Source organism: Nocardiopsis coralli (assembly GCF_014892575.1).
GTDB lineage: Bacteria > Actinomycetota > Actinomycetes > Streptosporangiales > Streptosporangiaceae > Nocardiopsis > Nocardiopsis coralli.
This window is the reverse complement of record NZ_JADBGI010000007.1, coordinates 57,672-115,342: the sequence shown is the minus strand read 5'-3', so window position 1 is coordinate 115,342 and position 57,671 is coordinate 57,672. Positions and strand designations below refer to the sequence as shown.

Below are 57,671 nucleotides of genomic sequence, written 5' to 3'. Positions count from 1 at the left end.
CCGACGGTGGGCACCGTGCGGTCCTCGGGGTCGGGGAGGGCGGCCTTGGCGCACAGGGCGCGGACCTTGCCCGGGGTGTCGGCGCCCTCCAGGGTGGTCAGGTCGACCATCGAGACGGCGAGGTCGATCGCGCGGGCCTTGGCGGTGGTCTTGACCGACCGGGTGGCGAGTTCCTGGGCGCGGGCCGCGGCGCCGACCTCGTCGACGGCGGGGAGTCCGTACAGGAACGCCCTCAGTCCTCGTTCGGTCACCGCCTCGGGCGCGGATGCTGTGTTGGGCACGGGCACCTTCAGGGTCGACGGTGTGCGGGGCCTCGGGGGCCGGCGGGGTGATGCACACCCCCGGCGGCGCCAGGCAGAACCCTAACGCCGGGGTCGGCGGCCGTCAGCACACGTGCGCTCCGGACCGGCCAAGGTTGGACGCTCCTCCAACGCATTTCCCGGCAGAGTGTGGTGCGTTCGTCCAAGAGCGCCACAAAAATCCCACCAAACCGGGCACACGCCGTGTTCGCGGGGTCTGAGCCGCGGCGGACCGGTCCATACCGGACCACTCCCTTTTCCACGGCCGACTACCCTGGCGGGCATGGCGGAGTTCCGGATCAGCAGCGACGACGAGCAGGTCGACCTGCGCAAGATGGCCACGGCCCTGACCGAGTCCCAGGGGTGGGCGCGCGACGAGATCAGCATCTGGGACACCCGGAGGGGCGAGGTCATCGTGACCGTCGACGACGCCCTGCTGCGCTCGCCCGAGGCCGACCCCCTGAACCGTCCGCGGCACACGCCCGCCGACGTGCACCGGGCCTGCGAACACCTGCGGCGCGAAGGGCCTTCGCTGCGCGGGGTGGACTTCGTGTTCCTGCGCAACGAGACCGCACGATTCTTCTCGGCGGGCTGGACCGTGGCCGACGTGCTCCACGCGCTCACCTTCCGGCCCGACCACGCCGAGTGGCCCGCCGGCCCCGAGCACCGGGGCGACGCGTGGCTGCGCCACCGCCTCGCGGCCTGGCGCACCCCGGACGGCGACATCCGCCCCTCGCACTCCCAGGAGGACGCACAGCTGCGTGTGGTGAGCCGCGCGGGGCTGCCCATGGAACTGGGGCTGCCCGAGGACGCGGAGCTGTCCCAGCGCCCCGTCGCCAGCCCCGAGGTCGCGCGCTCGGCCGCCGACGACGCACGCCGCCTGATGCGCCAGAACTCGCGCACCACCACCGATTCCCTGGCCCACCAGGACCGCACCTCCGCGCACATCCACCGCCCCGACGACTGAACCCGGGGACGGCACGTCAGGGCGCGGGCGGTCGGGTCCTGCGATTCTCCTGGTACATCTCGCCGATGTTGTCCGCGCACATCGCCAGGAACGCCTCCAGCGGGCCGCGCCCGACCAGGAGGCGCCAGGCGACCGCGAAGACCACGGCGCCGAGCACCAGGCCCTCCAGCAGCCACGGCGTGTGCCAGTCCATCGGCCCGAGCACGCCGACCACGACGGCGATGACGAGCAGGTGCCCGGTGTAGACCGTCAACGGCATGCGGCCCACCGAGGTCAACGGGTACATCAGGACCCGCGCGCGCTCGGCCAGCCACAGGCACACCACCAGTACCAGGAGCGCCTGCCCCACGGCCTCGGCCATCTCGAAGTGGGTCCCGGTGTGGGGCGTCCCCACGGCCAACCACCACCACGAGTCGGTGGGCACCTGCCCGGAGATCGAGTGCGCCTCCTCCATCACCTGCTCGCGCAGCAACTCGCGCATCTGCGGGTCCTCCGCCACCGATGACGGGTAACCGACGGAGGAGCCCGACGCCTCCGCGAGCCGGTCCAGGCCGCCGAAGACGTGCAGCGCCACCCACGAGCCCGCGTACCCGAACACGGTCAGCACCGCGCCGGTGACCGCCAACCGCACCCGGGTCGCGGTCGCCCCGAGGTCCAGGCGCCCCACGGCCATGCCCGCGAACACGAACACCATGAACGTGATCGCCGGGTAGTAACCGGTGAGCAGGAACTCCGACAGCGAGGTCACCGCGCCCTGGGGCGTACGCGGCTCCACCAGGTCCTGCCGCAGCAGGAACGACACCGGCGGCCCCACCGCGGCGAGCCCGGCGGCCACCGCCACCAGCGCCCCCGCCCGCAGCTTCACCAACGGCAGCGCGAGCAGGAAGAACCCGGCGTAGTAGGTCAGGATGACGGCCACGGGCACGGCCATCACGTCCAGCATCAGGCCGAGCATGCCGATGACCACCGCCCGGGTCACGACCTTGACCGCCACCAGCCGCAGGGGGTCACCGGAGACCGGCCGGGTCCGCCCGGTCATCAGCGCCAGCGACACCCCGGCCAGGAACGCGAAGAGCGCGGAGGAGTTCCCCCGCGCCAGGTCGTGCACCGGCTGCCCCGCGCCCTCCGGGTCGAGCAGCCCGAAGGAGTCGACGGTGACGTGCACCGCGAACATCCCGAGGACGGCCAGGGCCCGGGCGGCGTCGATCCCGTCGATCCGGGCCCGTTCGTGTGTCTGCGGGGCTCTTTCGCCCGATCGGTTCTCAGCCACGTGCGTCAGCCTATGCACACGTCCGTGCCCCGGCGCCGGGCGGGCGCCGGGGCACCGGTGTCACTCGTCGGCGAGGGAGCTGAAGTGGTCCAGCGCCTCGGGGTTGGAGAGGGAGTCGCGGCTGGCGACCTTCTCCGGTGGCTCGCCCATGAGGATCCGCTTGACCGGCACCTCCAGGACCTTGCCGGAGAGCGTGCGCGGCACCGCCTCGATCATGCGCACCCGGTCCGGCACGTGGCGCGGCGAGCAGTCGGTGCGGATGCGCCGGGCGATCTCCTTGGGCAGGTCGCCCTCCAGGTCGGCGCCCTCGCGCAGCACCGTGAACAGTTCGATCCTCGAGGACCCGTCACCCTGCGGAACGTCGACCACCAGAGCGTCGACCACGTCGTCCAGGGCCAGGACGGCGCGGTAGATCTCGCTGGTGCCCATGCGCACCCCGCCCCGGTTGATGGTGGAGTCCGACCGCCCGTAGATGACGGCGGTCCCGCGTTCGGTGATCTCGATCCAGTCGCCGTGTCGCCAGATGCCGGGGTAGGTGGAGAAGTAACTGTCGTGCAGCCGCTCCCCGGACTCGTCGCCCCAGAAGAACACGGGCATCGACGGCGCAGGCCGGGTCACGACGAGCTCGCCGACCTCACCGGTCAGCGGGTTCCCGTCGGGGTCCCAGGCCTCCACGGCCATCCCCAGGGCACGCGACTGGATCTCGCCCTCGTACACGGGAAGGGTGGGTGTACCGCCGACCAGGCAGCTGCACACGTCCGTGCCGCCGCTGGTGGAGAACAGCCACAGGTCCGAACCGAACTCCTCGTACACCCACGCGAACGCCTCAGGGCTCAGCGGCGAACCGGTGGAACCGATGCCCCGCAGCCGCGACAGGTCGCGCCCGCGCGCGGGGTGCACCCCCTCCTTCATGCACGTGGACAGGTACCCGGCGCTGGTGCCGAACAGGGTCACCCCGGCGTCGGCGGCCAGGTCCCACAATCCGTCGAGGTCGGGCGCGGCCGGGCTGCCGTCGTACAGGACGATCGAGGCCCGGGTCAGCAGGACGCTCACCAGGAAGTTCCACATCATCCACCCGGTGGTGGTGTACCAGAACACCCGGTCGTCGGGGCGGGCGTCCAGGTGCAGGTGGAGGTTCTTGAGCTGTTCGAGGAGGATCCCGCCGTGCCCCTGCACGATCGCCTTGGGCAGGCCGGTGGTGCCGGAGGAGTAGAGCACCCAGAGGGGGTGGTCGAAGGCGACGGGGGTGAACCCGAGCTCGGCGCCGGCGCCGGAGGCCTCCAGGTCGGCCCAGGCGGTGGTGCCTTCGGTGGTCTCCCCGCGGTGGAGGTGGTCGAGCACGACGGTGTGCTCGACGGTCGGCATGGCCTCGCGGAGCTGCGCCACCACGTCGCGCCGGTCGAAGTCCTTGCCGCCGTAGCGGTAGCCGTCGACGGCGAGCAGGACCTTGGGTTCGATCTGCGCGAACCGGTCGATGACGCTGCGCACGCCGAAGTCGGGCGAGCAGGAGGACCACACCGCTCCGAGAGAGGCCGTGGCCAGGAACGCGGCGATCGTCTCGGGCAGGTTGGGCAGGTAGGCGGCCACCCGGTCGCCCGGCCCGACCCCGCGCTCGCGCAGACCGGCGGCGATGGCGGCGGTGCGCCGGCGCAGGTCGCCCCAGGTCCACTCCGCCAGCGGCCGGAGTTCCGTGGCGTGGCGGATCGCGACGGCGTCGGGGTCGCGGCCCTCGAAGATCTGCCGCGCGTAGTTCAGGGTGGCCCCGGGGAACCACTCGGCGCCGGGCATGACCCGCTCGGTGAGCACCTGCTCGTAGGGGGTGTCGGACTCCACCCCGTAGTACTCCCAGATCGCCGCCCAGAAGCCCTCGATGTCGGTGGTCGACCAGCGCCAGAGGGCGTCGTAGTCGAACGCCCCTCCGGCGTCCGCCCGGTCTCCGAAGGCCCGCACGCCCTTGGTGCGCTCGGCCCAGCGGGCGAACTCGACGATGTTGGCCGACTCGAGCAGGGTCTCGTCCGGCTCCCAGAGCACGCGGGGCACGCCGCTCTCCGTCATTGGTGCGCCTTCCGTTCGACGTGACTGTGTCGTGTTGTGAGTCTCATCCGACAACACACACCGGCACGCTAGCGCCCGGGGATGTGACGGCGGACACCGGGGTGTCCCGCGCCCCTGGTCAGACTCCGCGCAGGGCGTTCACCGCGGCGACGGGGCTGTCCACGACGGGCGCGCCGGTGGCGGCGAGGCGGTCGCGGGACATCAGGCCGCTGGCGACCAGGAGCGGCTGGGCCCCGGCCTCCTGTGCGGCGCGGGCGTCGTCGTCGATGTCGCCGATGAGCACGACCTTGGCGGGGTCGATCCCCTGATTCTCCAGGTGGAGGACCAGGTGCTCGGCCTTGGAGTCGTGCTCGGTCTCGAACTTGCGCCCGTCCATGCGGGTGAAGTGGTGGGACAGCCCGCGCTCGGTGACCAGGGGCACGAGGTGGTCGTGCGCGGCCATGGAGAGCAGCGACTGGGTACCGCCCCCGCCGGACCAGGTGTGCAGCACGTCGGGCACGCCGTCGGCGAGGTCGCAGGTGGGCAGGTGCAGCTCGTACCCCTCGTGGTAGAGCTCCTCGACCCGCTTCCACTCGCCCTCGGCGAAGGTACGGCCGAGCAGCTCCTCGTAGCAGGGGACGAGGGGACGCCGGAACACGCTCCGCCAGTGGTCCATCTCGACGGGCTCTCGGCCGAAGGTCTCGCAGACGGCGTTGACGGCGGCGAGGTTGGCGTGGTTGTCGTCCAGGAGGGTGCCGTTCCAGTCCCAGACGATGTGCGTGATGTCGCGTCGGTCAAAGCTCAACTCAGTCATCGCACGAACTTTACGGCCCGATGACCGGATGACGGTATGCGTCATCGGCCACTCTCCCCTCCCCCGGTGCCCGGTGCGCCGGGTGCCGGGCCGGCGTCGGTCCGCAGCGCGCGGGCCCGTCGGCGCCTGCGCAGCAGGAGGACCCCGGCGAGCACCAGGAGCGGCAGGACGACCAGGACGAGCAGGGGAAGCAGCACGGCGAGCAGCGAGGTCACGAAACTCACGGCGTCCTCGAGGGCCGAGAGCACGGGGGCGGCACAGCCGAGGGTGGCGGTGTTGGCGACGGGGCGCACGAGCGTCTTGACGATGTGGATCGCGAGGGCCACCAGCGCCCCGACCAGGATCGCGACCCAGACCAGACCGACACCGCCTGCACCGGTCGCCGCGGAGGCCTCCCCCACCACGTCCTCGGCGGGGGGCAGATCCACCGGGACGGACGTGCTGCCCGCGGCGAAGGTGATGCCGCCGGAGGTCGGGCGCACCAAGGTCTGGAGGGTGTCGTTGAGGCTGTCGAGCGCGGGGACCTTGTCGGCGACCAGTTCGACGGCGAGGAGGACGGTGAGGATCGTGAGGGTGGCGGGGTGTTCGAGCCACTGCCAGGCGTCTCCGAGCGGAACGGCGTCGGTGTAGCGGGACAGCAAACCGACGACGAGGAGGGGGACGAAGGCGTTGAGACCGGCCGCGGCGGACAGGCCGAGGCCGGTGAGGGTGGCGAGCATGGAGGCCCTTCGTGTGCTCCGGACGTGCAGTGGTGTGGACGCGTGCGGAGCGCACGTGGTTCAGGCCCGCCGCGGTCACTGCCAGTAGCGTTCCACCTCCGAGACCGGGCGCGCACGCGCGTCGTCGGGGTTCTCCCCGTACTCGGCGCGGGCCCTGCGCTGCCGCAGGAGGTCCCAGCACTGGTCGAGGGCCTCCTCGACCTCTTTCATCCGGCGGCGCTCGGTGTTGCCGAGCCCCTCGGGGGTGGAGCGCAGGGCGTGCTCCTCGTCCATCAGGCCCCGGATGGTGGTCATGATGTCGTTCTCGCCGGTATCGCTCATAGGGCCATCGTCAGCACGCCGCGGGGCCGGGACAAGAGCCCCGGCCCCGCGGTTACCTGCTTCAGACCGAACGTTTACGCGTGAACACGAGCGCGGCGATCGCGGCGCACACGGAGAAGACCCCGGCCAGGACGAGCCCGGCGACGCCTGCCCCGGTCACCGGGAGCGTGGGCTGGTCGTCCGCGGCCGGCGGCGCTCCGTCGTCGCCGGGGCCCTGGGTGGGCTCGGGCGGGGTCGGCGGGCCGGTGGGTTCCGGCGGCGTGGGCGACACGGACGGGTCGGGCGTGGGCGTCGGTGTCGGGTCAGGGCTCGGGCTCGGGGACCCTGTCGGCGACGGGCTCGGGATCGGTGACGGGTCGAGCGGTGTCGGGGACTCCGGCGGCGTCGGCGTGGGGCTCTCCGTCGGAACAGGTGTGGGTGTCGGGGACGGGGTCGGCAACGGCTCCGGGACCGGCGACACGCTCGGAGAGGGGTCCGGGGACGGGCTGGGCGTCGGGCTCGGGGTCTCGGTCGGCAGGACGGGCACGTCCGTGGGGCTCGGCGACGGGCTCGGGCTCGGCGAGGGCTGCGGCTCTTCGCAGTTCACCTCGACATCACCGAGCACCAGGTCGAAGAGCTGCACCGGGTCCCCGACCGGCTCACCATCGGCGTCCAGGGGCTGGGCCGTGGCCACGAATGCGGTCCGCATGTGCCCGTAGTAGGGGTCCTGTCGGTCCTGGTCGTGGTCGATGACGACGGTGACATCGACGTCGCTGATGCCGTCGCCGTAGTCGGCGGGGAAGTTGAGCGTCGTGGTCTCCTCACCCGGCCCGGTCGGCGCCGGCGCGGTGACGGCCTGCCCCAGGAAGGTGGGTGCAGTGGTGGCCGTCAGGAACACGACCCCGGCCGGCGGGTTGCACTGCACGCGGTTGTTCCACGTCGCCACCTGCAGGACGGGGTGCCCGCCGCCCGTGCTTCCGCCCTGGCTGATGAGCTGCTGCACCCAGGGGACATCGGCGTCCGGGAGCAGGAGTTCGGTGAAGGCGCCGTTACTGTCGGCGAGCGCGCCCTGGGGGCCGGTGGTCACGTTGGTCGTCGCCGTACCCGTCGCCGAGGAGAGCAGCTCCCCGGTCCCCTGGGAGACGTCCCACTGCTCGTTGCCGTCGCCGCTGACCTCGAGCTGCCCGACGCTGTCACCGCCCTGGCCGAAGACCGACGCGTCGAGGGTGACGTCGCCCCAGGTGGTGGTCGCGTACGGTGTGGCGGGCTGTGCCACGGCGTCGCGCGCGCCGAAGCTCGCCCCCGCAGCGACGGCCCCGGAGGAGAGCAGTGCCGCGGCCACCGCTGCCGCACCTGCCCTCCGTACGGTCGTGGTCCGCATGGATCCCATGGCCCCTACTTTCTGTGCAAATTATGTACAGAGAGTGACACTAGGGATTCGGGCCGCATGATCCCGGGGCCGCCCCGGGCGAGGTGCCCATGTTCACACCAAAGCTTGCACAATCGGCCGCACGGTCGGGTTCCCCTGCACCGCAAGGGGCGAACGGGCGCGGCGGTCTGAGAAACTCCCTCTACGGACGGTTTTGGTGGAGAATCGCTCGGACGGCGACGGACCACACTGCGGAACAAGGGCGCGGACCCCGGCCGTTCCATACCTTGAGGGGGTATTGTTATGGCACCTGATCAGGGACAACAGGGAAGCGACACCATGGCGGCCAAACAACACGGCTACAGCGACGACAAGCAGGCCCACATCAATCGGTTGCGCCGCATCGAGGGACAGATCCGCGGGCTCCAGCGCATGGTCGAGGACGACCAGTACTGCATCGACATCCTCACGCAGACCTCCGCGGTGAACAAGGCTCTGCGTTCGTTCGCGCTCTCCATGCTGGACGAGCACCTCAAGCACTGCGTGGCCCACGCCGTGGCCAACGGAGGGGACGAGGCCGAGGAGAAGGTCCGCGAGGCCTCCGACGCCATCGCCCGCCTCGTGCGTTCCTGACCCGGCCCGGGTCCGGTACCGCGGCGGGCGACGGCGACCGGCCCGGCCCCTCCTTCGTCCTGCGGCCCCGTGACCGGTGTCCGTTCAGCTCTCCCCGTACCGCTCCCTCAGGTTGTCCATCAACCGTGCCCCCTCGGACCTGGCCCCGCCGGCGTCCAGGTACTCGACCGATTCGTTGGCCGCGAACGACGACGGCCGGCCGTTGTCGTTGAACCCGAGCCGCGAGACCTCGCCGCCGGTGAAGGCGCGGATGGCCCAGTTGGCCACGATGCGCGCCCGCGCGGTGTTGGAGGGCACCGAGAGCACGTGGTAACCGCGCGTGGCCGCCAGTGCCGGCAGCCCGCTCATCTCCGTGTTGAGGATGCGCGCCAAGGCGTCCTTGCCGCTCAGGTCCACGACGAGCCCCAGGTCCTTGTGGCGGAACTCCTTAAGGGGCCGCCCGAGGATGGAGTCCACGACGTTGCGCGCGGCCGTGTCGGCCTGGCGGGTGGCGTACTGCGCGGTGGGCGGGCAGTAGGGCCCGTTGGACTCGGCGATGTTGGGCACGGCGGCCGCGTCGCCGAGGGCGAAGACCTCCGGCAGCCCCGGGACACGCAGGTCGGTGTCGACCTCCAGCCGGCCGCGCTGGGTGGGTTTGTCGAGCGTGTCGACGAGCGGGCTGGGCGAGACGCCGGCGGTCCAGATGAGCGTGCGGCAGGGCAGTACACGCCCGTCGGTGAGCACGACCTTGTCCTGGGTGACTTCGCGGACACTGACCTTGAGCTTGACCTCGATGCCGAGGCCGCGCAGGAGTCTGAGCGCCTTGCGGCCGAGCCGGTCTCCGAGCTCGGGCAGCACCTTGGGCGCGATGTCCACCAGGTGCCAGCGGATCTCCGAGCGCAGCTCCGGGTAGCGGATGGCCGCTTCCTCGCACAGTCGCTTGAGGGAGGCCGCGGTCTCCACCCCGGTGTAACCGCCGCCGACCACGACGAAGCGGCAGCGCTCCTCGCGCTCGGCCGGGTCGCGGCTGTCGTTGGCCAGCTCGAGCTGGGCGAGCACGTGGTCGCGCAGCAGGACCGCTTCGGCGAGTGTCTTGTTGCCGTAGGCGAACTCGGTCAGGCCGGGGATGTCGAAGGCGCGGGTGAGACTGCCCGGCGCCAGGACGAGGCGGTCGTAGGGCACGGGTGCGAGCTCTCCGGTGGGGCGGCGCACGACCACGACCCGGTCGGCGGTGTCCACACCCACGGCGTGCCCGGGGATGAACTTGCTCTCCTGGGTGAGCCGGTGCACCGACATCGCGACCGACTGCGGTGTGAGCATGCCCGAGGCCACCTGGGGCAGCAGCGGGCTGTAGAGCATGTAGTCGTGCGGCGCGATGAGCGAGAGTTCCGCCGCCCCGTTGGGGATACGGCGTTCGAGGTGCCGGAGCGTCTGCAGGCCGCCGAAGCCAGCTCCGACCACCACGATCCGAGGCCGAGACATATGTACACCGCTCCTAACGTGTCGGGGGCGGGACGTCGTCCCAAACGGCTCGTGTGGGGCCGCTGGGACCTGGTGTACCCGCCGGGGCCGAATGTACGGCCGGGTCCCGCGCTCCCCCCGTTCCCCGCACAAGACGTTCCGGGGACTTTGCCGGCGTATGGCGGCGCGATGGAAAGCCATACGGCTTCTTGACACGCCGGGGGTTCACAGTTGACCGGGCACGATCCCGCCTGTGTCACGCTGTGTAACAGCGCGATAACTCATCGCGTCTACCCGAGTAGTGAAGGGAACTGGGGCACCCAATGCGTGCTTTCACTAAGATCGCGGCAGCGACGATGCTGGCCGGTGGAATGAGCGTCTTCGGCGCCGGCGCGGCCTACGCCGCTCCGCAGGAGATCGAGGCGCCTCACGGGAACCTGGTCAGCCAGGAACTGATCGAACAGTTCCTGGGCCTGCAGGCGCCCGCCGAGGACCCCGAGGCCGCCGAGTCCGCCGAGACCCCGGCCGAGGAAGCCCCGGCCGAGGAGGCTCCCGCCGAGGAGGCTCCGGTCGAGGAGGAGGCCCCGGCTGAGGAGGCCCCGGCTGAGGAGGCCCCGGCTGAGGAGGCCGAGGCCGCCGAGGAAGAGGCCCCGGTCGCCGAGGAGGAGGCTCCGGTCGAGGAGGCGCCTGTCGAGGAAGAGGCGCCCGGCAACCCGCTCGAGCAGCTCCCGATCGCCGAGGAAGCCCCGGCTGAGGAAGCTCCCGTCGAGGAGGCCCCGGTCGAGGAAGCTCCCGCCGAGGAAGCTCCCGTCGAGGAAGCTCCCGCCGAGGAAGCTCCCGTCGAGGAGGCCCCGGTCGAGGAAGAGGCTCCCGTCGAGGAGGCTCCGGTCGAGGAGGCCCCGGTCGAGGAGGCCCCGGTCGAGGAGGCTCCGGCCGAGGAGGCTCCGGCCGAGGAAGAGGCCCCGGCTGAGGAGGCCCCCGTGGAGGAGGCCCCGGTCGAGGAAGAGGCTCCCGTCGAGGAGGCTCCGGTCGAGGAGGCCCCGGTCGAGGAGGCCCCGGTCGAGGAGGCTCCGGCCGAGGAGGCTCCGGCCGAGGAAGAGGCCCCGGCTGAGGAGGCCCCCGTGGAGGAGGCCCCGGTCGAGGAAGAGGCTCCCGTCGAGGAGGCTCCGGTCGAGGACGCCGACGCCGCTCAGGCCGAGCTGTAGGGAACATCCCCCGCTCGGGAAGGGGCGGTCGACCCACGTGGTCGGCCGTCCCTTCTCTTGCCACCGTCGCCACCGTCCCCCACGACCGCGGGCCCGGCACCCCTTCCTCGGGTGCCGGGCCCGCAAGCCGTGTGCGTGGTCCGCCGGGTCAACCCCGGCCGAGGCCCGCGGCGATCCGGTCCCCCGTCTCGGCGTCGATGTTGCGCCAGTACTGCAGCGCCCGCTCGAGCACCCCGTCGTCGTCGACCGAGGACAGGTGCCCGACGACGTTGTTCACCAGGCGCGACCGGGCCGCGTCGTCCATGACGTCGCGGATCAGCGCGCGGGGCTGGACGAAGTCGTCGTCGTCCCGGTGCAGCGTGTAGGCCTGGCGCACGAGCTCCCCGGACTCCACGCCCCAGGAGGCCTGGTCGACCTTCTCCTGCTGCGGCACGTCCGGCCCGCCGTAGGAGTTCGGGTGGTAGACCGCGCCGACGTTGGGCGGCACCGAACGCATGCTGCCGTCCTTGGAGTAGGAACGCACCGCCACACGCGGCTGGTTCGGGGGCAGCTCGTTGTAGTTGACCCCGATGCGGTAGCGGTGGGTGTCGGCGTAGGAGAACAGGCGCGCCAGCAGCATCTTGTCCGGCGACGGTCCGATGCCCGGCACCAGGTTGGAGGGCTCGAACGCGGCCTGTTCGATGTGGATGAAGTGGTTGTCCGGGTTCTGGTCCAGCGTCATGCGCCCGACCTCGATCAGCGGGTAGTCGGCGTGCGGCCACACCTTGGTGAGGTCGAACGGGTTGAAGCGGTACTGCTCGGCGTCCTCGACCGGCATGAGCTGAACCTTGAGGGTCCAGCTCGGGTACTCGCCGCGGTCGATGGCGTCGAACAGGTCGGCCCGGTGGTGATCCGGGTCCGAGCCGGAGATGCGCTCGGCCTCCTCCTGGGTGAGGAAGTCGTTGCCCTGGTCGGTCTGGAACTGGTACTTCACCCAGTACTTGCGGCCCTCGGCGTTGATCCACATGTAGGTGTGCGAGGAGAACCCGTCCATGTGCCGCCACGACTTCGGCAGGCCGCGGTCGCCCATGAGCCAGGTGACCTGGTGCGCGGACTCCGGCGAGAGCGACCAGTAGTCCCACTGCATGGTGTTGTCGCGCAGGCCGGACTGCGGGGCGCGCTTCTGGGAACGGATGAAGTCCTGGAACTTCTGCGGATCCCGCATGAAGAAGACCGGCGTGTTGTTGCCGACCATGTCGTAGTTGCCGTCCTGGGTGTAGAACTTCAGCGCGAAGCCGCGCGGGTCGCGCCAGGTGTCCGGGCTCCCCATCTCGCCGGCGACCGTGGAGAAGCGGGCCAGCATCGGCGTCTCACGGCCGGGTTGGAACAGGTCGGCGCAGGTGTAGGCGCTCACGTCGTTGGTGACGCGGAAGGTCCCGTAGGCGCCGCTGCCCTTGGCGTGCACGACGCGTTCCGGCACACGTTCGCGGTTGAACTGCGCCATCTTCTCGATCAGGTAGACGTCGTGCATCACCAGTGGCCCGTCGCGCCCGACGCTCAGCGACTGCTCGTCACTGGGCGCGGGCGAGCCCGCCGTCGTGGTGGTGTGCGGGTTCGAGTTCGTGCGCGGTCCGTCGACCATGAATGGCCTCCCCCTTGTACGCGTGCTCGCGTCCCGCGAGCCGGCCTCGTGCTCCGGGACGCCTCGCGGGCGGCCCTACCCGGACCCCGGTCAACGCAGACCCAAGCGACCGGAGCGGTTCCCGAGCCTATTGCTGCATGTCAGGGGGCATCAGGGGTCACGTGTCGTTTTGCCCTGGGGCTTCCCGCCCAGCGGTCAGAGCCGATCGGCCCATGGCGAACAGCAGCCGGGCCATGGCGTCGCGCCGGACGGTGCCGCGGCTGTGCGGGGTGGAGTTGAGCAGGCCGAAGACGGCGTGCACCGAGGCGCGCAGAGCGTTGCGGGGTTCCTCCGGACGCAGGTCGGCCAGGACCCCCACCCACTGCTCGACGTAACCGCGCTGCAGACGGCGCACGCGTGCCCGGTCCTGCGGGGTGAGGTTGCCGAGCTCGCGGTCGTGCACCGTGATGAGCGCGGGTTCGTCGAGGGAGAAGGCGATGTGGCCGCGCAGGAGCAGGTCGAGGGCGTGGTCGGGGTCCTCGGCGCGGGCGAGCAGCTCCTCGCCCTGTTCGGAGAGGCGCACGCTGATGTCGACCAGGACCTGCCCCAGGAGCGCTTCCTTCCCGGCGAAGTGCCGGTAGACGGCCGGCCCGGTGGTGCCGACGGCGCGTCCGAGGTCGTCGATGGTCACGCCCCGGTAGCCGTGCTCGGCGAAGAGCTCCGCCGCCGCGGCCAGGATGTGCGCCCGGCGCCCGCCTGCCGGTCTCTTCCCCATGTCGTCCCCTCTCGTCCGGGTTCCTGTACCGCTCCAGGGTCTGGACACCGATGTTAGTAGTCATTAACATCACCGATGTTAGTGACGGTTAACACCCCTCCACGAGAGGACACCATGAGCAGGGCACCTGTGCTCGGTTCGGCGGTCGACACCGCCGGGCCCGCGTTCGCCGCCAACGACGCCGCGAACCGCGCTCTGGCCACGCAGTTGCGCGAACGCATCGCCACCGCGGCCCTGGGCGGACCCGAGAAGGCCCGCACCCGCCACGTCGAACGCGGCAAGCTCCTGCCGCGCGAACGTGTCGACCTCCTCCTCGACCCCGGCTCGCCGTTCCTGGAGATCGCACCGCTGGCCGCGCACGACATGTACGGCGCCGACGGCCAGGACGCCCCCGGCGCCGGGATCATCGCCGGGGTGGGCCGGGTCGCCGGGCGCCCGACCGTGGTCGTGGCCAACGACGCGACCGTCAAGGGCGGCAGCTACTACCCGATGACCGTCAAGAAACACCTGCGCGCGCAGGAGGTGGCTCTGCACAACCGGCTACCCTGCGTGTACCTCGCCGACTCGGGCGGGGCGTTCCTGCCCATGCAGGACGACGTCTTCCCCGACCGGGAGCACTTCGGCCGCATCTTCTTCAACCAGGCGACCATGTCGAAGCTGGGTATCCCCCAGATCGCCGCGGTCCTGGGCTCGTGCACCGCCGGCGGCGCCTACGTGCCCGCCATGAGCGACGAGGCCGTCATCGTGCGGGACCAGGGCACGATCTTCCTGGGCGGTCCCCCGCTGGTGAAGGCCGCCACCGGCGAGGTCGTCAGCGCCGAGGACCTGGGCGGCGGGGACCTGCACTCCCGGGTGTCCGGGGTGACCGACCACCTGGCCGACGACGACGCCGACGCCCTGCACCAGGTCCGGCGCATCGCCGACACGCTCGGCCCGCCCGACGCACCGGCGTGGGAGACACGCACCCCGATCCCCCCGAAGCTCGACCCGGAGGAGCTGTACGGGGTGGTGCCCTCCGACACCCGGACCCCGTACGACGTGCGCGAGGTCATCGGACGTGTCGTGGACGGCAGCGAGTTCACCGAGTTCAAGGCCGAGTACGGCACCACCCTGGTGACCGGTTTCGCCCATCTGCACGGTCACCCGGTGGGGATCGTCGCCAACAACGGGATCCTGTTCGGGGAGTCCGCGCTCAAGGGCGCCCACTTCATCGAGCTGTGCGACCGGCGCGGGATCCCGCTGGTGTTCCTGCAGAACATCTCCGGGTTCATGGTCGGGCGCGACTACGAGGCCGGGGGCATCGCCAAACACGGCGCGAAGATGGTCACCGCCGTGGCCTGCGCACGCGTCCCCAAGTTCACCGTGGTCATCGGCGGTTCCTTCGGTGCCGGGAACTACAGCATGTGCGGGCGCGCCTACTCGCCCCGGTTCCTGTGGATGTGGCCCAACGCCCGCATCTCCGTCATGGGCGGGGAACAGGCGGCGTCGGTGCTCTCGACCGTGCGCCGCGACCAGCTGGAGGCGCGCGGGCAGGAGTGGTCGGCCGAGGACGAGGAGGGGTTCAAGGCGCCCATCCGCGACCAGTACGAGGAACAGGGCAGCCCTTACTACTCGACCGCCCGCCTGTGGGACGACGGCGTCATCGACCCGGCCGACACCCGGGACGTGCTCGCCATGGCCCTGTCGGCCGCCCGCCACACACCGCTGGAGCCCGTGGGCTACGGCGTCTTCCGGATGTGAGCCCCGTGACCGAACCGAACTCGCAGCGCCGCACTGGAGACAGCATGAGCACGACACCCCCCGCGACCGTGCTGGTCGCCAACCGGGGAGAGATCGCCCTGCGCGTGATGCGCACCCTGCGCCGCATGGGGATGGGCACGGTGGCGGTGCACACCGGCGCCGACGCCGACGCCCCGCACACCCTCGCCGCCGACACGGCCGTCCTGGTGCCCTCCTACCTCGACGCCGACGCCGTGGTCGCGGCCGCGCGGGAGGCCGGGGCCGGGATGGTCCACCCCGGGTACGGGTTCCTGTCGGAGAACGCCGGCTTCGCTCGCGCGGTCTCCGATGCAGGGCTGGTGTGGATCGGCCCGCCCGCCGAGGCGATCGAGGCGATGGGCGACAAGATCCGCGCCAAGGAGACGGTGGCCGCCGCCGGGGTGCCGGTCCTGGGCGGTTTCACCGAGGAACCCGGCGCGCCCCTGCCCGACGCGGACCTGCTCCGCCGGGCAGAGGAGACCGGGTACCCGCTGCTGCTTAAACCCTCGGCCGGGGGCGGCGGCAAGGGCATGCGGGCGGTGCACGGGCCCGACACCCTGCTCGCCGACGCCGCGGCCGCACGCCGGGAGGCCCGGGCCTCCTTCGGCGACGACACCCTGCTCGTGGAACGCCTCGTGCAGCGCCCGCGCCACATCGAGGTGCAGGTGCTCGCCGACACCCACGGCAACGTTCTGCACCTGGGCGAACGCGAGTGCAGCCTGCAGCGGCGCCACCAGAAGGTCGTGGAGGAGGCCCCGTCCCCGCTCCTGACCCCGGACCAGCGTTCCCAGATGGGCCAGTCCGCCGTGGCCGCCGCCAAGGCCTGCGGTTACGTGGGTGCCGGCACCGTCGAGTTCATCGCCGACACCGACCCGGGCGGCGGGGTGTCCTTCTCGTTCCTGGAGATGAACACCCGGCTGCAGGTCGAGCACCCCGTCACCGAGGAGGTCGTGGCCGTCGACGGGGTACGCGGCATCGACCTGGTCGAACTCCAGGTGCGGGTGGCGCAGGGCGAGCCGTTGGACTTCGGCCAGGACCAGGTCTCCATGCGCGGGCACGCGGTGGAGTGCCGGGTCTACGCCGAGGACGCAGACCACGGGTTCCTGCCCAGCGGCGGCCCGGTGCTCTCGCTCACCGAACCGCGGGGCGAAGGGGTGCGCGTGGACTCCGGGATCACCGAGGGCACGGTCGTCACCTCCGACTTCGACCCGATGCTCGCCAAGGTCGTCACGTGGGGTTCGGACCGTGCCGAGGCGCTGCGCCGCATGGACAGCGCCCTCGGTTCGTACCTGCTGCTGGGGTGCGTCACCAACACCGCGTACCTGCGCCGGCTGCTGCGCCACCCCCGCGTGGTCGCGGGCGACCTGAGCACCGACCTCATCGAGACCGACCCGCCCGAGGCCGCTCCCGAGCAGGCGCCCGAGCACGTGCAGGCCGCGGTCGCGCTGGACCTGCAACTGGACCTGGAACCGGGGGGCGAGCCCTCCCCCGACAGATTCTCGGTGCCCGACGGGTGGCGCATGGGCGAGAACTCCTGGACGCCGTGGCGGCTGCGGGCCCCGCGCCGGGACTCGTCCGTGGTGCGCGTGCGGCACAGCGGCGACGGGTTCGAGGTCTCCGTCGACGACGGCGCGCCGGTCCGGGCCCGCGCCCGCCGCAGCGCCGACGGCACCCGCCTGACCGTGACCCACGCCGGACGCACCCGCACCTTCACCCGTGCGGCCGACCCCGCGAGCGCGCACCGCTGGGTGGGGACCGACGGGTTGGCCTGGACCCTGCACGAGGAGCCCGTCGCGGCGGCGCTGCGCGAGGACGAGGCCGCCGCCGACGGCACCGTGCGCAGCCCCATGCCCGGAACCGTGCTCGACGTGCCCGTCGAGGTCGGCCAGGAGGTCACCGCCGGCACCGCGCTGGCCCTGGTCGAGGCGATGAAGATGGAGCACTCGGTGCCCTCCCCCGTCGACGGGACCGTCACCGCCGTGGCGGTCTCCCCCGGAACACCGGTGCCCATGGACGCGGTCCTGGTCACCGTCACACCCAGCACCGACGGCCACGAGGCGTCGGAGGCCACCACCCCCGCCACCAGCGAGGAGCAGCAATGAACCGCCACGAACTGTCCACCGAGCACGCCGACCTGCGGGCCGCCGTGGAGGAGTTCGCCCGCACCGAGGTCGCCCCGGTGATCGGCGACTTCTACGAGCGTTCGGCCTTCCCCTACGACATCGTCGCCAAGATGGGGCGGATGGGCCTGTTCGGCCTGCCCTTCCCCGAGGAGCACGAGGGCATGGGCGGGGACTACTTCGCGCTGTGCCTGGCCCTGGAGGAACTGGCCCGGGTCGATTCCTCGGTGGCCATCACCCTGGAGGCGGGGGTCTCGCTCGGGGCCATGCCGATCCACCGGTTCGGGACCGCCGAGCAGAAGAAGACCTACCTCCCGGACCTGTGCTCCGGGCGGGCGCTGGGCGCGTTCGGGCTGACCGAGCCCGACGGCGGCTCCGACGCGGGGGCCACGCGCACCACCGCGCACCTGGAGAACGGCGAGTGGGTCATCAACGGCACGAAGTCGTTCATCACCAACTCCGGGACCGACGTCACCTCACTGGTGACGGTGACCGCGGTGACGGGGCGGCGCTCGGACGGGCGCCCGGAGATCTCCTCGATCCTGGTGCCGGCGGGCACTCCCGGGTTCACGATCGGGCAGAAGTACTCCAAGGTCGGGTGGAACGCCTCCGACACCAACGAGCTGGTCTTCGAGGACTGCCGTGTGCCCGAGGCCAACCTGGTCGGCGAGCGCGGGCGCGGGTACGCCCAGTTCCTGCGGATCCTCGACGAGGGCCGGATCGCGATCGCCGCGCTGTCGGTGGGGCTGGCTCAGGGGTGCGTTGACGAGAGCGTGCGCTACGCACACGAGCGCGAGGCGTTCGGGCACCACATCGGCGAGTACCAGGCGATCCAGTTCAAGATCGCCGAGATGGAGTCGCGCACGCACACCGCGCGCCTGGCCTACTACGACGCGGCCTCGCGGATGCTGGCCGGCGAGCCGTTCAAGAAGGAGGCGGCCATCGCCAAGCTGGTGGCCTCCAACGCCGCCATGGACAACGCCCGCGACGCCACGCAGGTCTTCGGCGGGTACGGGTTCATGATCGATTACCCGGTCGGGCGGTTCTACCGGGACGCGAAGATCCTGGAGATCGGCGAGGGCACGAGCGAGGTGCAGAAGATGCTCATCGCCCGCGAGCTGAACCTGCCCGCCTGACCCGGGGCCCGACCCGAGTGGACGGGGTCGGCGCCCGGGCGGTGGGGGTGGCCGGGTGCGGTCAAGGCCGCTCCCGGCCACCCGTTGCGGTCGCGGGGTTGGCATAGTGGGTCCGCACCGATCCCACCCCCGGCGACAGGCCCCTCATGGACAACACCTCCCAGAACCCTCCCGGAACCGAGCCCCTGACCGACACCGATCCGGGCACCATGGGCCCGTTCCGGCTGGTGAGGAGGCTCGGTTCGGGCGGCATGGGCGTGGTCTACGCCGGCGTCGACCGGGAGGACCGGCCCGCCGCCGTCAAGACCGTGCACCGTTCGCTGGCCGACGACCCGGACTTCCGGGCCCGCTTCGCCCGCGAGGTCGAGCTCGTCCGGCGGGTCCGTACCCCGTTCGCGCCCGCGCACCTGAGCTCCGACACCTCGGCGGCGGTGCCGTGGCTGGCCACCGAGTACGTTCCGGGCGCCACCCTGCACGCGGCGGTCCGGGAGCACGGCCCGCTGCCGGAACCGATGGTGCGCGCGCTCGCCGCGGCCGTCGCCGAGGCCCTGCGGGACGTGCACGGCCTGGGGATCGTGCACCGCGACCTCAAACCGGCCAACATCGTGCTCTCCCCCGAGGGTCCGCGGGTGCTGGACTTCGGCATCGCCCGCGCCCTCGACGCCACCGCGCTCACGCGCACGGGCACGGCCGTGGGCACCCCGGGGTGGATCGCACCCGAACTGCAGCGCGGTGAGGAGCCCGGCCCCGCCGCCGACGTCTTCGCCTGGGGTGCGCTGACGGTCTTCGCGGCGACGGGCCGCAACCCCTTCGGTTCGGGCGAGCCCGAGGTGATGCTGCACCGCACCGCGCACGCCGAACCGGACCTGTCGGGTGTGCCCGGCGAGCTCGTTCCGTTGGTGCGGGCCGCGCTGGACAAGGACCCCGCGCGGCGCCCGGCCCCGGGGGACCTCGCCGCGGGTGCGCTGGGTACGGCCACGCCGGAGGAGGCGGCCGCGCGCCTGCCCGAGGTCCTGGCGCGGGTCTGGCACGTGCCCGACTCGACCGTCACCGACACCTCCGCGTGGAGCACCGCCCCGCGCCACCGGCCCAGGTCGGAACGCCGCAACCGCCTGCTGGTGTGGTCCGCGGCCGCAGCGGCCGTACTCCTTGTGGCGGGCGGGGGATGGTTCCTCGGGACACAGAACACCGGCGGGGAGGGCGACGGCGCCGCACAGGAGGGCGCCGCGGACGGCCATGACGACGGCGGGGCCGCGGCGGACCTGACCGACGACAGCGCAGGCGGCCCCGACCTGCTCGCCGACACCACGGGCGGCGAGCCCTACACGGCGCTGGGTGTGTTGCCCAGCGGCCACGACACCCTCGCCGTGCACGGCACCAAGGAACCGCTCGAACCGGACCCCTCCGGCCTGTATCCCCTCCAGGACGCCGACCTCGTCGTGGCGATCACCATGACCGGCGTCGAGCGCGAGGGCGAGGACCTGCGCATGACGGGCACCGCCCAGTACGGCCCGGAGGAGGGCGACTACACGCTGCACGGCCAGGAACTGGAGATCCTCCTGCCGGACGAGGACTCCCCCGTGGTCGACGACTACTGGGCGGAGGGGTCCCGCGTCGAACACGCCGCCGTCGAGGACGAGCCCCTGGTCACCGTGACAGCCGACGAACCGGTCCAGGACTTCGAGGTCACCTTCGAGGGCGTGCCGGACCGGGGTGTGCTCTCCTACGGGCTGCCGGCCTCGACCACCGGCGAGGCCTACCCGGAGAGCCCGATGCAGCAGGCCCACCCGATCTGTTACGACACCGCCGAACCGGACTGGGGCGACGTGCCCCCGCCCATGCAGGTGCCCTGGTACGACTGCGCGGTCGAAGGGTTCGAGCAGCCGGGTTGGGAGGGGCAGGATGGCTCCTGACGCCGCCGCCCCGGGCGGCCCGCGCCCGTTGGGCGAGGCCGATCCCCGCAAGGTGGGACCGCACCGGCTCCTGGGCCGCGTCGGGTCCGGCGGCATGGGCACGGTGTACCTGGCCCGGCACGGCCGCGACGGGTACTCCGCCGTCAAGGTCGTGCACCCGGAGTTCGCCGCCGACCGGGAGTTCCGGGCCCGCTTCGCCCGCGAGGTCGACCTCGTGCGGCGGGTGGACAGCCCCTTCGTACCCCGGTTCCGCGGCGCCGACGCCGAGGCCGCGACCCCCTGGCTGGCGACCGAGTACGTGACCGGCCCGACCCTGCGCGCGCACGCCGGCTCGACCCCGCTCGCCGGAACCACGCTGACCGGGCTCGCCGCCGGGATGGCCTCGGCCCTGGTCGACATCCACGGCGCCGGGATCGTGCACCGCGACCTCAAGCCCGGCAACGTCGTGGTCTCCGGTGACGGGCCCAAGGTGCTGGACTTCGGCATCGCCCGCGCGCTGGACGGCACCGCCCTCACACGCACCGGCGGGATGCTCGGCACACCCGGGTGGGTGGCGCCCGAACGCTACGGGGGCTCCCCCGTCTCGGTGGCCTCCGACGTCTTCGCCTGGGGCGGGCTCGTGGCCTTCGCCGCCACCGGCCGCAACCCGTTCGGCAGCGGCAGCGCCCAGGTGCTGGCGCAGCGCATCCTCAGCGGCTCCCCCGACCTGGACGGTGTTCCCGCGGATCTGCTGCCGCTGGTGCGGGCCGCGCTCGAACGGGACCCGGCGCGCCGTCCCACCCCGGAGCAGGCGCTGCGGGCGCTGGGTTCGGCAGCACCGGACGAGGAACCGACCGCCATCGCCACCCGGATCGTCGGGCAGGGGTGGCAGGTCGCGCCGACCCGCGTCGAGCTGCCCCCGCGCCGGTCGCGGCCGCTCTCCTGGATCGCTGCGGCAGCCGCCCTCGCCCTGGTCGCCGGGGGTGTGGTCCTGTGGCCGCGGGTGGAACCGGCGGTCACCGGCGGGTCCGGAAGCGGGCTCTCCGAGGCAGGCGGTGCGGCCGACGGGGGCGGCGACGGCGAGGCGGCCTCCGGCACCGAAGGCGATGGCGGCGACGCGGGCGGGTCAGACCCCTGGCCCCCGCCCGGGGCGACCAACGAGGCCACCCACATGGGACAGCGCAGCGAGGCCTCCACCGACGTCACCGCCCTCCTCGACGCGCAGCTGGACCCGTGGTCGGACGAGGTCGCCGACGGGGCCGCGCACATCACCTTCGACTCGGCGCAACCGCCCGACCACGCGGTCGTCGTGCTGGATCCGCCCACCGCCGAGGGCGGCGCCCTGGAGTTCCGGGGCCTGGTCCAGGAGGTCCACCACGGCTTCGCCGACGACCCGGACCAGTTCGCCGTGGCCACCCCCGACGGGGAGATCGCCCCGAGCGGGTTCGAGCTCGGTCCGGAGGGCGCCGGCGACGGCACCGACGTGCGCACCCTGACCCTGACCTTCGACGGTGCGCCCGGATCCGGCCTCCTCGTCGCCCACGAGAGCGGCCACGACGCGCAGACGGCCGCCGCTCCCCCGGTCGGGCTCTGTTACGACACCGCGGCGCCCGGGTTCAGTACCGATTACTCGGAGTGCACCTGACCCCAGGGGCACCACCGGCCACGCAGCGTCCCCATCCGGCCACGTCCGAGTAGTGACAACCGGCCCTGACCGGAACAGAATGGACGTGAAGGCCGATCCGGGTCCCCTGTCCCCACGGGCCCGCAACCCCCGAGGGGTCCCCCGCGCCCCCGCCGCTCCCCAGCAGCAGGAGTACGCATGGAAGGCGTCCTGCCGACGATCGCGCTGGTCGTGGTCGTGGTCACCGTGGGTGCGATCACGGTCGCCGCGCACTTCGGCAAGGACCGGGTCGGCGAGTTACGCGCCTGGGCCCGCGACAACGGGTGGACCTACACCGACCGGCACCCCGCTCCCCTCGGAGATGCCGTGGTCCCGACCGAGCCGGGGGTACGAAGATCCCGCCACCAGCACGTGCTCACCGGCTCGTGGGGGCTGTACCGGGTGACGGCCTTCGAACACGTGCAGACGGTCGCGGTCACCACGGAGCGGGGCACCGGCCACGCCGAGCACGTCCACCGCGTGGTGGCGGTGCGGACCCCCGGCGTGGGCACCGACCTGGAGATCCGGCGCCGGGCACCGCACCCGGGGGCCGCTGAGGGCGCCCCATTCGGAACGGCCTTCGACACCAGCGGCGGCGACTCGGACTTCGCCCGCTCGGTGCTGGACGGCGACCTGACGGCCTGGCTGCTGGCCGATCCCCGTTCGCGCTCGCTGCCCGTGCGCTTCACCGGCGGTTACGTACTCACCTGGGCACCGATGCAGCTCGACCCCGAACGTGCCCTCCTCGCCGCCGACTACCTCATCGACCTGCTGGAACACATCCCCCGCCAGACCTGGGAACGGTGTACCGGACACTGACCGGGCCCCGGTACCGGGCGGTGAACCGCCACGCCCCCGGTGTCCGAAGGGAGCGATAGGATCCGGCATGCCCCGATCCACAAGGAGTACGAGCTCATGAGTGACCCCAACGCGACGCATCGCATCTCCCGTGATGACCTGTTCCGCGACGACGAGGAGCAGGAGCAGACCCCCGACCCCAACGCCACCGCACGCATCTCCCGCGCGGACCTGTTCGGTGACGACGAGGGCGACTCCAAGGCGAAGAAGTAAGCTCCTCGCACCCCCTCCCCGAACAGACGCGGGGCGCCCACCCGGCCGTGGTGGACGCCCCGTACTCATGTGTTCCGGCGGATCAGCGGTGTTCGCGCACCGCCGCCACGATCTCGGCCACGGCCTCGTCGACCGGGACCCCGTTGTTCTGCGACCCGTCGCGGTAACGGAAGGACACCGCGCCCTTGGCGACGTCGTCGTCACCGGCCAGAACCATGAACGGCACCTTCTGCTTCTGGGCGTTGCGGATCTTCTTCTGCATACGGTCGTCGCCGGCGTCGACCTCCACCCGGATACCCTCGGCGCGCAGCTTGGCCTGGACCTCCTGGAGGTAGGGCACGTGCTCGTCGGCGATCGGGATACCGACCGCCTGCACCGGGGCCAGCCATGCCGGGAACGCACCCGCGTAGTGCTCCAGCAGCACCGCGAAGAAGCGCTCGATGGAGCCGAACAGGGCGCGGTGGATCACCACCGGGCGCTGACGGCTGCCGTCGGCGGCGGTGTACTCCAGGTCGAAGCGTTCGGGCATGTTGAAGTCGACCTGGATCGTGGACATCTGCCAGGTACGGCCGATGGCGTCCTTGGCCTGCACCGAGACCTTCGGGCCGTAGAAGGCGGCCCCGCCCGGGTCCATGACCAGGTCCAGACCCTGCTTGTCGGCTGCCTGGCGCAGGACCCGGGTGGACTCCTCCCAGATCTCGTCGCTGCCGACGAACTTCTCCGGGTCCTTGGTGGACAGCTCGAGGTAGAAGTCGTCGAGGCCGTAGTCGCGCAGCAGGTCGAGCACGAAGGTGAGCAGGGAGTCGAGCTCGTCGGCCATCTGCTCGCGGGTGCAGTAGATGTGCGAGTCGTCCTGGGTGAAACCGCGGGCGCGGGTCAGACCGTGCACCACACCCGACTTCTCGTACCGGTACACGGTGCCGAACTCGAACAGGCGCAGCGGCAGCTCACGGTAGGAGCGCCCGCGCGCGTCGAAGATCAGGTGGTGCATCGGGCAGTTCATCGGCTTGAGGTAGTAGTCCTGCCCGCCGTCGAGCTGCATGGGCGGGTACATGCCGTCGGCGTACCAGTCCAGATGCCCCGACTTCTCGAACAGCGCGCTCTTGGTGGCGTGGGGGGTGTAGACGAACTCGTAGCCCCCCTCCTCGTGCCGCTTGCGGGAGTAGTCCTCCATGACCCGGCGGATGACGCCGCCCTTGGGGTGGAAGACCGCCAGGCCGGACCCGATCTCGTCGGGGATGGAGAACAGGTCGAGCTCGGAGCCGAGCTTGCGGTGGTCGCGCTTCTCGGCCTCCTCGAGGAAGGCCAGGTAGGCCTTGAGCGCGTCCTTGTCCTCCCACGCGGTGCCGTAGACGCGCTGGAGCTGGGGGTTGGTCTCCTTGCCGCGCCAGTAGGCGGCGGCGGTGCGCATGAGCTTGAAGGCCGGGATGGACTTGGTCGTGGGCACGTGCGGCCCGCGGCAGAGGTCCTTCCAGCACTGTTCGCCGGTGCGGGGGTGGATGTTGTCGTAGATGGTCAGCTCGCCGGCGCCGACCTCGGCGGACGCGCCCTCGGCCGCCTCCGCGGCACCGCCCTTGAGGCCGATGAGCTCGAGCTTGTACGGCTCGGTGGCCAGCTCGGCCCGGGCGTCGTCGTCGGAGACCTCGCGCCGGTCGAAGCGCTGCCCCTGCTTGACGATCTGCTGCATCTTCTTCTCGATGGCCTTGAGATCGGCGGGGGTGAACGGTTCGGCGACGTCGAAGTCGTAGTAGAAGCCGTTCTCGACGGGCGGGCCGATGCCGAGCTTGGCCTCGGGGAACAGCTCCTGGACGGCCTGGGCGAGCACGTGCGCGGTGGAGTGGCGCAGGATCGCGCGCCCCTCCTCCGATTCGATCGCAACGGGCTCGACGGTGTCGCCGTCGGCGAGCTCGTGGGCGAGGTCGCGCGGTTCGCCGTTGACCAGGGCCGCGATCACGGTCTTGCCGTCGGCCTCCAGCGCCTGCCCCGCGGTGGTCGTGGCCGCCACCGCACGCGGGGTTCCGGCGAGGGTGATGTGCAGCTCAGGCGCGGCGGACACGATAACTCCTAGGGATACGTGGAAACTCTGGAAGGCACACGCCCTCCCCGGCGTTGGAGGGGAGAACATGCCCCTTCGATGCTATCGGCTCCGCCGTGGAGTGCCGATCGGTTGTCCACAGCCGCCCCGTCGACGACGGACGCCCGTGGCAGGTGAAATGGGGTCATAACGGGATTCGGTCGACACCTCGGAGCATTGATCCCGGCCGGAAGATCGGTGACAATCAGCAGACATCCGATCTTCTCCTCAGCCGTCGCGACCGCATCCACCGGCTTCGACCGAATGTGAGCGCATGTCACCGAGCCCACCGAACGATCCCCCGCCACCGGAGAGAGCACCGGCGCTGCAGGCACGCAGGCGGCGCTGGCGGCGGGCGCGAGCCCGGATCCGACTCTTCCGCCGCCGGATGCACACCCATCCGGCCCTCCGCCTCCCCTGGCGCATCCTCGTCGGCACGGTGGGGACGGTCGTCCTCCTGGCCGGGGTCGTCTTCTTCGTGACGCCCGGACCGGGGATCGCCGCACTGCTGCTGGGGCTGCTCATCCTGAGCACGGAGTTCCGGTGGGCCCACCGGATCCTGCGCCCCGCCCGCAAGTGGGCCCGCCGTGCGGAGCAGTACGCCGAGCGCCGCAAGGACGAGTACGTGCGCAGGCGTCGCGCGCGCAGGGCGGCCAAAGAAGGAAGGCAACCGGACAACGACGCCGATCCGGACCCGGATCCCGTGTGACAGGCACGGACCGCGTCGGACGCCGCGTTCCGGTCACGCACGCCCTGGCCGGAACATACGGGCATGTGCCGGGCCGGCCCGGGCGGCTCCACGCACAAAAAAAGCCGGGCCACCGTCTCGAACGGTGACCCGGCTCCCTGCTTGTGGGCGATACTGGACTCGAACCAGTGACCTCATCGGTGTGAACGATGCGCTCTAGCCAACTGAGCTAATCGCCCCGAGCTGTTGCTCCGTCCGCCCTCTCGGTCGGACATGTAAAACTCTAGCGCATGTTTCGGGGTGCTCGTTCCACCCAGGGCCGCACGGGCGAACCCCGATGTGTGATGGAGGTCACTTTGAGCGTCGCGCAGTGGGTCAAGGCTTCGTCAGGAGACCCCCGAACCCCCGCTCGCGAGGCGGTTCACGCTCCGATGGTGCGCATCGGGGACCCCCACGCCATGACCGATCCGTGACGTGGGACACCCAATATGGGGAAATCTTTGGTTTCCCCTGGTCATTACAGTGACGAAGGATCTGGAGCCGCCCTGCGGCGCACGGGCCCGGGCAAAGGGCCCGAGGAACCGGTCCCACCGATCGAAAAAGTCTCCGTACTCACGTCATGATCCGCGGACGACCGCGTTGGAGCCAGTGAGACGGCACCACCGACCCGCGCCGCACAGCAGGGCCGGACAAGAAGAGGTTTGGCGAACATGAACAGTAGCGACACCACCGCCACCGCCGAGCTGGGCCTGCGGCTCGTCGTCCCCGAGCGCACCTCGGTCCCGTTGGTCGCGCGGCTCGACTACAGCGCCGGCGACCCCTACGCGATCCGCGTGGCTTTCCACACCGGCGAGGACGAGCCCGTCGAGTGGATCTTCGCCCGTGAGCTCCTCACGGTCGGGATCGTGCGCCCCGTCGGCGAGGGCGACGTCCGTGTGTGGCCCTCCAAGGACGACAGCGGCGAGCGCAGCGTCAGCATCGCGTTGTCCTCCCCCTTCGGGCAGGCCGAGTTCGACACCCAGGTGTCGCCCCTGGCCGAGTTTCTGCACCGCACCTACGAGATCGTCCCCGCCGGCCAGGAGACCACGTACGTGGACCTGGACGAGGAGATCGAGCGCCACCTGGCCTGACCCGGGTCGCCCCGAACACACTTCAGGGGGACGGTGCACCGAGCGTGCACCGTCCCCTGTGCTTGTCCTGGGGCGTGATCAGGGGTCGATGTCGGCGGCGGCGCGCTCCGCGAAGACCTCACGGGCCTTGCGCGAGACCGGGCCCGGCTCCGCGGAGACCTGGCGGCCGTCGATGTGCAGGATCGGCTGGACGTCGCGCCCCGTGGAGGTCAGGAACACCTCGGTGACCTCCGGCAGGCGCTCCATCGGCACGTCCGCCTCCTCGGCGCCGTACCACTCCAGGACCAACTCACGCGTGATCCCCGCCAGGGGCCCGGCCGACAGCGGCGGGGTGACCAGGCGACCGTCCAGGACCACGAAGACGTTGCTGCCCGTGCCCTCGCACAGGTTCCCGCTCACGTTCGGGAAGACCGCCTCGCTCCCTCCCCGTGCGCGCGCGTACGCGAGGGCGCGCACGTTGTCGGCGTAGGAGGTCGTCTTCAGGCCGGCCAGCGCCCCGAACTCGTTGCGGGGCCACGGGGAGAGCACCACGTCGGAGTGGTCGGGGATGTTCGGGAACGGCGCCAGGGCCACGATCGCGGTCTGCTCACCCGGCGTGCGGTCCGAACCGAGCGGGCCGGTGCCGTCGGTGACCGTGATGCGCACACGCGCGTCGTTCAGTTCCGGGTTGGCGGCGACCGCGCGGGACACCCCGTCGGCGATCAGGTCGAGATCGGGCTCGGCCATGCCCAGCCCCTCGGCCGAGCGCGCGAGCCGCTTCAGGTGGCGGGTCAGGGCGAAGGGCCGCCCGTCCGTGGCCCGCACGGTCTCGAAGACGCCGTCGCCCACCGTGATGCCGTGGTCCAGGACCGGCACACGGGCCTCGGCCTGGTCCACGACCGCGCCGCGGCCGAAACCCGCACCTGCGATCCACACCTTCATTGCACAGCCCTCCATCGGTCGTCCGCACTGGTCGAAGCGGTCGGGGCACGATCCTCCCACTGCGGCCGGCGTACCCGGCCCGGCAGGGACCCCCGCCCCTACCCGCAGCACCGCGACCCTGGCAAGGGCCGTGTCCGGCACCGGCCGCGGTTGCGGGCCCCGGTTCCACTTTCCCCGAACGTCCCCACTGGTCAGGGGCGCGGGTGCCCCGGATCGCCCGCCCCTGCGGTGTTGTGGGCCGCGCGCGGATAAGTTACGAATGACTATCATCCGGGCAACGCTTACGCGGGGACAGTGGAAACCGACCGGTGATGCCCCTCCACACCGGGCACGCTCCCCTGCGCGACCCACCACGCCCGCCCACGGACAGAGCGAAGAGAGACATGACCCCACCGAGCACCACCCGCGGAGAACTGAGCTGGCTCCTGGACGACCTGCTCACCCGCGCCCCCGGGACCCAGCACGCCGTCGTCCTGTCCACCGACGGCCTCCTCATGGCGACCTCGAGCGGGCTGGACCGCTCGGCCGCCGAACACCTGTCGGCGATCGCCTCGGGGCTGCACAGCCTCGCGGGCGGGGCCAGCAAGCAGTTCTCCGCCGGCAACATCCGTCAGAGCATCATCGAGATGGACGAGGCCTTCCTGTTCGTCGCCGCCGCGGGGGACGGCGCCTGCATGGCGTTGATGTCGGACTCCGACAGCGACGTGGGCCTGATCGCCTACGAGATGAACAAGGTGATCGAGCGGGTCGGCCAGTACCTGTCCGCTCCCCCTCGTCCCGACATGCCCTCGTCCGCGCACGCGGAGAACTGACACGGGCGGCGCATCCGGGGCGGGCCGCGGTGGGGCCGCCCCGGCCTCGGTCCACGGCCGCCCGGCAGGGCCCGTGGGCCTCGCGCACCCCCTACGGGGGGCGGCAGAGCCCGCACGAGGGCCTCCACAGCTCCGATTTCGCACTCGGGCCACGTATCCGCTAGAGTTCTAAACGCAGCGAACGGGGCGGACAGCCGCCAGGCGGAAGGCCCCGAACACTCGCCGCGCGGACGTAGCTCAGCTGGTAGAGCATCACCTTGCCAAGGTGAGGGTCGCGGGTTCGAATCCCGTCGTCCGCTCGGGACCGACCGGTCCAAGCGCTCCACGAGAGCGTGTAACCTGGTCGGGACGCAGGAAACCACAGCGTTTCCCGCACGCGGACGTGGCTCAGCTGGTAGAGCATCACCTTGCCAAGGTGAGGGTCGCGGGTTCGAATCCCGTCGTCCGCTCGAAGAGGCCCGCATGGGGGTCGGCCACCGGTTCCCCGGCGAGTTTCACTGGCCGGAGTGTCCGAGTGGCTTAGGTAAGGGACTGCAAATCCCTGCACACGGGTTCGATTCCCGTCTCCGGCTCCATGTTTCCTCATCACCCTCCGATGAGGGCGGTTAGCTCAGTTGGTTAGAGCGCTACCTTGACACGGTAGAGGTCACAGGTTCGAATCCTGTATCGCCCACCATCACGTTCTCAGGCCAGAGCCTTCGGCTCTGGCCTGAGTCATGTCCGGTCCATGTGGGAGAACCAGGGACCGGGCGGGCCCGCGCACCCACCCGATCCCCGCTCCGCGCCCTCAGGCCCCGAAGCAATCATCACCCGCGTGCTCCGGGGGCGGGCTCAGGAGGAGATAGGCCTCGCTCACCACCTGGGCAGCCGGTTTGCCGTACACGCAGTAATCTCCGTTCAGCGATGCCTCTTCTTCGGGATACAGCCGCGCGGGCCAGTCCCAGAGGAAGAACCCGGAGACCCACGAACGCTCGGCGCACGCGGAGAACATCTCCGCAAGGTAGTCAGCCTGCTCGGCACCGGACGGAAGACCGACCAGACTCCAGTCGTTCGGACGCGCGGCCGAACCGGAACGGCTCGGACAGCCCGCCTCGAGAAAGACGAACGGCTTGTTCTCACGGGCGACAACCCGCTCGATCCGGTCCAGATTCTCCTGCCACGCCCCGGAGGGGTAGTAGCCGGAGGAGCCGATGACGTCGACCGCATCCCACCAGGTGAGGCGGTCCTCCTGGTACTTGTCGCAGTTGTAGGTCACCAACCCCGGGTAGATCGTGCGCACCCGCCGCACCAGTTCACGCCATTGCGCCTCGCGGGAATCCGCGCGGACCATCTCACATCCGACGCAGAACATCTCGACGCCTTCCTCAGCTGCGATGCGGGCGTGGTGTTCGATGAAGCGGGTGTAGGAGTCGAACCACTCCTCCCACGAGGGTTCGCCAGGAACCGGATCGTCGAAGAAACCTATGTGGGCGCGCCAAGTGCCGTCGGCACAGTCGACCACGGGCTTGAGACAGACCTTCCAGCCGCGCTCACGCGCGCCTCGGATCGCCTCGCGCACTTCCTCGTCGGAAACGGTCGGCTCCCGCTCGAACCGGATCCGCGTGGACTGAGCAGTCTCCTGCAGCGCCGTGTAGGAGACTGCCACCCAGTTGACCGAGGCGAGTTCGGCGAGCCGGTCCATGGACTCACGTGCGGCGGGGTCCGCCCAGCTTCCACGCACGCCCGTCCACCCCCAGGTCATCCCGGCGACCGGGCCCCCTGGAAGCGGTGGAGGACTGACAGGCCCCAGCGCCGCGGCCAATTCTTCCCGGTCCGGCGGGTCGGCGCCGGCGCGCGAGACCGTGACCGAGGCGGCTGCCGCGGCCACACGCACAGCCCTGCGTACGGCGGCGTCCGAGAGTTCGCGCAAGCGTCTGTCCCCTTCGGGCCCCCGCACACCCATCCCGTCGAGAGCGGCGAGCAGTGTCCCGCAGAAGGTGTCCCCGGCGCCGATCGTGTCCACGACCCGCACCCGGCGTCCCTCGACCTCGAATTCCGTGCCGTTCGGGCGCAGGACACTGGCCGCCCGGCCTCCGCGCGTGACCACGACGAGCCCAGGCCCCCACTCCACCCACTGGCGCGCGACCTCCATGGGATCGCTCCCGGGGCGAAACCAGGCCAGGTCCTCATCACTGACCTTGACCACGTCCGCGAGTGCCACGAGCTCCTCGATACGGCCCCGGGTGGAGGCCGCGTCCCTCATGAGGGCCGGGCGGATGTTGGGGTCCAGGCTGATGACGGCCTGAGAACGGGCCCTGCGCAGCGTGTCACGTACCGCTTCGGCCCCCGGAGAGAGTGTGATCCCCACAGAACCGACGTGCACCGTGTCCGCGCCGGCCAGATCAGCCCCATCCACGTCCCAGAGCAGATCGAACCCGTACACGGCCCCGCCGACGGAGTCCAGAGTCACCTCTGCGGTCGACGTGCGCCCGTTCTCAGGGCATGACGCGCTCACACGCGCGCCCGATTCTTCCAGCCAAGCCCGGAGCCTCGCCCCGCGCGGGTCCTCCGCCAGAGAGGTCACGAACCTGCAGTCCCTACCCAACCGCCCGATAGCGACCGCGACGTTGGCCGGGCTGCCCCCGCAGTACTCCCGTTCCGTCCCGTCAGGATGCCGCACGATGTCGACGAGGGCCTCGCCCATCACCAATATGTGCCCGGTCATCCGATCACCTTCCCCTCGGCCACGGCCGTGGCCAACGACGGTGTGAGCGGCGCGCGTGGCAGCAGGGTGGCCTGGACAGCGTGGTACAGGTCGGGTTTGCCGGGCCACACATCGGATGCCGGACGGTTGGACGGGTCCAACTGGTGATGCCAGGAGCCGTGGTCGCGGTCCACGAAGTAGGCGCAGATGTACTCCCACCAGGTGCCGTAGTGTTTCGCGAAACGCGGCTCACCGGTGACTCTGTACAGTGCGCTCGCGGCTGAGAGCGCCTCCGCCGCCACCCAGTGCATGCGGTCGCGCACCACCGGGCGCCCCTCCCAGTCCGTGGTGTACACGAACCCCGGTGCGCCGTCGACGTGCCATCCGTCCGCGACAGCACGGTCGAAGAGAACCACCGGGGTCTTGCCCGGATCGATCCCCGAGGCGGCGGCCAGTTCCACGAGCAGGCGGGCCCACTCGAACCCGTGGCCGACGGTCGCGCCGAACGGTTTGAACGGGTCATCGGGGTGATCGCGGTTGAGGTCGAGTCGTACGCACCAGTTCTCGTCGAAGTGTTCGGGGAGGCGAGCGTCGTGCTCAGCCGCGAGGTCGGACACGAACTCCACGACGCGGCGAGCGCGCTCGCGCCAGACGGGTTCACCGAGTGTGTCCGCCACAGCGAGCATCGCCTCGACCGCGTGCATGTTCGCGTTGAGACCACGGTACGGGTCGAGGTGCGTCCAGGTCCGGTCCCAGTGATCGACGCTCCGGCCGGACTCGGAGCTCCAGAACCGTTCGAGGAACACGGTCGTCGCCTCTTGGAGCAGCCTTTGGGCTTCGGGAAGGCCGGCGCGGGTCGCACTGGATGCGGCGAGCATGACGAAGGCGTGGTCGTAGGCGGATTTGCCTTCCTCCACGAAAGGCGCCCCGTCAGCTCCGACCGCGTGGAACCATCCCCCGTGGACGGGATCGTGCAGACGGTCCGTGAGACCCGCGAGAGCCCCCTCGGCGATCCTGCGCGCCTCGGGTGCCCCCGAGAGGAGCCCCAGGCTGTACACGTGCACGGTCCGTGCGGTTATCCACGTGTACACGGGGCGCTCGAGGTCCGGGGCTCCGGCGGAATCGAGGTAGGCGGCACCACCATCCGGGTGCACGATGCGGGAACCGAAGGGCAGGAGCGCTCGGTATTCCTGTTCCAGAAGGGATCGGTGCGCGGCCCGATCGATCATCTCGCTCACCGGGCAGGTCCTTCCTCCGTCACCAGGTCGTTGAGCGACCTCAGCACGTTCCGGTCCGACAGCATGTCCGGGTCCGCGTCGCTCGGCATCCGGACGTGGAAGGTCGTGCTCTCCCCCGGCAACAGGTCGACCATCATCCGGTCCACCACGGCCTCCGGGTGCACACGATCGACCAGCAGGGCCAGGTCGCGCACCAAGTTCACTGCGGTGACGTGCACGTGCGCGGTGTCCTCGGCCGTGGAGACCGACACGTTCAGTTCGGCTGCCTCGAGCCCGGACTCCCGGGGCTCCACGAAATACCAGGCGGCGGACGACTCGTCGAGGTGCGCGGCGACCACCTCTCGTGAGGGGTTCCGGGGCGAGACCACGTTCTCAGGCAGTTCGACGGTGTCGGTCGCCCTGGCGGCAACACAGACCGACACCTTGGCCGTGTCCAGCTCGGTTCCGTCGAAGTCGAGACGGCGCAGAACGAGATCACCGGACCAGGAGCGGTCATCGTCGTTGACCACGACCGCGGCCAGGCCTGTGTCGACCCCATCGCGCGGCTGGATCGTCAAGAGACGGTCGGCGAACGCGTGCTGCATTGCGTAGAAAAGAGGTTTCCGTCGGCCGTCGCCGTCCACGGCCGCCCACGACGTGACGGGCCAACAGTCGTTGAGCTGCCAGACGACAGCCCCCATGCACCGCGGTGTCCAGGAACGCAGGTGCTCCAGGGCAACACGGACCGCAGTCGCCTGGTTCCAGGACATCGCCCAGTGCCAGTCGTCCATGTCGTCCGGCAGCGGAACGTGGGACACGAGCCCGTCGGTCAGCTTGTTGTTGCCCTCCATGGCCTTCTGGTGGGTCTGCATACCGGGGGACTCCGGCGTGAGCGGGTCGTCCCCGATCGCCCGGGTCAGCGTGGACCACGTCGGCGGGCCCTGCCAGCCGAACTCGGCCATGAAACGCGGAACGGTGTCACGGTAGTGCGGCCAGTCCTGCCTGTTCCACACCTCCCACGAGTGCATGGACCCATGGTCGGGGTCGTTGGCGTCACGGTCCATGTCGATAGGTGAATCCCCGGACCAGGGGCTCGAAGGGGTGTACTCCCGACCCGGGTCGAGTTCGGCCACGACGGCCGGCAACAGGCGCTCGTAGTAGTCCAGCCCCCACGACTTGCCGTCCAGACGCTTGAGGAAACCCCACGCACGCATGCCCCAGATGTTCTCGTTGCTGCCGTTCCACAGCACCAGAGCGGGGTGTCTCATGAGGCGGGACACGTTGTCGCAGGCCTCGGCCTCGACCTCACCGCGCAGGGGTTCGTTCTCGCTGTAGGCGGCACAGGCGAAGGCGAAGTCCTGCCACACGAGGATGCCGCGCTCGTCACACAGGTCGTAGAAGTCGTCGGACTCGTAGATCCCCCCGCCCCACACGCGCAGGAGGTTCATGTTGGCGGCCTCGGCCTGGGCGATGCGGTCCGCGTGGCGTTCCCGGGTGATCCGCTGGGGGAAGGCATCGTCGGGAATCCAGTTCGCGCCCCGGATCCACACAGGACGGCCGTTGATGACAAAAGTGAACGGCGTGCCATGTTCGTCGGGCGTCGTGTCGAGGCGGACGGTACGGAAGCCGATTCGCCCGTTCCAGCGGTCGTGCTCCTCTCCCTCGGGCGTCGTGACCCTGACCTCGACGTCGTAGAGCGGCTGGTCACCGTGGCTGCGCGGCCACCACAACCTGACGTCCGGAACCTCCAGTGTGACCGCAGCGGAAGACTCCCCCGCTGCGACGGACACCGTTTCCACGGCCTGTGAGCCGTGGCCCGTGAGAACGGCATCCACACACGCATCGCCCGAGATCCCTCGTTCCAGGTCGACTTCGATCGTGACACGGCCGAGCGGGGAGGACGCCCCGTGGTCGAGGCCGGCCTCGACATCGACCACCGGCCGGACCTGCGCAATGCGCACCGTGGACCAGGACTCGAGGTGCAGCGGACGCCAGATGCCGGAGCTCGCGGTATCGATACCCCAGTCCCAGCCGAAGCTGCAGGCCATCTTCCGTATGGCATTGAAGGGATGGTGGTTGACCTGGGGGCGGTAGCCAAGTCTCAGGCTCTGGGCATCGGCATACCGCACCGGAGAGGAGAAACGGACACGGAGTTCGTTCTCACCGGAAACGAGGCCCCCGCGTACATCGAACCGGTAGGTGCGGTGCATGTTCGCGGTGTTGCCCACGAGTGCGCCGTTGAGGCGGATCTCGGCGACGGTGTCGAGGCCGTGGAATACGAGGTCGTGTCGGTCGTGCTCACCGGGCCTCCACCGGAACGTGGTGCGGTACTCCCAGTCGCACTTGCCGATCCACTGCAGCAAGGATTCGTTGTCGTCCAGGAACGGATCGGGGATGAGCCCCGCAGCCATCAGGTCGGTGTGCACACAACCGGGCACCCTTGCGGGCACATCACGGATGGTCATGCTCTCCGGCACTGGTCCGCTGACGGCTGAAAGGGTCCAACCCTCGCTCAACTCAGAGCGGGAGAGGATTTTCGCTGGGGGATGATGCGTCACTTGACTGCTCCTGATGTGAGTCCGCTGTAGATGTGGCGTTGCAGGAAGAGGAAGGCGACCAGGGTCGGGATGATCACCAGGATGGTTCCCGCCGCGACCACCTCCCATTGAGATCCGAATGGCCCCTGGAATCGGAACAGGGACGTCGAAATGACACCGAGATCCTGTGCCGGCATGTAGAGGAAGGGAATGTAGAACTCGTTGTAGACAGCGATCCCCTTGACGATCACCACGGTGGCGATCGCCGGCCTCAGGAGCGGGAATATGACACGGGCGTAGATGGTCAGACGGTTCGCACCATCGATCATCGCCGCCTCGTCCAACGACTTCGGGATCGCCTTCATGAATTGCAGGAAAATATAGATGGCGATGATGTCCGTCCCCATGAACAGGAGGATCGCAGACCATCGGGTATTGAACAGCCCCAGACCAGTGATGATCTGAAACGTGGCGACCTGTGTCGTAACCGCCGGAACGAGGGTTGCCACGAGGAACAACCCGAGGATCAGGCGCCGCCCTCGGAACTCGAAACGGTCGACCGCGTACGCGGTCATGGTCCCGATGATGATGGTTCCGACGAGGGAGACCACGAGAATGATCGAGGTGTTGATGAACCCCTCGATCATGTTTCCACGGGTGAAGGCGGTGACGAAGTTGTCGAAGTTGAACCAACTCGAAGGGGGCTCGAGCGGCCCGGTCGTGCTGTACTCTTCCCGGGTCTTGAACGCGGCCATCAGGAGCGTCATCAGCGGGATCAGCACTACGGCGGTCGCCACGAAAAGGGACGCATACTTCAGTGCCGTCGCGATGGGACCGGCAGCCGAGGCGAGGGATCGTCGAAAGGAAGCCTTTCCATGACGAATTCGCCTCCCGCTCGGCGGGGCCATGGAGCTCATACGAGATCACTCTTGCCTTCCGGAAAAATCATGCGCTGAGCCCAACTGATGAACAGCACGATGCAAAGCAACACGACAGCCATGGCGGATGCGAGTCCGACCTGGGAGAACGTGAAGGCCGTATTGATCGTCTCGATCACGAAGGTGGACGTCTCATTGGCACCTCCGGTCATGATGAACGGTATCTCAAAGACGGACAAAGCTCCTGATATCGCCAGAATCATGGACAGTCCGACGATCTGCTTGATACCGGGGAGAATGATGTAGCGAAACTTCTGCCACGCAGTAGCCCCATCCATGTCCGCTGCTTCGTAGAGTTCCGACGGGATCGACTGGATGGCCCCGAGAAACAGGACAAAATTCAACCCCATGAAACGCCACACAGATGTCATCGCCAGAGCATAGTTGGCGATGGATGGATCACCCAACCAATGCGGCGGATCGTTCACACCAACCAGTGCGACCAAGGCGTCAAGCGTTCCGTCCGGACGGAAAAAATACAGGAACATCAGGCCTATGGCCACACCGTTGAGCAAATAAGGGAAGAACACGACCCCCTTGAAGAGGTTCCGGAAGCGCGTACGGAAACTCAGGATCGTCGCGAAATACAGGGCCAGCGCGAGTTGGATCAGCGCGGCCACCAGATAGTAGATACTGACGAGAAACACCGAGAAGATCTCGGGCTCGGTGAAGATTTTGACGTAATTGTCGAACCCGACGGGATCTTTGGTCTGGTCGAGCCCGTCCCAAGATGTGAAGCTGTACCACACCATGTTGGTGACGGGAACGTAGGTGAACAGCACCAGGAAACCGAGGGGAACCAGAAGGAACAGCCACGGCGTGGCTCTCCAACTGCGGCGCGCCGTTCCGCGTGAGCCCGACACCCGGGGACTCGGCTGCGGGGCCGGCCTGCATCGTTCACGCAAAGCAGCCATGGTCGCTCATTTCTGCTGGCTGTAGCGGGGACCGGGGGGAGCCCCGCTCGATCGGTCCGGTCAGTCCGCCACGGAGGCCCGAGCGTCCCCCCATCGGCTGTTGAGGTCGGCGAAGAAGGCATCCTTGTCCCCGCTTGCGGCCCCACGCGCGGAGTCGATGAGCGACCGCCGGTACTGATCACCGAAGAGGTCGATCTCCGCCTCGTTGTAGATGTCCGAGTCGAGCGACTCCTCTCCCTCAGGAACGGGAGCCATCTCCACCAGCCTTGCGTCCATCTCCTCGAAGCTGACGAGTTCGTCCGGGAGATCGCTCCCGACTGCGACCGGTATACCGCCCTCGTCCTGGGCGAAGTCCGATTCGGTCAAGAACCAGTCGATCCACGCCCGGGCGGCTTCCTTGTTCTCGGAGTGCTGCGAGATGCCGATCTTGTAGTCACCGCCGGACGCCGCCTGGAACGTCCCGTCGTCCTGCCAGGGCATCGGCCAGAAACCGACGTTCTCCTGCGACACCCCCATTTCCTCGGCCGCCTCGTGGAACTGCGGGATCGACCAGGAGCCGAGGACCATGGAACCGATCTCGCCGTCCACCAGGAGGTTCTTGGATTCCTCCCAGTTGGTCGTAGTGGGGTCCGGCTCGGCGAGCCCGGCATCAACGATGTCGTACAACAGGCCGTCGATCGCGTACTGCTCCTGGCCCGGGGTCCAAGGCGCGTCGGAGGCGACACGCTCCTGGACCGATTCGGGGCCCACCACTGCGCCCTGGTTGTTCTGCCACTGGGTCAGCGGCCAGCCGTCCGCGTAGTTGGTGTAGTACGGGATCGCGTCCGTCTCGGCCTCGATCGCCTGCAGCGCGTCGAGGAACTCCTCCTCGGTGGCGGGAGGCTCGGTGACCCCGGCTTGCGCCCAGACGTCCAGGTTGAGCGCGTACCCGGTCACGACCCCGAAGGTCGCCAGACCATAGACCTGCCCTTCGAAGGCCTGCTCGTTCACGTATCGGTAGGCCTCTCCGAGCTCTTCCGCCGAACCGAGCGGCTCGAAGAACTGCGGGAGCTGGTCCTTGGTCATCGAGTCGGGGATCAGGAGGACATCGCCGTAGTCGTTCGTGTTGAGCCGGACCTGGAGATCACCCTCGTAATCGGTGAGCGGTTCGAACTCCACATCGATGTCGGGGTATGTCCGCTGGAACTCCTGGACGTACTCCTGAAACCTGGTGTCGACCACGTCGGTCCGGTTCGTCAGAACCGTGATCGTTCCCGACAGACCTCCCTCACCCCCGTCATCGGGGGAACAGCCGACCGCCACCACAGCAGCGGCCGCCACCACCACGGCAGCCTTCCTTGTCCTCACCATGAGCGCTCCATCTCCCCGGCGCACCTAGCGCACCAGTAACCGGCGTCACACTGCTTTAGCTAAGGACTAGTGAAGCGCTTAAGTTAAATTAAGTACAGGCGTCATGTGTAACAAAACAGTGAAATCCACACGCCGTTGATGGGTCGAGGCACGGGTACGGAACGGTGGCCGCGGCGAACCGGGGGAGGCGCTGTGGCGACCGACGAACTACTGGTCGGTCACACGTCGGGCGATCGTTCCCCTGGTCCGCAGTCGGGGCGTCGAGTCCAGAAAGCTCCCGGGCGCGGCCCCTTCGATGCGATCGAACAGTCGACGGGCCACATGTGCCCCGTACCTGGTCACGTCATGACTGAGGGCCGAGAGCCGTGGAAACGTGGCCTCGCACAGGGGTGAGTCGTCCCAGGCGATCATCGACACCTCCTGCGGCACGCGCATCCCCATCTCGCTCGCCACCCCGAGGCCCGCCACGGCCATGATGTCGTTGTCGTAGATGATCGCGGAGGGCCATTCGCTGTTCGTCAGCAGAGTGCGGGTCGCGCTCGCGCCCTGCACTGCCGTGTAGTCGGTCCGGCAGATGACCCCCTGCGCACCGAGAGCGCCGACCTCGTCCTCGAAAGCACGGTCCCGGATCAGCGTGTGCCCGAAACTCTCCACACCACCCACACGCGCGATGTGACGGTGCCCCATGGCGAACAGGTAACGCACGGATTCGCGCACCGCCGCCGCGTCATCCGTCCAGATGTTGGTGATCCCGCGGGCCAGGGACGTGTCACCCACGACCACAGCCGGCAGGGCGGACTCACCCACGAACAGTCCGAGCCTGGGGTCCTCGTCGCGGGGATCCACGATGATGACACCATCCACCCGTCGTGCGGCCCGCCAGGACTCGTAGGTGCTGATCTCCGTGTCGAGGTCGGGCACGACCTGGAGCATCAGGGCGTAGGAGCGCTTGCTGAGCTCGGACTCGATGCCGGCGAGGAATTGCATGTAGAAGGATTCCACACCGAGCATGCCGGGGTCCCTTGCGAGTACAAGCCCGACCGTCTCGGTGCGTTCACCCGAGAGGGACCGGGCCGCAGAACTGGGATGCCAGCCTAGTTCGGCCGCCACCGAGAGGATTCTGGCCCTGGTCCTTTCGGAGACCCCGGGCCGGTTGTTGAGCGCGTAGGACACCGCCCCTGTGGAGACGCCCGCCTGTCGGGCGATGTCGGCGATCGTGATTCTGGACATGACCCTCCCGTGTACCACCCAGAGCCTACTCACACCGTCTCCCCAAGGTTCCATGCACCGCTTCGCCCTGGGTGCGGCCACATGCCGTGGCCCGGTTCATCACGAGAACACCTCCGGCCGGCATGCGGTTGGGACCCGCACACCGGCCGGAGGGCTTGAACACGGTACGACTCGAACACCGTGCGTCAGTGGGTACTACGTATCAGTCCTGGAACACCGAAGCCGCTTCTGACGTCTCGCGGATGCCGTCGGGGCCGTCGATCAGCCGCTCACCCCAGGCGGTGGGCGAGGAGGCGTCGAAGTCGTTCACCAGGTCGAGGTACTCGACCCCGTCGCCGTTCCCGCTCCAGGACCAGCCGAGCCAACCGATCCCCAGGCGCTGGCTCTCGGCCAGGATGGCATCCTCGTTGACGTCTTCGCCGTAGTGCTGGTCACCGAACTCGCCGACGATCAGGGGCAACCCCGCGTCCACGAAGTCCTCCAGGTAGGAGGTCACCGCATCGGCTTCGCCGTAGACCTCGTACATGTGCACGGAGAAGACGGTGTTCCCGTCCGGATCCGCCTCGGCCACCTCGGGCGCCTCTTCACGCATGGTGTCCGACCAGTCCTGTCCCCAGTTGGGGGCGTCGGCGACGATGGTGTGCTCGTATCCGATGTCGCGGAGTCGCTCGATCGCTGCAGCGGTGTCGTCGGCCCACTCGGAGGCCCGGTCGTTACCAAAGGGCTCGTTGCCGATGTTGACGATCACACGGTCCTCGGTCCCGGCCAGAGTCGGGTACAGCTCCTCCCAGTAGTCGACCGCCTCGTCGAGCGAGACCGCGTCGGGGGCGTCCGCGGTGTCGCCGTAGCCGGTTGTGTCGTGCACTTCGAGCATGCACACGAGTTGGTTGGCGTCACAGCGCTCCACCACATCGGTGACGTCGGAGGGATCGTTCCGTTCCCATTGGTCACCGCTGGAGAGCACCACTCGCACGGAGTTCGCTCCCGTGGACGCGATCCCCTCGAACGAGGACACCTCCTCGGGGTACCAGGCGTGACCGTGGTTGATACCACGCAACACCAGGTCGCTGCCGTCGCTCTCGACGAGACGGCCATCGGAGACATGGATGCCCTGAGCCGCCGTATCGGCCTCCTCCGAGTTGGAGGCCGAGGCCACGGCGGGGGGTACCGCGATGGCCATCGCGGTCAGGACCGCGAAAGCCATGGTTCGCGGATGCGATCGTGGCATGGGACTTCTCATTTCCTGTCGGGTTTCACTGACGTTGACGCGTCCCGAGCAACGTTAAAAGCAGATAAGAACTTACACAAGCTTAACCGCATAATTTTTTCCGAGACAAACCCCCGGACACTCCCCACGCCAGCAGGCGAGAGTCTCACCGCAAGCCCTGTTAACTGCCTTGACCTGCATATTTTTGACATCCAACATGAACCCTTCGGCTTCGCAGGCATCCTATGGCCCTATGAAACTAAAGTAAGCGCTTCATTAACAGATTTCTTCTCTACCACCCAGGCACCCCTCGGACTCCCCGAGCCGATACTCCCCGGGTGATCCAGTGGTTGCTCCTGGACCGGAGGGCTCATCGAGGGACAGACGTGCGGCGACTCCGCCGGCCGGGACGGCCATCGAAACGGGACGGCACGTCATCAGGGTCTCTGAGCAGGTAGAGTCCATGGTCAGCGCCGCCTTGGCCGTACGGGCGCAGCCCGGAGACCGCCACAGGCGCCCGCCCTCTGCAAGGACGAATCGGCCTCATTCGCGTACGAGCTCTCCGGCGTTCGGCCGCCACCGACCACTGCGAGATCCGGTCGTGGCGAGCTGGCCCGGTACCACGCGGGCGTCAAGACACTGCCTTGCCCGATTCCGCTCTGCGGAGTTCCCCTCGGCGCCGTCCACCCCTTCACGAACCCGGCGCCGGTCGTCATCCACACGACCGGCGCTCTGTCATGCATGGCCTCCCGGACCGCACGAAAGGCGAGATACCGGACACACGTACCTGAAACAGACATCAGTACGCACCTCGACCTTCGAAAGGAAGGCCTGTTCGTGAAGCCGAACTTCGACGCACGGACCACCGCGGACCACAGCCCGCTGCCCTACCGGAACCCGTGCGGTGTGAAACCGCCCCGAGCCCTTGCCGTCGCCAGAGAAGAGTCCACCCATGAATGACACCACCACCCGTCACAGACCGGTCGGGGTGGTCTTCTGGGCCTCCCTGGCGATCTCTTCGCTCTTCGTCGTCTGGGGTGTGGCCGCGCCGGACCACCAGATGTCGACGATGAACTCCGCAATCAACTGGGTCACCGCCAACTTCGGCTGGGCCTACCTCGTGCTCCCCCTGTTCCTGCTGGTGCTCCTGATCTGGCTGGCGCTCGGCCGTTACGGGCGCATCCGGCTGGGGGCCGACGACGACCGGCCAGAGTTCCGCACGCACACCTGGATCGCGATGATCATGTGCGCGGTCATGGGCATCGGCCTGGTCTCCTACGGCGTCGCCCAGCCCATCTCCCACTTCGCCGCCCCGCCCCACGACCTGGCCGAGCCGGGAACGCCCGAGGCGGCCGTGCTGGCCCTGCAGTACTCCTTCCACGACTGGGGCCTGCACGCCTGGGTCATCTTCGCGATCTTCGGCCTGGCGCTGGGTTACTCCATCCACCGCAAGAAGCGCCCCGGACTGGTCAGCGCCCTCTTCCGGCCACTGCTGGGCCGCCACGCCGACGGCCCCGCGGGCAAGGCCATCGACATCTTCACGGTCTTCGCGACCCTGTTCGGGACCACCACCTCGCTCGGGTTGGGCGCCCTCCAGATCGACCACGGTCTCAACGTGCTCCTCGGTACGCCGACCGGGACGACCGCGCAGGTGATCATCGTGGTGGTCATCACGGTGCTGTTCAGCCTCTCGGCGGCGTCGGGCGTCAAGCGCGGGATCCGCTACACCAGCGAGATCAACCTGTCCGTCGCCTCGGTGCTGTTCCTGTTCGTGCTCTTCCTCGGCCCGACGGCGTTCCTGGTCTCCCTGTTCCTGGAGTCGCTCGGCCAGTACACGAGCGAGTTCGCCCTGATGAGCCTGCGCGGCCCCGCCTTCGGCGACCTGGAGTGGATGCAGGGCTGGACCTTCTTCATGCTGGCCTGGTGGGTGTCCTGGGGCGCCTTCGTCGGTGTGTTCCTGGCGCGCATCTCGCGCGGGCGTACGATCCGCCAGTTCATCGGGGTCGTGCTCGGCATCCCCAGCCTGGCCTTCTTCGCCTGGTTCTCGGTCTTCGGCGGTTCCGCGATCGAGCTGGACATGAACCACGGGACCGACATCGCCGGCGACACCGCGGCGGAGATCAACAGCGCCTTCTTCTCGACGCTGGCCGAGTTCCCGTTCCCCATGGTCACGGCGGCGCTCGTGGTGATCCTGGCGGTGCTCTTCTTCATCTCCGGCGCCGACGCCAACACCTACGTGCTGGGCATGCTCACCACACACGGCTCCATCAAGCCGCGGATGCCGATCCTGCTGCTGTGGGGCGCCATGACCGGTGCGCTCGCGATCATCCTGCTGCTCTCGGGAGGGCTCGAGGCGCTGCAACAGACCGCGATCGTCAGTTCGGCACCGTTCCTGCTGGTCATCGTGGGTGTGGTCGTGTGCTTCCTGCGCGACCTGCGCGCGACGGAGGGACCCGCCGACGCCGCACCCCGGTGCGCCGACTGCGAGCAGCACGTGCACGCCCGTCCCGAAGGGGACCGGAGCGGTGACGGGGACGGCCACCTCGTCTGACCGCACGGGGTGGTGGGAGGCGCGGGCCTCCCACCACCCCGGTCATCGGTTCCGGGCCTGAGAACGGCGGCCGTCCCGAGTGCGGACGGTGCCGAGGAGCACGATCGCGGCGGCGAGCGCGAAGAAGGCGTACAGGAACGCGGCGGTGCCCAACGCCGTCTCCGCCCCGGCCCCGTAGATCTCGTGCACGGGAGGGTCGCCGTCCGACGGGGCGTACCGGACGGCCAGGACCCCGAGGACCGCGATGCCGGTGCCGCCGCCCAGCGCGAAGGCGCTCTCCTGAACGGCTCCGGCGTCGGCGGTGCGGTCCTGCGGAGCGCTGCTCATGACGGCGTTGGCCCCGATCGCCATGACGACGCCCGACCCCAGGCCGAGAACGGCCGTCCCCACCGTCTCGCCCGTCCCGGGAACGGTGGCGACCGCTAGGAGGCCGACGGCGGCCGTGCCCAGGCCTGCGACGATCACGTGTTGCTGCACGAACCACCGCTGCGCCGCGGGACCGACGAACCCGCCGACCGCCATCGCGGCGGCCAGGGGCAGGAGCACGATCCCGGTCTCCAGGGGCGAGAGGCCGTCCACGGCCTGGTACCGCAGGGTCAGCAGGTAGAGGGTCCCGTTGAAGACCCCCATGGTCACCGCGATCACCACCGCCGCGCTCGCCAACAGCCCCCGGTTCAGCAGGCGGACGTCGAGGAAGGGACGCGGCAGGCGCAGCTGCCTGACCGTGAACAGCGCGGCGGCGACGAGCCCGGCGGCGACCGCCGGGGGACCGAACCACTCGGTGGCGTCCGGCCTGCCCACGCCCTTCAGTCCGGCGATGATCAGCCCGACCGCGGCAGCCGACAGGACCGCGCTCAGCACGTCCGCCACGGGAGGGTCGGGGTTGCTCGATTCCCGCAGCACGACGAGCGCGGCGGCGAGGCAGAGCGACAGGACCGGCACATTGATCCAGAACACCCACGGCCACCCGGCCAGGTCCACGACGGCCCCGCCGATCAGGGGCCCGGAGGCGGCCCCGGCGCTGAAGCCGGCAGTCCAGACCCCATACGCGAGCGCGCGTGAGCGGAGCCCGGGGAACGACACCCGGATGATGGCGACCGTCGCGGCGATCAACAGGGCGGAACCGATGCCCTGCCCGATCCGCGCGGCGATCATCACCGCTCCGTCCGCGGCCAGGCCCGCGAGCAGGGCGCTGACCACGGCCACGACCAGGCCGAGCAGGTAGATGCGTCTGCGGCCGAGGCGGTCGGCCGCCACGGCGCTGGGCACGAGCACGACCCCGACCGCGAGGGCGTAGACGTCGGCGATCCACAGGGTCTGCGCCAAGTCCAGGCCCAGGGCACCGGTCAGGGCGGGCAGTGCGACGGTCACCTTGGTCATGTCCGTGCCGCCGACGAACATCACCGTGCCGAAGAGCGCCAGGGCCCCGTACAGGGTGCGGTCCGGTGAGCGTGGTGGTGCGTCGGTGGTCATGGGATCCGCCCGGGTCGGAGGGAGCAGGGACTCCTTCCAGTCCTAGGGGGCGCAAAGCCTGTCGTCCAGGTTCAATTATTCAGCGAAACCGTGCACCATGGATGCATGATCGATGCCCGCCTGCACCTCCTGGTCGCCGTGTGCGAGTACGGCACCGTCACCGCGGCGGCCGAAGCCCTGTACCGGAGCCCGTCCGGCGTCTCCAAACAGCTCAAGGAACTCGCCGCGGAGCTCGACGTGGACCTCCTCGAACGCCACGGCCGCCGCGTCCGGCTGACCCCGGCCGGCCGGCGCCTGGTCACCCATGCGCGTGCGCTGAACGCCCAGTGGGAGACCGCTCTGAGCGACACGACCGCGGCGGCCCGAGAACTGTGCGGGCCGATCGTGCTCGGGGCTTTCCCCACGGCGATCCCCTCGATCCTCACCCCCGCCGTACTGCGGTTGGCGGCCGAGCACCGGTTGCTGGAGCCCGTGGTCAAGGAGGTCTTCTCCGGCGAGATCCTCACCGCGCTGGAGTCGGGCGCCGTCGACCTGGGCCTGTACGTCGCCGACGAGTCCACCAGCCGTATCGGGGACAGCCACGTGGAGGTCACGGGCCTCTTCGACGACCCGATCGACCTGCTCGTCCCCGAAGGCCACCGGTTCGCCGGCGACGGGCCCGTCCGTCTGGAGGACGCGGCCGAGGAGGAGTGGATCTCGGGCCACGCGCACCAGGACGCCTACATCGAACTGGCCGCGGCCACGCGCGCGATCGGCTACGCGCCCCGTGTGGCCCACTACGTGCAGGAGCTCACGGCCACCACGGCCCTGGTGGCGGCCGGGCTCGGCATCGCCGCGGTCCCCCGGATCGCCGTGACCGTCCCCCACCCCGCGGTGGTCCAGGTCCCCCTGACCGGGGAGCAGGTGCCCCGCCGGAGGATCCTGCTCGCGCTGCGCCGCGGTTCGGGCGACAACCCGCGTGTGGCGGCGGCCGTCGCGGCGCTGCGGGCGAGCCTGCCCGGCCACGGCACCGCGTGAAGCGTCCGCACCGCACATCCCTCCCGGACGTGCGATCGTGGTGCCATGACCATCGACGTACGCCCTGCTTCGGTCTTCGAGGACGTCAGGGCCCTGGTGGGCCCCAAGTCACCGGACGCCAACGTCTGCTGGTGCCTGAGCCACCGCATCCCGTCCAAGCTCAACAACGAGCTCCGCGGGCCGGCCCGGGGCGCCTACGTCGCCGAGCTGTGCCGCAAGGACCCCGCCCCGGGTGTGCTCGCCTACGACGGCGGCGAACCGGTCGGCTGGGCCGGGGTGGCTCCCCGCGCCGACACCTCCTACGCCCGCAGCCGGACCATCCCGCACCTGGACGATCTGCCGGTGTGGTCGCTGTGGTGCATCCGCGTGCGCCCCGGCCACCGCAAGCAGGGGATCTCGCACGCGCTGATCGACGGGGCGGCCGAGTTCGCACGTTCGCACGGGGCACCGGTGCTGGAGGCCTACCCGGTGGACAACGGCGGCGCGAAGGTGGACGCGACCATGGCCTACGTGGGGTTCCGGGAGAACTTCGAACGCGCCGGGTTCGTGCATGCCTCGGACACCACGTCGCGTGTGTCCGGCCACCCGCGTGTGCTGATGCGCAAGGACCTGCGCACCGGGTCGTAGTGACCCGGTGCGCGGCGTCCGGCGGTCGGTCCACGGCGAACCTGCGTCCACGCGCGGACGGTCCCGGTCCGGAAGAGCAGCGGGGGCCGCTGGGAGCCGGTCGATCCGGGGCACGGGGCGTGCCCCGCAGGGCGACCCGGGCGGCCGCCGCCCGGGTCAGCGCCCGCCGAGTCCCGTCGTGGCCACGCTCCGGATGATGTGGCGCTGGAAGAACAGGAAGACGATGATCATCGGGGCCGCGGCCACCATCGACGACGCGAGCTGGGCGGCGTAGAAGGTGCCGTGCGCGTTGAGGATGTTGGGGATCCCCACGGGCAGCGTCATCAGGGCCGGGTCGGTCGTGATGATGAACGGCCACAGGTAGTTGTTCCAGGCGGTGATGAAGACGAAGATCGCCGCGGCCGCCAGGATCGGCCGGGACAGCGGCAGGATCACGCTGGTGAACAACCGCCAGTTCGACGCCCCGTCCATCCGGGCGGCGTCGTCGAGTTCGCGGGGCACGGTGTCGAAGAACCGCTTCAGGATGAACACGATGACCGGCATCACCAGCTGCGGAAGGATGACCGCCGCGTAGGTGTCGACCAGGTTCAGCGCCACCATCTGCTGGAACAGCGGCACGATCAGCAGCTGGGGCGGGACCATGATCGCGCCGACCGTCAGCGCCGCCAGAAGCGCCCGGCCGCGGAACGGCAGGCGCGACATCGCGAAGGCCGCGGGCGCGGAGACGACCAGGGTGAACAGGGTGACCAGCACCGCGACGAGCAGGCTGTTGACCATCCACAGCTGGATGTTGCCCGCCGCGAACAGCGACCGGTACTGCTCCAGGGTGAAGCCGTTCTCGGGCAGGAGCGCGACCGGCAGGGACACCGCGTCCTGCTCGGTCCGCAGGGAGGTGAGCAGGCCCCACACCATCGGTGCCAGCCACAGCACCGTGAGGAGGACCAGCGCCGCGCAGGCGGCCACGGTGGCGGTGCGCCCGCCGCCCAGGATCAGGGCGCGCTGCCGGGCACGGTCGCGGGCGGCCTCGCGCCGGCGGGCCGCGCGGGAGGTGATCTGCACGGTCATGTCAGGCCTTTCTCCGCATGGCGATCCACACCTGGACGGCGGCGATCACGAGCACGATCGCCAGGAAGAGGTACGAGACGGCCGAGCTGTAGCCGATGCGGTAGCCGGTGAAGCCCAGGTCGTAGATGTAGAGCAACAGCGAGCGGGTCGAGTCCCCGGGCCCGCCCATGGTCAGCAGGTAGATCTGGTCGAAGACTTTGAGCGAGGCCAGGACCTGCAGCAGGATCACGACCACGGTGACCGTGCGCAGTTGGGGAAGGGTCACGTAGCGCAGGCGGGCCCAGGCCCCGGCCCCGTCCAGCGCGGCGGCCTCGTAGAGGTGATCGGGCACCGACTGCAGGGCGGCCAGGTACAGCAGGAAGTTGAAGCCGACGGTCCACCACACGGTCGCGGCCGCCACCGACCACATCGCGACGTTCTCGTCGGTGAGCCAGCCCAGGCCGTCCCCGCCGAAGACACCGAGGACCTGGTTGAACAGCCCGAAGTCGTCGTTGTAGAGGTAGTCCCACACCAGGGCGACGGTGGTGACCGGCAGCAGGAACGGCATGAAGAACGCCAGGCGCCACAGCCACTGCCCGGGCAGTCCGGCGTGCACGAGCACCGCCATGGCCAGCGCGATCACGATGAGCGGAACCGTGGTGATCAGCGTGAAGAAGGCCGTGTTGCCGACGGTCTGCCACACGAGCGGGTCGCCCAGCGCCTCGGCGTAGTTGTCCGTGCCGACGAAGTCCCCGCCGGCGCCGTTGAGCGCGAGGTCGGTGAAGCTGATCCACAACCCGCTCAGCAGCGGCCATCCGAGGAACGCCCCGTAGACGAGGACGAACGGAAGCAGGAAGGTCCAACTCGCGTCGGCGATGGCGCGGCGGGCGCGCCGGGGCCGTGCCGCCTCGGGTGTGCGCTGCGGGATCCGGGTCCGGGCCGGGGCGCTCATGAGGTACCTCCGACCGTCGGGTTCTCCCGCACGACCCAGGAGTCCAGCGCCTCGGCCAACTGTTCGACCGCGGCCTCGGGGCCGGCGCCCGTGAGCGCGGTACGCACGGTGTCGGTCATGTCGGTGTGGAAGGTCGACCCGGCGCCCGCGAACCAGGACGGCGGGTCCAGCACAGGGTTCTCGGCCGCTGCGGCGTAGTCGGCCTGCGGGCTGAGCGACAGGTACTCCTCCGACTCCCCGACCGGCCTGTACGCCGGCAGGTGCCCGGCCTCGCCCCACGTCATGCTGTTGCGCAGCATGAGCGCCACGAACTCGTGGGCGGCGCGCACCCGTTCGGGGTCGGGGTCGTTCTGCCGCGGCAGCACGAAGGCGTGCGAGTCGGCGTAACTGCCGGGCTGTTCGAAGACCGTGGGGAAGGGCGCGGCCCCGAGGTTCTCGACGCTGTCCTGGAGGTAGGGCAGCTCCCACTCACCGGTGAGGAGCATGCCGGACCGGCCGTCCGCGAACCCTGCCAGGGCGGTCTGGTAGCTCTGCCCCGCCGGGCTGGTCCCGCCGTCGAAGAGCTCGGCCAGGAGGCGGTAGACGCGCAGGGCGGCGTCGTGGTCGAGCTCGGCGGGCCCGCCCTCGGGCAGGCGCAGTTCGGCGCCGGTCTGGCTGTAGAGGTTCCAGAACAGGCGCCAGCCCTGGGAGTCGTCGTTGACGTAGCCGAAGGAGATGCCGTTGCCGCCGCCGGCCTCGGCCAGCGCGCGGGAGGCCTCGACCAGCTCGCGGTCGGACCGGATGGGGCGCAGCCGGCCGTCGGTGTCGAGCAGCCCGGCCGAGTCGGCCAGTTCCGTGTCGTAGAAGACGATGAAGGGGTGGGTGTCGAGCGGAACGGCGTAGACACCGTCGTCGTACTCGCCGCGCCGCCACAGGTCGGGGACGAAGTCGTCGGGCGTGACACCGAACTCGGCGAGCAGGTCCAGGTCGAAGGGTTCGAGCAGGCCGCCGGGCGCGTAGCCGGGCAGGCGGGACAGGTGCATGATCGCGGTCTCCGGGGCGCGGCCGCCGACGGAGGCCATCGCGAGCTTGGTGTAGTAGGGCGGGCCCCAGGCGAGCGTCGTGGGTTCGATCGCCAGGTGCGGGGCCTGTTCCTCCACCGCGGCGTACATGGTCTCGGCGCGCGCACCGTCGCCGCCCTGGAACAGGCTCCAGAAACGGACGGGGGTGCGGCCCGCGGGCGTTGCACCGCCGGGGGTGCAGCCGGCCGCGGCCGCCCCGAGGGCCAGGGCGCCCCCGCCGAGGAGGATGCTGCGCCGGCTGACGGGGGACGGTGGGCGCGGGGGTGGTTCGGGCACGGGTGAGGAAGGCATGGGGGGCTCCTGGGGGGTGAGGGAGCCCCCGGTCTCCGTGGCCGGTCCGGGGGCTCCGGGCCGTCAGCCGTTGTGGGGGCCGTGCTTCTCGAAGGCGGCGGTGCGCTGCTGGGCCGCGGCGATCCGCGCGACGTCGAGTTTGTCGCCGCGGTCGAAGCGGTAGACGCCGTTGCGCTCCTGGAAGACGTCGGTGAGCTGGGTGTAGCAGTAACCGAACATGTCGGGGTCGTCGAGCAGGACACCGGTCAGCCCGGCGAAGCGCGTGTGGAACTCCTCCTCCGAGGCGGGGTCGGTGCCGTATCCCCAGGAGGCGCCGTCGGCGCGGTGATCGGGGTCCCAGCGGATCCCGCCGAACTCGCTGCAGAAGTAGGGCTGGCCCCGGTAGGGCACGGACCAGTTCTCCCCTCCCGCGGGGTTGACGTAGGGGGCGTCCTCCGCGAGACCGCGCATCTGCTCACGGAACGCCTCGGGGTCCTGCTCGTAGTTGTGGGAGTCGTACACGTCGGTCTCGGGCACCCGGTGGGAGTAGCCGGACGCGTCGACGACCGGGCGCGTGGGGTCCAGGGCCTTGGTCGCGAGGAACATCCCCCGGGTCACGTCGTCGAGACCGGTGATGCGGTCGTGGAGCCGCTGGAAGGTCTCGTTGAGCGGGCACCAGCCGATGATGCTCGGGTGGGAACGGTCGCGTTCGACCGCCTCCAGCCACTGCGTGACGTAGGAGGCGTCGGGGCGCTGGTTGTCCGCGCCGGCCGGGCCCTCCGCCGCGCACCCCCAGTCTCCGAACTCGCCCCAGACCAGGTAGCCGAGCCGGTCGGCGTGGTGGAGGAAGCGTTCCTCGAAGACCTTCTGGTGCAGGCGGGCCCCGTTGAACCCGGCGCGGAGGGCGAGTTCGATGTCGCGGACCAGGGACGCGTCGTCGGGCGCGGTCATCAGCCCGTCGGGGTAGTACCCCTGGTCGAGCACGAGGCGCTGGAAGACCCGCTCGCCGTTGATGAGCACGGCCTTGCCCTCGATGGAGACCGAGCGCAGGCCGACGTAGCTCTCCGCCCGGTCGACGGTCTCCCCGTCGGCGCCGCGCAGTTCCAGGTGGAGCGTGTACAGGTGCGGGTCCTGGGGCGACCAGGGGCGGCGCTGCCGTTCGGGGATCGTGAGCGTGAGCCGGGGCGCGGCCTCGAGCTCGGCACGGACGCCGCCCTCGGCCACCACCGTGCCGTCGGCGTCGGAGAGCACGGCGTGCACGGACAGTCCGCGCCGCGGCTCGGAGATCGGGCACTGCAGGTGGAAGGCGCCGTTGGCCAGGTCCGGTTCGATCACCGGACGGCGCAGGTGCACGTCGGGCACGGGTTCCATCCACACGGTCTGCCAGATCCCCGTGGTGCGGGTGTAGTGGCAGCCGGAGTTGGCGTACCAGGTGGCCTGTTTTCCGCGCGCCTGCACGCCGTGGCGGGTGTCACGGGCGCGCACGACGAGCACGACCTCGTCGCCGGGTCCGGCGACGCCTCCGAGGTCGGCGGTGAAGGGGGTGAAGCCGCCGCGGTGCCGGGCGACCTCGACGCCGTCGGCCCACACGGTGGTGTCGTGGTCGACCGCCTGGAAGTGCAGGAGGACGCGCTTTCCGGCCCACTGCTCGGGGATGCGCACCGTGCGGCGGTACCAGACCGCCTCCATGAAGTCGGTGTCGCCGATCCCGGAGAGCTCCGACTCGGGGCAGAACGGCACGGTGATGGTGCCGGCGAGTTCGGCCTCGCGCAGTCCGCGTTCGAGGCCGGTGTCGGCGCGGTCGATCTCGAAGCCCCAGGTGCCGTTGAGGCAGAGCCAGTCGGGGCGGGTGAACTGCGGCCGGGGATACTCCGGGCGCGGGGGGTCGGTGGGGGGCGTTTCCATCGTTGCTGACCGTCCTCACAGCTGCGGGGCTCGTCGGCCGGGTGACCTGTCCCACGTTTTTACAACGTTAGAATCCCTCGCGTCGAGACCCCCAACTGTCCTGTTTCAGCGGCGTGTGAGCCGGTCGGCCTGGTTCGGGGCGCCCCGGCGCCTCAGATGCCTTGGCCCGCCCCGGTGGAGAAGTCCTTGTCGCGCAGGAAACCGGCGAAGAGCACGGACATGAAGACGTAACCCCCCGCTGTGAACAGCCACACGCCCACGAACGCCCACGGGTTGTCCTCGGCCCGCAGGTCGGCCGCCGAGATCAGCGCGACGATGAAGGCGCACAGCAGCTGGCCGATGGGGGCGCACACCAGGCGGAACGGGCGGGGACGCCGCACGGCGCGCCAGCCCCGCACGCAGACCACCCAGGTCGCGACCAGGCCCACGAGCGAGACCAGCAACCCCCAGGCGGGGTCGGCGAACTGGCTCACCGACGTCGTGCCCACGACGGTGGCCGTCACCGCCACCGCCAGGGCCCGGGCCGCGTTCCGGCGTTCCATGGCGCCTCCCCCGTCGAACGTTCCTCTCCTGGTGGGATGCCCCGGCCGGGCCGTGGTTCATCGCGGGGCGCCCGGTGTCCGGGTCCGGCCGCGGCGGTCAGATCCAGCCCGGCAACGCGGGCAGTCCTCGCGGGGCCTCGAGCCCGGCGCCCCCGGTGCGTCCGGTGAGCCACCCCAGGGTTGCTGCCGCGCTGCCCGTGACGGTCGGGCGGTCCGGCGCGGAAAGCGGACAGGCCCCACGGAGCCTCGGCCCCCGCGCCCCCAGCGCACCCGGTGGGCCATCCCAGCACGGCAGCCGCGCCGCCCGTGACCGTCGGGGCGATCCGGCCCGGCAACGCCGGCAGGCACCACTGCATCTCGGGCCCGGCGCCTTTGGTGCACCCGGTGAGCCCTCCCAACGTGGCAGCCGCGCCACCCGTGACGACGCTGCGGCCAGCCCCGGACTCGCCGGAGGCGGTCAGCGGCGCACCGCCCTGGAGCCGAGTTCCTCCACCGGCCGGGACACAGCGGTCTCGGGCTCTCCGACCGGGGTCACCGGTCGCGCGGGGGCAGGCCGAGCAGGCGCACGTACATCGCGACGAGCTCCTCGGTGGCGCGTTCGCGCTGGTCGGGGGCGACGGACAGGTGACCGGCGACCGAGGAGACCATGCCGCCCGCCGCCCGGGCGACCGCCTCGGGTGAGGCCGCGGGGTCGGCCTCACCGCGCCGTACCAGGCGGCGGATGTAGCGGGCCGAGCGCTCCAGTGGGCGGGCGTGGATCTCCTGCCACAGGGCGCTCATCGCCGGGTCGGCCAGCGACTGGTGCTGGATCACGGCGATGAAGGCGAGGTTCTCGAGGTAGGCGTCGAGGTAGGCGGTGGTGGTTGCCTCCGCGACGGCATGGGCGTCGTCCGCGTCGACCCCGCCGAGCTCCTGCCCGGCCACGAGGCGGTCGCGCACCTGCCGGGCGAGCACGGCGAAGACCTCCTCCTTGTCGGAGAAGTAGACGTAGAACGTGGCCCGCCCGACCCCGGCGCGGCCGGTGATGCCGGCGACGGTGGTGCGGGCGAACCCCTTCTCCTCGAAGACCCCACGGGCGGCGGTGAGCAGCGCCGCGCGGGTGGCGCTGTCGGCCCGGTCGTGGTTGACGCGGGTGGCCCACCCCTTCTTCACGGCGGTGCGGTCGCTCGGCTCGTCCATGCGCCCGAGTATCCCAGGGCCCCGAGGTGCTCGCCGACCGGCCATTGACACGAGTGTCAACGCAGGCGCAGACTCGAACCGCCCCCGAGGAGAGGAACGCTCCGTGTCCCACCCCCCACGTCTGCTCGTCGCCAACCGGGGCGAGATCGCCGTCCGAGTGCTGCGCGCCGCCGCCTCCCTGGGGCTGTCCACCGTGGCCGTGTACTCCGACGACGACGCGGGCGGCGCACACGTCCGGCTCGCCGACGAGGCCCGGGCGCTGGGCTCCTCGGGCCCCGCCGCCTACATGGACGCCGCGCGGCTGGTCGCCCTGGCACGCGAGAGCGGCAGCACCCTGGTCCACCCCGGATACGGGTTCCTGAGCGAGGACGCCGGGTTCGCGGAACTGTGCGCCGAGGAAGGGCTCACCTTCGTCGGCCCCGACCCCAAGACGCTGGCCCTGTTCGGCGACAAGGCCCGCTCCCGTGAGCTGGCCGCGTCGCTGGGTGTGCCGGTCGCCCCGGGGACGTCGGGCCCCACCGGGGTGGAGGAGGCGCGCTCGTTCCTGGAAGGGCTCGGCCCGGGGGCGTCCGTGGTGGTCAAGGCCCTCGCCGGCGGGGGCGGGCGCGGGATGCGCGTGGTCACCGACCCGGCCGACCTCGACTTCGCCCACGAGCGCTGCCGTTCGGAGGCAGAGGCCGCGTTCGGCCGCGGCGAGGTCTACGTCGAGCGGTACCTGGAACACGCCCGCCACGTGGAGGTCCAGGTGCTGGGCGACGGGACCGGGGCCGTGACCCACCTGTGGGAACGCGAGTGCAGCGTGCAGCGTCGGCACCAGAAACTGGTCGAGGTCGCGCCCGCCCCGGGGCTTGCGGCCTCCGTACGCGAAGAGCTGCTGGAATCGGCGCTGGTGATGGCCGGCGAGGTCTCCTACCGCGGGCTGGGCACGTTCGAGTTCCTCGTGGCGTCGGGCCGGGGCAACGACCGGGACGCCGTGCACTTCATCGAGGCCAACCCCCGCCTGCAGGTCGAGCACACCGTCACCGAGCAGATCACCGGCGTGGACCTGGTCGCCGCCCAGATCGAGGTCGCGCTGGGCCGCACCCTGGCCGAGCAGGGGCTGGACCGGGGCACCGTGCCCGCGCCCCGGGGCTGCGCGGTGCAGACCCGGGTGAACCTGGAGTCCACCGCGCCCGACGGGTCGGCGGTGCCCTCCTCCGGAACGCTGAGCGCGTTCGTGCCGCCGGCGGGCCCGGGCGTGCGCGTCGACACCCACGGCGCGGTCGGCCACACGGCCGGGGACGGGTTCGACCCGCTGCTGGCCAAGGTCGTCGCGCACACGCCGCGCGGGGACCTGGGTGCCGCCGCCGACCTGGCCGGACGCGCGCTGGCGGAGTTCACGGTCGAGGGCGCCGCCACCAACCTGGGGCTGCTGCGCGCGATCCTGTCCCACCCGGTGTTCCGTTCCGGCGAGGCCACCACGGCCTTCGTCGAGGAGCACCGCTCGGAGCTGCTCGAGGCGGCCGGGGAAACGGCCGGGCACGGGCAGGCGCACGGCGGACGCTCCCCCGGCGGCGGTGTGCGCGCCCCGTTCGCCGCCACGGTGGTCTCGGTGGAGGCCTCCGAGGGCGACACCGTGCGAGCGGGGGCGCCGTTGCTGGTGTTGCAGGCGATGAAGATGGAGCACGTGGTTCCGGCGCCGGTCTCGGGCACGGTCGGGGCAGCGGCCGTCGAGGTCGGCTCCACGGTGGCCGAGGGCGACCTCCTCGTCGGTCTGGCCCCGGACGGCGGGGCCGCCGGGACAGGGCCGGCCGAGGAGGAGACCGACCCCGGGCTGATCCGCCCCGACCTGGCCGCCCTGCTCGAACGCCGCGCCCGCGGCTCGGACGAGCTGCGCCCCGAGGCGGTCGCCAAGCGCCACCGTTTGGGGCGCCGGACCGCACGCGAGAACATCGACGACCTGTGCGAGGACGGGTCCTTCACCGAGTACGGGGCCCTGGCGGTGGCCGCACAGTCCGGCCGCCGCACCGAGGAGGAGCTCATTGACCGCTCCCCCGCCGACGGGATGGTCACCGGGTTCGGCCGCATCAACGCCGACCGGCACCCCGACGGCGCGGACTGCGTGGTGATGTCCTACGACTACTCGGTCATGGCGGGGACCCAGGGCGTGATCAACCACCGCAAGACCGACCGCATGCTCGACCTCGCGCACCGCAGGCGCCTTCCGGTGGTCCTCTTCGCCGAAGGCGGGGGCGGGCGTCCCGGAGACACCGACCCCAACTCCGCGTCCGCCCTGGGGGTGACCACGTTCGCGGCGATGGGGCGGCTCAGCGGGCATGTTCCCACGGTCGGCGTGGCCTCGGGGCGCTGCTTCGCCGGCAACGCGGCGCTCCTGGGCTGCTGCGACACCGTGGTCGCCACCCGCGACGCGAACATCGGCATGGGCGGACCGGCGATGATCGAGGGCGGCGGCCTGGGCAGGTTCCGGCCGGAGGAGGTCGGACCGGTCGGGGTGCAGGAACCCAACGGGGTCATCGACCTGCTCGTGGACGACGACGCGGCGGCCGTGGAGACCGTGCGCAGGTACCTGTCCTACTTCCAGGGACCCGTCGACGACTGGGAGGCCCCCGACCAGCGGCGGCTGCGGCACGTGGTCCCCGAGAACCGGATGCGGGTCTACGACGTGCGCCGTGCCGTGGAAGGCCTGGCCGACACCGGTTCGGTGCTGGAGCTGCGCCGCGGGTTCGGCCCGGGCATGGTCACCGCCCTGGTGCGGGTGGAGGGCCGGCCCATGGGGCTGATCGCGAACGACCCCGTCCACCTGGGCGGCGCGATCGACGCGGAGGCCGCGGACAAGGCGGCCCGGTTCCTGAAACTGTGCGACGCCCACGGGTTGCCGGTGCTCTCGCTCTGCGACACCCCCGGGTTCATGGTCGGCCCCGACGCCGAGCAGACGGCGACGGTGCGGCGGTTCTCCCGGCTGTTCGTGACCGGCGCGCACCTGCGTGTGCCGATGGTGGCCGTGGTGATGCGCAAGGCCTACGGGCTCGGCGCCCAGGCGATGGCCGGCGGGCACCTGCACGCACCCGCGGCGACGGTGGCCTGGCCGACCGGGGAGCTGGGGCCGATGGGGCTGGAGGGTGCGGTGCGCCTGGGGTTCCGGCGGGAGTTGGAGGCCGCCGGGGGCCCGGACGAGCAGCAGGCCCTGTTCGACTCGCTGCTCGCCGAGGCGCACCGCCGGGCGCGGGCCACCAGCGCGGCCGGGGTGTTCGAGCTCGACGAGGTCATCGACCCGGCCGAGACCCGGAGGTGGATCACCGCGGCGTTGGCGGGGCACGGGAGCGAAGGCGCGTCGGGTCCGGCGCGGGAGCCGGCGCCGCGGTACGTGGATCCGTGGTGACTCTCGTGTGGTTGGGCAGGCATGGTCCTCCTGTGTGGCCCATGACCCCGCTCTACGACGCCTCTGGGCGCAGCCCGTTCCCTGGTTGAACGGACCTGGCCCCGCTTCGGCGCGGGGCCCGCCCTACCCGAGGCCCTGTCCCCCAGCCAGCGCCCACCCCCAGCAAGAGAAAGAGGTATCGCCGTGGAGATGTCGACCCACCTCGAGGATCTGCGCGCCCGCCAGGCCCAGCTGCGCCCGTCCAGAACCCCCTCCGAGGTCCGTTACCCGCTCGGTGAGACCACCCTCCCCGCGCACCTGTCCACGTGGGCGGAACAGGTGCCCGACCGCCCCGCGATCGTCTTCGAGGGCGCGGAGGTGAACTACCGCGAGCTCGACGTGCTGGTCCGCCGCACGGCCGGGTGGTTGCGCGACGAGGCGGGGGTGGGGGCGGGCGACCGCGTGGCCGTGCTCATGCCCAACCGTCCGCACTTCACGGTGGTCATGCTGGCGGCACTGACCCTGGGGGCGGTGCACGTTCCGGTCAACCCGATGTTCCGGGAGGCAGAGCTCGCCCATGAGCTCGAGGACGCCGACCCCCGTGTGGTGGTCGCCCTGGAACCCCTGCTGCCCCTGTTGCGTGAGGCCCGCCCGTCCGCACCAGGCCGGAGCGTCCTGGTGCTCGGGGAGGACGAGCAGGTCGATCACCCGCGCACGGGGACCGCCGTCCCTCTCCAGGAGGGTGAGCATCCCTGGTCGGCGGCGGTCGCGCACACCCCGATCGCCCCCGACGACCCGTCCGTGAGCCGCGACCTCGACGCCCTGGCGGCGCTGAACTACACCGGCGGCACGACCGGCCTGCCCAAGGGCTGCATGCACACCCAGCGGCACATGCTCTACACCGCGGCCGCGTGCGCTGGCGCCAC

General features: G+C 70.5%; 45 protein-coding genes and 5 tRNA genes (2 of these 50 cut by a window edge). 22 read left to right on the top strand and 28 right to left on the bottom strand.

The annotated features are described in order from the left end of the window. Window positions 1-287 carry the start of a deoxyribose-phosphate aldolase gene (gene deoC / locus IDM40_RS09760; protein ID WP_193121618.1) on the bottom strand. It extends 661 nt beyond the left edge of the window, so 287 of the gene's 948 nt are visible here — the first part of the coding sequence; its start codon is at window positions 285-287; its stop codon lies off the left edge, out of view. 295 nt (window positions 288-582) lie between these two features. Between deoC and IDM40_RS09755 the strand changes: the two genes are divergently transcribed. Continuing rightward, entirely contained in the window at window positions 583-1,266 is a 684-nt protein-coding gene (locus tag IDM40_RS09755; protein ID WP_193121617.1) for a hypothetical protein, read from the top strand. A 16-nt stretch (window positions 1,267-1,282) separates the two neighbouring features. Here the strand turns inward: IDM40_RS09755 and IDM40_RS09750 are convergent, their stop codons facing one another. From IDM40_RS09750 to IDM40_RS09725, 6 genes are all read right to left on the bottom strand, one after another. Next, window positions 1,283-2,536 (bottom strand): heparan-alpha-glucosaminide N-acetyltransferase domain-containing protein, encoded by a 1,254-nt coding sequence (locus tag IDM40_RS09750; RefSeq protein ID WP_193121616.1) that lies wholly within the window; start codon window positions 2,534-2,536, stop codon window positions 1,283-1,285. Window positions 2,537-2,596: 60 nt separating this feature from the next. Continuing rightward, the gene (locus tag IDM40_RS09745) at window positions 2,597-4,591 is read right to left on the bottom strand and encodes an acetoacetate--CoA ligase (protein ID WP_193121615.1); all 1,995 of its coding nucleotides are present in this window, start codon (window positions 4,589-4,591) and stop codon (window positions 2,597-2,599) included. 118 nt (window positions 4,592-4,709) lie between these two features. Continuing rightward, window positions 4,710-5,384 carry an HAD family hydrolase gene (locus tag IDM40_RS09740; protein ID WP_193121614.1) on the bottom strand — a complete coding sequence of 225 codons (675 nt, stop codon included), beginning with the start codon at window positions 5,382-5,384 and terminating at the stop codon, window positions 4,710-4,712. 41 nt (window positions 5,385-5,425) lie between these two features. After that, entirely contained in the window at window positions 5,426-6,103 is a 678-nt protein-coding gene (locus IDM40_RS09735) for a DUF4126 domain-containing protein (protein WP_193121613.1), read from the bottom strand. Between the two features lie 75 nt (window positions 6,104-6,178). Then, complete coding sequence (locus IDM40_RS09730; protein ID WP_193121612.1) at window positions 6,179-6,424, bottom strand: DUF2630 family protein; 246 nt, start codon at window positions 6,422-6,424, stop codon at window positions 6,179-6,181. Window positions 6,425-6,485: 61 nt separating this feature from the next. After that, a complete protein-coding gene (locus tag IDM40_RS09725; RefSeq protein WP_193121611.1) occupies window positions 6,486-7,793 on the bottom strand; it encodes an LPXTG cell wall anchor domain-containing protein in 1,308 nt (435 codons plus the stop codon). A 282-nt stretch (window positions 7,794-8,075) separates the two neighbouring features. On the opposite strand from IDM40_RS09725, the gene IDM40_RS09720 reads away from it, so the two are divergent. Continuing rightward, window positions 8,076-8,405, top strand: coding sequence for a metal-sensitive transcriptional regulator (locus IDM40_RS09720; protein ID WP_328806982.1), 330 nt, complete (start codon window positions 8,076-8,078; stop codon window positions 8,403-8,405). A gap of 84 nt (window positions 8,406-8,489) precedes the next feature. Here IDM40_RS09720 and IDM40_RS09715 read toward each other — a convergent pair whose 3' ends face one another. Further along, window positions 8,490-9,866 (bottom strand): NAD(P)/FAD-dependent oxidoreductase, encoded by a 1,377-nt coding sequence (locus IDM40_RS09715; RefSeq protein ID WP_193121610.1) that lies wholly within the window; start codon window positions 9,864-9,866, stop codon window positions 8,490-8,492. A gap of 302 nt (window positions 9,867-10,168) precedes the next feature. On the opposite strand from IDM40_RS09715, the gene IDM40_RS28075 reads away from it, so the two are divergent. Further along, window positions 10,169-11,050: a hypothetical protein gene (locus tag IDM40_RS28075; RefSeq protein WP_235997468.1), complete on the top strand. Its 882-nt coding sequence runs from the start codon at window positions 10,169-10,171 to the stop codon at window positions 11,048-11,050. Window positions 11,051-11,198: 148 nt separating this feature from the next. Here the strand turns inward: IDM40_RS28075 and IDM40_RS09705 are convergent, their stop codons facing one another. Together IDM40_RS09705 and IDM40_RS09700 are read right to left on the bottom strand one after the other, a co-directional pair. After that, on the bottom strand, window positions 11,199-12,671 hold the full coding sequence (locus IDM40_RS09705) for a catalase (protein ID WP_193121609.1): 1,473 nt from the start codon (window positions 12,669-12,671) through the stop codon (window positions 11,199-11,201). Between the two features lie 157 nt (window positions 12,672-12,828). Further along, entirely contained in the window at window positions 12,829-13,425 is a 597-nt protein-coding gene (locus IDM40_RS09700; RefSeq protein ID WP_193121608.1) for an SACE_7040 family transcriptional regulator, read from the bottom strand. A 129-nt stretch (window positions 13,426-13,554) separates the two neighbouring features. Here IDM40_RS09700 and IDM40_RS09695 point away from each other — a divergent pair, with 129 nt between their 5' ends. The 7 genes from IDM40_RS09695 to IDM40_RS09665 all read left to right on the top strand — a co-directional run bounded on the left by IDM40_RS09695 (window position 13,555) and on the right by IDM40_RS09665 (window position 23,065). Continuing rightward, window positions 13,555-15,165: a carboxyl transferase domain-containing protein gene (locus tag IDM40_RS09695; protein ID WP_193121761.1), complete on the top strand. Its 1,611-nt coding sequence runs from the start codon at window positions 13,555-13,557 to the stop codon at window positions 15,163-15,165. A gap of 44 nt (window positions 15,166-15,209) precedes the next feature. Continuing rightward, window positions 15,210-17,285 carry an acetyl/propionyl/methylcrotonyl-CoA carboxylase subunit alpha gene (locus IDM40_RS09690; RefSeq protein WP_193121607.1) on the top strand — a complete coding sequence of 692 codons (2,076 nt, stop codon included), beginning with the start codon at window positions 15,210-15,212 and terminating at the stop codon, window positions 17,283-17,285. Next, complete coding sequence (locus tag IDM40_RS09685) at window positions 17,282-18,439, top strand: acyl-CoA dehydrogenase family protein (RefSeq protein WP_193121606.1); 1,158 nt, start codon at window positions 17,282-17,284, stop codon at window positions 18,437-18,439. The genes IDM40_RS09690 and IDM40_RS09685 overlap by 4 nt, the downstream gene beginning before the upstream one ends. Before the next feature lie 146 nt (window positions 18,440-18,585). Then, window positions 18,586-20,352, top strand: coding sequence for a serine/threonine-protein kinase (locus IDM40_RS09680; protein ID WP_193121605.1), 1,767 nt, complete (start codon window positions 18,586-18,588; stop codon window positions 20,350-20,352). Then, complete coding sequence (locus IDM40_RS09675) at window positions 20,342-21,976, top strand: serine/threonine-protein kinase (protein ID WP_216630557.1); 1,635 nt, start codon at window positions 20,342-20,344, stop codon at window positions 21,974-21,976. Before IDM40_RS09680 ends, IDM40_RS09675 begins: the two co-directional genes overlap by 11 nt. A gap of 177 nt (window positions 21,977-22,153) precedes the next feature. Then, window positions 22,154-22,813, top strand: coding sequence for a hypothetical protein (locus IDM40_RS09670; RefSeq protein ID WP_193121604.1), 660 nt, complete (start codon window positions 22,154-22,156; stop codon window positions 22,811-22,813). Window positions 22,814-22,909: 96 nt separating this feature from the next. Then, window positions 22,910-23,065: a hypothetical protein gene (locus IDM40_RS09665; protein ID WP_193121603.1), complete on the top strand. Its 156-nt coding sequence runs from the start codon at window positions 22,910-22,912 to the stop codon at window positions 23,063-23,065. Window positions 23,066-23,147: 82 nt separating this feature from the next. Here IDM40_RS09665 and thrS read toward each other — a convergent pair whose 3' ends face one another. Beyond that, complete coding sequence (gene thrS, locus IDM40_RS09660) at window positions 23,148-25,121, bottom strand: threonine--tRNA ligase (protein ID WP_193121602.1); 1,974 nt, start codon at window positions 25,119-25,121, stop codon at window positions 23,148-23,150. Between the two features lie 406 nt (window positions 25,122-25,527). Here thrS and IDM40_RS09655 point away from each other — a divergent pair, with 406 nt between their 5' ends. After that, window positions 25,528-25,848, top strand: a complete 321-nt coding sequence (locus IDM40_RS09655; RefSeq protein ID WP_193121601.1) for a PGPGW domain-containing protein — start codon at window positions 25,528-25,530, stop codon at window positions 25,846-25,848. 144 nt (window positions 25,849-25,992) lie between these two features. Here IDM40_RS09655 and IDM40_RS09650 read toward each other — a convergent pair. Next, window positions 25,993-26,066, bottom strand: a tRNA-Val gene (locus IDM40_RS09650). 471 nt (window positions 26,067-26,537) lie between these two features. On the opposite strand from IDM40_RS09650, the gene IDM40_RS09645 reads away from it, so the two are divergent. Continuing rightward, window positions 26,538-26,957, top strand: a complete 420-nt coding sequence (locus IDM40_RS09645) for an SsgA family sporulation/cell division regulator (RefSeq protein ID WP_193121600.1) — start codon at window positions 26,538-26,540, stop codon at window positions 26,955-26,957. Window positions 26,958-27,035: 78 nt separating this feature from the next. Here IDM40_RS09645 and IDM40_RS09640 read toward each other — a convergent pair whose 3' ends face one another. Beyond that, window positions 27,036-27,878, bottom strand: a complete 843-nt coding sequence (locus tag IDM40_RS09640) for an aminotransferase class IV (protein ID WP_193121599.1) — start codon at window positions 27,876-27,878, stop codon at window positions 27,036-27,038. A gap of 383 nt (window positions 27,879-28,261) precedes the next feature. Between IDM40_RS09640 and IDM40_RS09635 the strand changes: the two genes are divergently transcribed. From IDM40_RS09635 to IDM40_RS09615, 5 genes are all read left to right on the top strand, one after another. Further along, on the top strand, window positions 28,262-28,690 hold the full coding sequence (locus tag IDM40_RS09635; protein WP_193121598.1) for a roadblock/LC7 domain-containing protein: 429 nt from the start codon (window positions 28,262-28,264) through the stop codon (window positions 28,688-28,690). 226 nt (window positions 28,691-28,916) lie between these two features. Next, a tRNA-Gly gene (locus IDM40_RS09630) sits at window positions 28,917-28,989 on the top strand. A 77-nt stretch (window positions 28,990-29,066) separates the two neighbouring features. Further along, window positions 29,067-29,139: transfer RNA gene (locus tag IDM40_RS09625), tRNA-Gly, on the top strand. Window positions 29,140-29,190: 51 nt separating this feature from the next. Next, a tRNA-Cys gene (locus IDM40_RS09620) sits at window positions 29,191-29,265 on the top strand. Window positions 29,266-29,289: 24 nt separating this feature from the next. Beyond that, window positions 29,290-29,366 (top strand) — tRNA-Val (locus IDM40_RS09615). A 111-nt stretch (window positions 29,367-29,477) separates the two neighbouring features. Here the strand turns inward: IDM40_RS09615 and IDM40_RS09610 are convergent. The 8 genes from IDM40_RS09610 to IDM40_RS09575 form a co-directional block, all read right to left on the bottom strand. Continuing rightward, a complete protein-coding gene (locus IDM40_RS09610; protein WP_193121597.1) occupies window positions 29,478-31,394 on the bottom strand; it encodes a PfkB family carbohydrate kinase in 1,917 nt (638 codons plus the stop codon). Beyond that, the gene (locus tag IDM40_RS09605) at window positions 31,391-32,602 is read right to left on the bottom strand and encodes an AGE family epimerase/isomerase (protein ID WP_193121760.1); all 1,212 of its coding nucleotides are present in this window, start codon (window positions 32,600-32,602) and stop codon (window positions 31,391-31,393) included. Before IDM40_RS09605 ends, IDM40_RS09610 begins: the two co-directional genes overlap by 4 nt. Before the next feature lie 5 nt (window positions 32,603-32,607). Next, window positions 32,608-35,148 carry a glycoside hydrolase family 2 protein gene (locus IDM40_RS09600; RefSeq protein WP_407939951.1) on the bottom strand — a complete coding sequence of 847 codons (2,541 nt, stop codon included), beginning with the start codon at window positions 35,146-35,148 and terminating at the stop codon, window positions 32,608-32,610. Then, complete coding sequence (locus IDM40_RS09595) at window positions 35,145-36,044, bottom strand: carbohydrate ABC transporter permease (RefSeq protein WP_193121595.1); 900 nt, start codon at window positions 36,042-36,044, stop codon at window positions 35,145-35,147. Before IDM40_RS09595 ends, IDM40_RS09600 begins: the two co-directional genes overlap by 4 nt. Continuing rightward, on the bottom strand, window positions 36,041-36,979 hold the full coding sequence (locus IDM40_RS09590) for a carbohydrate ABC transporter permease (RefSeq protein ID WP_193121594.1): 939 nt from the start codon (window positions 36,977-36,979) through the stop codon (window positions 36,041-36,043). Before IDM40_RS09590 ends, IDM40_RS09595 begins: the two co-directional genes overlap by 4 nt. A 60-nt stretch (window positions 36,980-37,039) precedes the next feature. After that, window positions 37,040-38,329, bottom strand: a complete 1,290-nt coding sequence (locus IDM40_RS09585) for an ABC transporter substrate-binding protein (protein ID WP_193121593.1) — start codon at window positions 38,327-38,329, stop codon at window positions 37,040-37,042. Between the two features lie 207 nt (window positions 38,330-38,536). Continuing rightward, a complete protein-coding gene (locus IDM40_RS09580) occupies window positions 38,537-39,559 on the bottom strand; it encodes a LacI family DNA-binding transcriptional regulator (protein ID WP_193121592.1) in 1,023 nt (340 codons plus the stop codon). A 202-nt stretch (window positions 39,560-39,761) separates the two neighbouring features. After that, window positions 39,762-40,763, bottom strand: coding sequence for a glycoside hydrolase family 5 protein (locus IDM40_RS09575; protein WP_193121591.1), 1,002 nt, complete (start codon window positions 40,761-40,763; stop codon window positions 39,762-39,764). A 955-nt stretch (window positions 40,764-41,718) separates the two neighbouring features. On the opposite strand from IDM40_RS09575, the gene IDM40_RS09570 reads away from it, so the two are divergent. Next, complete coding sequence (locus IDM40_RS09570) at window positions 41,719-43,317, top strand: BCCT family transporter (protein WP_216630556.1); 1,599 nt, start codon at window positions 41,719-41,721, stop codon at window positions 43,315-43,317. 42 nt (window positions 43,318-43,359) lie between these two features. On the opposite strand, the gene IDM40_RS09565 is transcribed toward IDM40_RS09570, so the two are convergent. Beyond that, on the bottom strand, window positions 43,360-44,790 hold the full coding sequence (locus IDM40_RS09565; protein ID WP_193121590.1) for an MFS transporter: 1,431 nt from the start codon (window positions 44,788-44,790) through the stop codon (window positions 43,360-43,362). A 105-nt stretch (window positions 44,791-44,895) separates the two neighbouring features. On the opposite strand from IDM40_RS09565, the gene IDM40_RS09560 reads away from it, so the two are divergent. Both IDM40_RS09560 and IDM40_RS09555 read left to right on the top strand, forming a co-directional pair. After that, complete coding sequence (locus tag IDM40_RS09560; RefSeq protein ID WP_193121589.1) at window positions 44,896-45,807, top strand: LysR family transcriptional regulator; 912 nt, start codon at window positions 44,896-44,898, stop codon at window positions 45,805-45,807. A 45-nt stretch (window positions 45,808-45,852) separates the two neighbouring features. Next, entirely contained in the window at window positions 45,853-46,434 is a 582-nt protein-coding gene (locus IDM40_RS09555) for a GNAT family N-acetyltransferase (protein ID WP_193121588.1), read from the top strand. Window positions 46,435-46,590: 156 nt separating this feature from the next. On the opposite strand, the gene IDM40_RS09550 is transcribed toward IDM40_RS09555, so the two are convergent. From IDM40_RS09550 to IDM40_RS09525, 6 genes are all read right to left on the bottom strand, one after another. Then, window positions 46,591-47,499, bottom strand: a complete 909-nt coding sequence (locus IDM40_RS09550) for a carbohydrate ABC transporter permease (protein WP_193121587.1) — start codon at window positions 47,497-47,499, stop codon at window positions 46,591-46,593. Between the two features lies 1 nt (window position 47,500). Further along, window positions 47,501-48,430 carry a carbohydrate ABC transporter permease gene (locus tag IDM40_RS09545; RefSeq protein WP_193121586.1) on the bottom strand — a complete coding sequence of 310 codons (930 nt, stop codon included), beginning with the start codon at window positions 48,428-48,430 and terminating at the stop codon, window positions 47,501-47,503. After that, window positions 48,427-49,782, bottom strand: coding sequence for an extracellular solute-binding protein (locus IDM40_RS09540; RefSeq protein ID WP_193121585.1), 1,356 nt, complete (start codon window positions 49,780-49,782; stop codon window positions 48,427-48,429). Before IDM40_RS09540 ends, IDM40_RS09545 begins: the two co-directional genes overlap by 4 nt. A gap of 63 nt (window positions 49,783-49,845) precedes the next feature. Continuing rightward, on the bottom strand, window positions 49,846-51,666 hold the full coding sequence (locus IDM40_RS09535; RefSeq protein ID WP_193121584.1) for a glycoside hydrolase family 2 protein: 1,821 nt from the start codon (window positions 51,664-51,666) through the stop codon (window positions 49,846-49,848). A gap of 152 nt (window positions 51,667-51,818) precedes the next feature. After that, window positions 51,819-52,208: a hypothetical protein gene (locus IDM40_RS09530; protein WP_193121583.1), complete on the bottom strand. Its 390-nt coding sequence runs from the start codon at window positions 52,206-52,208 to the stop codon at window positions 51,819-51,821. Window positions 52,209-52,739: 531 nt separating this feature from the next. Continuing rightward, complete coding sequence (locus tag IDM40_RS09525; RefSeq protein ID WP_193121582.1) at window positions 52,740-53,387, bottom strand: TetR/AcrR family transcriptional regulator; 648 nt, start codon at window positions 53,385-53,387, stop codon at window positions 52,740-52,742. A 103-nt stretch (window positions 53,388-53,490) separates the two neighbouring features. On the opposite strand from IDM40_RS09525, the gene IDM40_RS09520 reads away from it, so the two are divergent. Further along, on the top strand, window positions 53,491-56,766 hold the full coding sequence (locus IDM40_RS09520; RefSeq protein WP_193121581.1) for an acetyl-CoA carboxylase family protein: 3,276 nt from the start codon (window positions 53,491-53,493) through the stop codon (window positions 56,764-56,766). A gap of 189 nt (window positions 56,767-56,955) precedes the next feature. Then, on the top strand, window positions 56,956-57,671 hold the 5' end (the start) of the coding sequence (locus IDM40_RS09515; protein ID WP_235997479.1) for an AMP-binding protein. 1,060 nt of this gene lie beyond the right edge of the window; only the first 716 of its 1,776 coding nucleotides appear in the window; its start codon is at window positions 56,956-56,958; its stop codon lies beyond the right edge, outside the window.

Bases quoted from the DNA above. Each gene is read 5' to 3' on its own strand.
- IDM40_RS09755 (WP_193121617.1), top strand. From the start codon at position 583: ATGGCGGAGTTCCGGATCAGCAGCGACGACGAGCAGGTCGACCTGCGC.
- IDM40_RS09745 (WP_193121615.1), bottom strand. From the start codon at position 4,591: ATGACGGAGAGCGGCGTGCCCCGCGTGCTCTGGGAGCCGGACGAGACC.
- IDM40_RS09740 (WP_193121614.1), bottom strand. From the start codon at position 5,384: ATGACTGAGTTGAGCTTTGACCGACGCGACATCACGCACATCGTCTGG.
- IDM40_RS09735 (WP_193121613.1), bottom strand. From the start codon at position 6,103: ATGCTCGCCACCCTCACCGGCCTCGGCCTGTCCGCCGCGGCCGGTCTC.
- IDM40_RS09730 (WP_193121612.1), bottom strand. From the start codon at position 6,424: ATGAGCGATACCGGCGAGAACGACATCATGACCACCATCCGGGGCCTG.
- IDM40_RS09725 (WP_193121611.1), bottom strand. From the start codon at position 7,793: ATGGGATCCATGCGGACCACGACCGTACGGAGGGCAGGTGCGGCAGCG.
- IDM40_RS09720 (WP_328806982.1), top strand. From the start codon at position 8,076: ATGGCACCTGATCAGGGACAACAGGGAAGCGACACCATGGCGGCCAAA.
- IDM40_RS09715 (WP_193121610.1), bottom strand. From the start codon at position 9,866: ATGTCTCGGCCTCGGATCGTGGTGGTCGGAGCTGGCTTCGGCGGCCTG.
- IDM40_RS28075 (WP_235997468.1), top strand. From the start codon at position 10,169: ATGCGTGCTTTCACTAAGATCGCGGCAGCGACGATGCTGGCCGGTGGA.
- IDM40_RS09705 (WP_193121609.1), bottom strand. From the start codon at position 12,671: ATGGTCGACGGACCGCGCACGAACTCGAACCCGCACACCACCACGACG.
- IDM40_RS09700 (WP_193121608.1), bottom strand. From the start codon at position 13,425: ATGGGGAAGAGACCGGCAGGCGGGCGCCGGGCGCACATCCTGGCCGCG.
- IDM40_RS09690 (WP_193121607.1), top strand. From the start codon at position 15,210: ATGAGCACGACACCCCCCGCGACCGTGCTGGTCGCCAACCGGGGAGAG.
- IDM40_RS09685 (WP_193121606.1), top strand. From the start codon at position 17,282: ATGAACCGCCACGAACTGTCCACCGAGCACGCCGACCTGCGGGCCGCC.
- IDM40_RS09680 (WP_193121605.1), top strand. From the start codon at position 18,586: ATGGACAACACCTCCCAGAACCCTCCCGGAACCGAGCCCCTGACCGAC.
- IDM40_RS09675 (WP_216630557.1), top strand. From the start codon at position 20,342: ATGGCTCCTGACGCCGCCGCCCCGGGCGGCCCGCGCCCGTTGGGCGAG.
- IDM40_RS09670 (WP_193121604.1), top strand. From the start codon at position 22,154: ATGGAAGGCGTCCTGCCGACGATCGCGCTGGTCGTGGTCGTGGTCACC.
- IDM40_RS09665 (WP_193121603.1), top strand. From the start codon at position 22,910: ATGAGTGACCCCAACGCGACGCATCGCATCTCCCGTGATGACCTGTTC.
- IDM40_RS09655 (WP_193121601.1), top strand. From the start codon at position 25,528: ATGCACACCCATCCGGCCCTCCGCCTCCCCTGGCGCATCCTCGTCGGC.
- IDM40_RS09645 (WP_193121600.1), top strand. From the start codon at position 26,538: ATGAACAGTAGCGACACCACCGCCACCGCCGAGCTGGGCCTGCGGCTC.
- IDM40_RS09640 (WP_193121599.1), bottom strand. From the start codon at position 27,878: ATGAAGGTGTGGATCGCAGGTGCGGGTTTCGGCCGCGGCGCGGTCGTG.
- IDM40_RS09635 (WP_193121598.1), top strand. From the start codon at position 28,262: ATGACCCCACCGAGCACCACCCGCGGAGAACTGAGCTGGCTCCTGGAC.
- IDM40_RS09610 (WP_193121597.1), bottom strand. From the start codon at position 31,394: ATGACCGGGCACATATTGGTGATGGGCGAGGCCCTCGTCGACATCGTG.
- IDM40_RS09605 (WP_193121760.1), bottom strand. From the start codon at position 32,602: ATGATCGATCGGGCCGCGCACCGATCCCTTCTGGAACAGGAATACCGA.
- IDM40_RS09595 (WP_193121595.1), bottom strand. From the start codon at position 36,044: ATGAGCTCCATGGCCCCGCCGAGCGGGAGGCGAATTCGTCATGGAAAG.
- IDM40_RS09590 (WP_193121594.1), bottom strand. From the start codon at position 36,979: ATGGCTGCTTTGCGTGAACGATGCAGGCCGGCCCCGCAGCCGAGTCCC.
- IDM40_RS09585 (WP_193121593.1), bottom strand. From the start codon at position 38,329: ATGGTGAGGACAAGGAAGGCTGCCGTGGTGGTGGCGGCCGCTGCTGTG.
- IDM40_RS09580 (WP_193121592.1), bottom strand. From the start codon at position 39,559: ATGTCCAGAATCACGATCGCCGACATCGCCCGACAGGCGGGCGTCTCC.
- IDM40_RS09575 (WP_193121591.1), bottom strand. From the start codon at position 40,763: ATGGCTTTCGCGGTCCTGACCGCGATGGCCATCGCGGTACCCCCCGCC.
- IDM40_RS09570 (WP_216630556.1), top strand. From the start codon at position 41,719: ATGAATGACACCACCACCCGTCACAGACCGGTCGGGGTGGTCTTCTGG.
- IDM40_RS09565 (WP_193121590.1), bottom strand. From the start codon at position 44,790: ATGACCACCGACGCACCACCACGCTCACCGGACCGCACCCTGTACGGG.
- IDM40_RS09560 (WP_193121589.1), top strand. From the start codon at position 44,896: ATGATCGATGCCCGCCTGCACCTCCTGGTCGCCGTGTGCGAGTACGGC.
- IDM40_RS09555 (WP_193121588.1), top strand. From the start codon at position 45,853: ATGACCATCGACGTACGCCCTGCTTCGGTCTTCGAGGACGTCAGGGCC.
- IDM40_RS09550 (WP_193121587.1), bottom strand. From the start codon at position 47,499: ATGACCGTGCAGATCACCTCCCGCGCGGCCCGCCGGCGCGAGGCCGCC.
- IDM40_RS09545 (WP_193121586.1), bottom strand. From the start codon at position 48,430: ATGAGCGCCCCGGCCCGGACCCGGATCCCGCAGCGCACACCCGAGGCG.
- IDM40_RS09540 (WP_193121585.1), bottom strand. From the start codon at position 49,782: ATGCCTTCCTCACCCGTGCCCGAACCACCCCCGCGCCCACCGTCCCCC.
- IDM40_RS09535 (WP_193121584.1), bottom strand. From the start codon at position 51,666: ATGGAAACGCCCCCCACCGACCCCCCGCGCCCGGAGTATCCCCGGCCG.
- IDM40_RS09530 (WP_193121583.1), bottom strand. From the start codon at position 52,208: ATGGAACGCCGGAACGCGGCCCGGGCCCTGGCGGTGGCGGTGACGGCC.
- IDM40_RS09525 (WP_193121582.1), bottom strand. From the start codon at position 53,387: ATGGACGAGCCGAGCGACCGCACCGCCGTGAAGAAGGGGTGGGCCACC.